This is a genomic window from Streptomyces sp. NPDC007084, from assembly GCF_040703595.1.
Lineage (GTDB): Bacteria > Actinomycetota > Actinomycetes > Streptomycetales > Streptomycetaceae > Streptomyces.
Window position 1 is genome coordinate 1 of sequence record NZ_JBEYFY010000050.1, and the last position, 47,987, is coordinate 47,987.

The 47,987-nt window shown below is 72.4% G+C and carries 40 protein-coding genes and 2 pseudogenes; 23 read left to right on the top strand and 19 right to left on the bottom strand.

The features are described from left to right. Window positions 1–116: pseudogene (locus AB0912_RS28305) on the bottom strand (biotin--[acetyl-CoA-carboxylase] ligase); the annotation flags it as partial. 54 nt (window positions 117–170) lie between these two features. On the opposite strand from AB0912_RS28305, the gene AB0912_RS28310 reads away from it, so the two are divergent. The 3 genes from AB0912_RS28310 (at window position 171) to AB0912_RS28320 (ending at window position 3,295) form a co-directional block, all read left to right on the top strand. Next, window positions 171–1,082, top strand: a complete 912-nt coding sequence (locus AB0912_RS28310; RefSeq protein WP_366704671.1) for a lysylphosphatidylglycerol synthase domain-containing protein — start codon at window positions 171–173, stop codon at window positions 1,080–1,082. A 172-nt stretch (window positions 1,083–1,254) separates the two neighbouring features. After that, entirely contained in the window at window positions 1,255–2,739 is a 1,485-nt protein-coding gene (locus tag AB0912_RS28315) for an AlkA N-terminal domain-containing protein (protein WP_366704740.1), read from the top strand. A 73-nt stretch (window positions 2,740–2,812) separates the two neighbouring features. After that, window positions 2,813–3,295, top strand: a complete 483-nt coding sequence (locus AB0912_RS28320) for a methylated-DNA--[protein]-cysteine S-methyltransferase (protein ID WP_366704673.1) — start codon at window positions 2,813–2,815, stop codon at window positions 3,293–3,295. Window positions 3,296–3,304: 9 nt separating this feature from the next. On the opposite strand, the gene AB0912_RS28325 is transcribed toward AB0912_RS28320, so the two are convergent. Further along, window positions 3,305–5,134 carry a glycoside hydrolase family 15 protein gene (locus AB0912_RS28325; RefSeq protein ID WP_366704675.1) on the bottom strand — a complete coding sequence of 610 codons (1,830 nt, stop codon included), beginning with the start codon at window positions 5,132–5,134 and terminating at the stop codon, window positions 3,305–3,307. Window positions 5,135–5,302: 168 nt separating this feature from the next. Next, window positions 5,303–6,721 (bottom strand): DUF2252 domain-containing protein, encoded by a 1,419-nt coding sequence (locus AB0912_RS28330; RefSeq protein WP_366704677.1) that lies wholly within the window; start codon window positions 6,719–6,721, stop codon window positions 5,303–5,305. 486 nt (window positions 6,722–7,207) lie between these two features. On the opposite strand from AB0912_RS28330, the gene AB0912_RS28335 reads away from it, so the two are divergent. Beyond that, on the top strand, window positions 7,208–7,852 hold the full coding sequence (locus AB0912_RS28335) for a GAP family protein (protein WP_366704679.1): 645 nt from the start codon (window positions 7,208–7,210) through the stop codon (window positions 7,850–7,852). 98 nt (window positions 7,853–7,950) lie between these two features. Here AB0912_RS28335 and AB0912_RS28340 read toward each other — a convergent pair whose 3' ends face one another. Both AB0912_RS28340 and AB0912_RS28345 read right to left on the bottom strand, forming a co-directional pair. Further along, window positions 7,951–8,379 carry a hypothetical protein gene (locus AB0912_RS28340; RefSeq protein WP_366704681.1) on the bottom strand — a complete coding sequence of 143 codons (429 nt, stop codon included), beginning with the start codon at window positions 8,377–8,379 and terminating at the stop codon, window positions 7,951–7,953. 176 nt (window positions 8,380–8,555) lie between these two features. Next, window positions 8,556–9,050 carry an NUDIX hydrolase gene (locus AB0912_RS28345; RefSeq protein ID WP_366704683.1) on the bottom strand — a complete coding sequence of 165 codons (495 nt, stop codon included), beginning with the start codon at window positions 9,048–9,050 and terminating at the stop codon, window positions 8,556–8,558. Window positions 9,051–9,316: 266 nt separating this feature from the next. Here AB0912_RS28345 and AB0912_RS28350 point away from each other — a divergent pair, with 266 nt between their 5' ends. After that, on the top strand, window positions 9,317–10,453 hold the full coding sequence (locus tag AB0912_RS28350) for a glycerate kinase (RefSeq protein ID WP_366704685.1): 1,137 nt from the start codon (window positions 9,317–9,319) through the stop codon (window positions 10,451–10,453). Window positions 10,454–10,583: 130 nt separating this feature from the next. Here AB0912_RS28350 and AB0912_RS28355 read toward each other — a convergent pair. Further along, window positions 10,584–11,435, bottom strand: a pseudogene (locus AB0912_RS28355) (helix-turn-helix domain-containing protein); the annotation flags it as partial. 256 nt (window positions 11,436–11,691) lie between these two features. Between AB0912_RS28355 and AB0912_RS28360 the strand changes: the two are divergent. The 5 genes from AB0912_RS28360 (at window position 11,692) to AB0912_RS28380 (ending at window position 16,829) form a co-directional block, all read left to right on the top strand. Further along, window positions 11,692–12,498 (top strand): ABC transporter ATP-binding protein, encoded by an 807-nt coding sequence (locus tag AB0912_RS28360; protein ID WP_366704687.1) that lies wholly within the window; start codon window positions 11,692–11,694, stop codon window positions 12,496–12,498. Between the two features lie 273 nt (window positions 12,499–12,771). Next, a complete protein-coding gene (locus tag AB0912_RS28365; RefSeq protein ID WP_366704742.1) occupies window positions 12,772–13,557 on the top strand; it encodes an ABC transporter ATP-binding protein in 786 nt (261 codons plus the stop codon). Further along, complete coding sequence (locus AB0912_RS28370) at window positions 13,554–14,444, top strand: branched-chain amino acid ABC transporter permease (protein ID WP_366704689.1); 891 nt, start codon at window positions 13,554–13,556, stop codon at window positions 14,442–14,444. The genes AB0912_RS28365 and AB0912_RS28370 overlap by 4 nt, the downstream gene beginning before the upstream one ends. A gap of 79 nt (window positions 14,445–14,523) precedes the next feature. After that, a complete protein-coding gene (locus AB0912_RS28375; protein ID WP_366704744.1) occupies window positions 14,524–15,570 on the top strand; it encodes a branched-chain amino acid ABC transporter permease in 1,047 nt (348 codons plus the stop codon). Beyond that, window positions 15,567–16,829: an ABC transporter substrate-binding protein gene (locus tag AB0912_RS28380; protein WP_366704691.1), complete on the top strand. Its 1,263-nt coding sequence runs from the start codon at window positions 15,567–15,569 to the stop codon at window positions 16,827–16,829. Before AB0912_RS28375 ends, AB0912_RS28380 begins: the two co-directional genes overlap by 4 nt. 81 nt (window positions 16,830–16,910) lie before the next feature. Here the strand turns inward: AB0912_RS28380 and pssA are convergent, their stop codons facing one another. From pssA to AB0912_RS28425, 9 genes are all read right to left on the bottom strand, one after another. Then, window positions 16,911–17,693: a CDP-diacylglycerol--serine O-phosphatidyltransferase gene (gene pssA, locus AB0912_RS28385; protein ID WP_366704746.1), complete on the bottom strand. Its 783-nt coding sequence runs from the start codon at window positions 17,691–17,693 to the stop codon at window positions 16,911–16,913. A gap of 58 nt (window positions 17,694–17,751) precedes the next feature. After that, a complete protein-coding gene (locus AB0912_RS28390) occupies window positions 17,752–18,408 on the bottom strand; it encodes a phosphatidylserine decarboxylase (protein WP_366704693.1) in 657 nt (218 codons plus the stop codon). Window positions 18,409–18,578: 170 nt separating this feature from the next. Then, window positions 18,579–19,784, bottom strand: a complete 1,206-nt coding sequence (locus AB0912_RS28395) for an acyl-CoA dehydrogenase family protein (RefSeq protein ID WP_366704695.1) — start codon at window positions 19,782–19,784, stop codon at window positions 18,579–18,581. Window positions 19,785–19,786: 2 nt separating this feature from the next. After that, a complete protein-coding gene (locus tag AB0912_RS28400) occupies window positions 19,787–20,299 on the bottom strand; it encodes a MaoC family dehydratase (RefSeq protein ID WP_366704697.1) in 513 nt (170 codons plus the stop codon). A gap of 5 nt (window positions 20,300–20,304) precedes the next feature. Further along, a complete protein-coding gene (locus AB0912_RS28405) occupies window positions 20,305–21,270 on the bottom strand; it encodes a CoA ester lyase (protein WP_366704699.1) in 966 nt (321 codons plus the stop codon). Beyond that, a complete protein-coding gene (locus tag AB0912_RS28410; RefSeq protein WP_366704701.1) occupies window positions 21,267–23,315 on the bottom strand; it encodes a protein meaA in 2,049 nt (682 codons plus the stop codon). The genes AB0912_RS28405 and AB0912_RS28410 overlap by 4 nt, the downstream gene beginning before the upstream one ends. A gap of 8 nt (window positions 23,316–23,323) precedes the next feature. After that, window positions 23,324–24,661 (bottom strand): crotonyl-CoA carboxylase/reductase, encoded by a 1,338-nt coding sequence (gene ccrA, locus AB0912_RS28415; protein WP_366704703.1) that lies wholly within the window; start codon window positions 24,659–24,661, stop codon window positions 23,324–23,326. Window positions 24,662–25,244: 583 nt separating this feature from the next. After that, on the bottom strand, window positions 25,245–26,060 hold the full coding sequence (locus tag AB0912_RS28420) for a TetR family transcriptional regulator (protein WP_366704706.1): 816 nt from the start codon (window positions 26,058–26,060) through the stop codon (window positions 25,245–25,247). A 136-nt stretch (window positions 26,061–26,196) separates the two neighbouring features. Beyond that, complete coding sequence (locus AB0912_RS28425) at window positions 26,197–28,002, bottom strand: 3-hydroxybutyryl-CoA dehydrogenase (RefSeq protein WP_366704708.1); 1,806 nt, start codon at window positions 28,000–28,002, stop codon at window positions 26,197–26,199. A gap of 371 nt (window positions 28,003–28,373) precedes the next feature. On the opposite strand from AB0912_RS28425, the gene AB0912_RS28430 reads away from it, so the two are divergent. Further along, on the top strand, window positions 28,374–28,976 hold the full coding sequence (locus AB0912_RS28430; RefSeq protein ID WP_366704710.1) for an adenylosuccinate lyase: 603 nt from the start codon (window positions 28,374–28,376) through the stop codon (window positions 28,974–28,976). A gap of 130 nt (window positions 28,977–29,106) precedes the next feature. On the opposite strand, the gene AB0912_RS28435 is transcribed toward AB0912_RS28430, so the two are convergent. The 3 genes from AB0912_RS28435 to AB0912_RS28445 all read right to left on the bottom strand — a co-directional run bounded on the left by AB0912_RS28435 (window position 29,107) and on the right by AB0912_RS28445 (window position 32,398). Further along, the gene (locus tag AB0912_RS28435; protein ID WP_366704712.1) at window positions 29,107–29,505 is read right to left on the bottom strand and encodes a RidA family protein; all 399 of its coding nucleotides are present in this window, start codon (window positions 29,503–29,505) and stop codon (window positions 29,107–29,109) included. Between the two features lie 60 nt (window positions 29,506–29,565). After that, window positions 29,566–31,149 carry an alpha/beta hydrolase gene (locus AB0912_RS28440; RefSeq protein ID WP_366704714.1) on the bottom strand — a complete coding sequence of 528 codons (1,584 nt, stop codon included), beginning with the start codon at window positions 31,147–31,149 and terminating at the stop codon, window positions 29,566–29,568. A 202-nt stretch (window positions 31,150–31,351) separates the two neighbouring features. After that, window positions 31,352–32,398 (bottom strand): Rv2578c family radical SAM protein, encoded by a 1,047-nt coding sequence (locus AB0912_RS28445; RefSeq protein ID WP_366704716.1) that lies wholly within the window; start codon window positions 32,396–32,398, stop codon window positions 31,352–31,354. Between the two features lie 194 nt (window positions 32,399–32,592). On the opposite strand from AB0912_RS28445, the gene AB0912_RS28450 reads away from it, so the two are divergent. From AB0912_RS28450 to AB0912_RS28500, 11 genes are all read left to right on the top strand, one after another. After that, the gene (locus tag AB0912_RS28450) at window positions 32,593–33,036 is read left to right on the top strand and encodes an SRPBCC family protein (protein WP_366704718.1); all 444 of its coding nucleotides are present in this window, start codon (window positions 32,593–32,595) and stop codon (window positions 33,034–33,036) included. 202 nt (window positions 33,037–33,238) lie between these two features. Further along, complete coding sequence (locus tag AB0912_RS28455) at window positions 33,239–35,629, top strand: MFS transporter (RefSeq protein WP_366704720.1); 2,391 nt, start codon at window positions 33,239–33,241, stop codon at window positions 35,627–35,629. Window positions 35,630–35,837: 208 nt separating this feature from the next. Next, window positions 35,838–36,671 (top strand): M55 family metallopeptidase, encoded by an 834-nt coding sequence (locus tag AB0912_RS28460; protein ID WP_366704722.1) that lies wholly within the window; start codon window positions 35,838–35,840, stop codon window positions 36,669–36,671. Continuing rightward, window positions 36,664–37,977, top strand: coding sequence for a M20/M25/M40 family metallo-hydrolase (locus AB0912_RS28465; protein WP_366704724.1), 1,314 nt, complete (start codon window positions 36,664–36,666; stop codon window positions 37,975–37,977). Before AB0912_RS28460 ends, AB0912_RS28465 begins: the two co-directional genes overlap by 8 nt. Before the next feature lie 12 nt (window positions 37,978–37,989). Beyond that, window positions 37,990–39,963 carry a prolyl oligopeptidase family serine peptidase gene (locus AB0912_RS28470; protein ID WP_366704726.1) on the top strand — a complete coding sequence of 658 codons (1,974 nt, stop codon included), beginning with the start codon at window positions 37,990–37,992 and terminating at the stop codon, window positions 39,961–39,963. A gap of 115 nt (window positions 39,964–40,078) precedes the next feature. Beyond that, window positions 40,079–41,005, top strand: coding sequence for an LD-carboxypeptidase (locus AB0912_RS28475; RefSeq protein ID WP_366704748.1), 927 nt, complete (start codon window positions 40,079–40,081; stop codon window positions 41,003–41,005). Window positions 41,006–41,252: 247 nt separating this feature from the next. Continuing rightward, entirely contained in the window at window positions 41,253–43,061 is a 1,809-nt protein-coding gene (locus AB0912_RS28480) for a CocE/NonD family hydrolase (RefSeq protein WP_366704728.1), read from the top strand. 79 nt (window positions 43,062–43,140) lie between these two features. Continuing rightward, window positions 43,141–43,389 (top strand): LapA family protein, encoded by a 249-nt coding sequence (locus AB0912_RS28485; RefSeq protein WP_366704730.1) that lies wholly within the window; start codon window positions 43,141–43,143, stop codon window positions 43,387–43,389. Between the two features lie 196 nt (window positions 43,390–43,585). Then, window positions 43,586–44,134: a GNAT family protein gene (locus tag AB0912_RS28490; protein WP_366704732.1), complete on the top strand. Its 549-nt coding sequence runs from the start codon at window positions 43,586–43,588 to the stop codon at window positions 44,132–44,134. A gap of 130 nt (window positions 44,135–44,264) precedes the next feature. Next, window positions 44,265–45,161 carry an arginase family protein gene (locus AB0912_RS28495; protein WP_366704734.1) on the top strand — a complete coding sequence of 299 codons (897 nt, stop codon included), beginning with the start codon at window positions 44,265–44,267 and terminating at the stop codon, window positions 45,159–45,161. 51 nt (window positions 45,162–45,212) lie between these two features. Beyond that, window positions 45,213–47,189, top strand: coding sequence for a DUF5107 domain-containing protein (locus AB0912_RS28500; protein WP_366704736.1), 1,977 nt, complete (start codon window positions 45,213–45,215; stop codon window positions 47,187–47,189). Window positions 47,190–47,212: 23 nt separating this feature from the next. Here AB0912_RS28500 and AB0912_RS28505 read toward each other — a convergent pair whose 3' ends face one another. After that, window positions 47,213–47,560, bottom strand: a complete 348-nt coding sequence (locus AB0912_RS28505; protein WP_366704738.1) for a VOC family protein — start codon at window positions 47,558–47,560, stop codon at window positions 47,213–47,215. A gap of 188 nt (window positions 47,561–47,748) precedes the next feature. On the opposite strand from AB0912_RS28505, the gene AB0912_RS28510 reads away from it, so the two are divergent. After that, the coding region (locus AB0912_RS28510) for a phage holin family protein (RefSeq protein ID WP_366704750.1) at window positions 47,749–47,987 on the top strand (239 nt) is incomplete at its 3' end.

Below are 47,987 nucleotides of genomic sequence, written 5' to 3' on the forward strand. Positions count from 1 at the left end.
AGCAGCGGCAGCCAGCCCCAGCGTTCGACGGGCACGCCGGTGGGCTTCAGCACCACGGAGAAGAAGAGCCCGGAGCGGGCGGGCGCCGTCCAGCGCCAGCGTCCGCGTCCGCGTCCGCGACCGCGCCGGTCCCTGCGGGCGAGTGCCGGCCGCCCGGGTCCCGTGGGCGGATGTCCTGGCAGGCCGGGATCTCCCTGCTCGTGCTGGTGTGCGCGGCCTACCTCGCTCACCGTCACTGGCCCGCCGTCGCCGCCGGGGTCGCCCGCCTCGCGGGGGCCGACCGCGGCTGGCTGCTGGTGGCCGCCGTCGCGGCCGGCGCGACCTGGCCGGCCTCCGCACTCGCCCAACAAGGCGCGGTGGCCCGGCAGTTACCCGCCGCGAAGCTGGTCGCCGCGCAGTTCGCGGCCTGCTCCGCCAACCACCTCCTGCCCTCCGGGCTGGGCGCGGGCGCCGTCAACCTGCGCTTCCTGACCCGGTGCGGACTGCCCCTCACCCGCGCCGCCACCGCACTCGCCGTCAAGGCCGGCGCCGGAACCGTCGCACGCGGCTGCCTGATCGGCGGCCTCGCCCTCGCCTGCCCCGGCGTGCTGCGCGTCCCCCGCCCTCCCACGCCCGGGCCCGCGTGGACCCTGGCCGCCTGTGCCGGGACCGTCGTGGCGGCCGTCGTCGCCGCGCTGTTCCTGGCCGGACCGCTGCGGCGCGCCCTGCGCCGGGTCCTGCTGGACGTGCGGGCCGTCCACGAACGGCCCGCGCGGGCCGCCGCCCTGTGGGGCGGCTCCCTCGCCTTCGCCGCGCTGCACTGCGCCGTCGTCATCGCGGTCACCCAGGCCGTCGGCCTCCCGCTGCCGCCCGCGCGGGTGGCCCTCGCCTTCCTCGCCGCGAGCAGCGCCGCCGTCCTGCTGCCCACCCCGGGCGGCATCGGCTCCCTCGACGCCGCCCTCGCGTTCGCCCTGACCCTCGCGGGGGCGCCCGGCGGCGCGGCGGCCTCGACGGTCCTCGGCTACCGGCTGCTGACCGCCTGGCTGCCCCTGGTGCCGGGGCTGGTGACCCTGGGGGTCCTGGTCCGGCGCCGGGTGCTGTGAGCAGCAGTACCACGGCACCGCACCCCGCACCCGCGTGTGCGAAAAGACAGCCCCCGGCCAATGCCAATGCCAATGCCAATGCCCGTGCCGGTGCAGGCCGGGCGAGGCAGATGTCGGATTCCCGCCAGCCCGGTCCCGCCGGGTGACCGATGCTGGGGGCATGCGGAACGGTATGCACACCGACACGGAGCGCTGCGTGCGGGCCGTCCAGTCGAAGGACGCGCGCTTCGACGGATGGTTCTTCACGGCGGTCACCACCACGCGGATCTACTGCCGGCCGAGCTGCCCGGTCGTGCCGCCCAAGCCGGAGAACATGACGTTCCTGCCGAGCGCGGCGGCCTGTCAGCAGGCCGGCTTCCGGGCCTGCAAGCGCTGCCGCCCCGACACCAGTCCCGGTTCGCCCGAGTGGAACCACCGCGCCGACCTGGTGGCCCGCGCGATGCGGCTGATCGGCGACGGCGTGGTCGACCGCGAGGGCGTGCCCGGCCTCGCCACCCGGCTCGGCTACAGCACCCGGCAGATCGAACGGCAGCTCCTCTCCGAACTGGGTGCCGGTCCCCTCGCGCTGGCCCGTGCCCAGCGCGCCCAGACCGCACGGCTGCTCATCGAGACGACCCCGCTCCCGATGGCCGAGATCGCCTTCGCCGCCGGCTTCTCCTCGATCCGCACCTTCAACGACACCGTCCGCGAGGTCTTCGCCCTCTCACCCGGCGAACTGCGCGCCCGCCTGCCCAAGAAGCGGACGGGAACCGCCGCCGGAACCCACACCCCGGGAGTTCTGAACCTCCGGCTCCCCTTCCGCGCCCCGCTCAACCCGGCCAACCTCTTCGGACACCTCGCCGCGACCGCCGTACCGGGGGTGGAGGAGTGGCGCGACGGTGCCTACCGGCGGACCCTGCGACTGCCGTACGGGCACGGGATCGCCGCTCTGACGCCGATGCCGGACCACATCGCGTGCCGGCTCGGCCTCAGCGACCTGCGTGACCTGCCCGTCGCGATCAGCCGGTGCCGCCGCCTGCTCGACCTGGACGCGGACCCGGTCGCCGTGGACGACCAGCTCCGGTCGGACCCGCTGCTCGCGCCCCTGGTCGACAAGGCGCCCGGCCGCCGGGTGCCGCGCACGGTGGACGAGGACGAGTTCGCCGTACGGGCCGTGCTGGGGCAGCAGGTCTCCACGGCCGCCGCGCGCACCCATGCCGCCCGGCTGGTCCTCGCGCACGGCGAGCCGCTAGACGACCCGGAGGGCGGTCTCACCCACCTCTTCCCCACGCCGGGAGCGCTCGCCGCGGTCGACCCCGCGTCCCTCGCGATGCCCCGGACCCGCCGGACCACCCTCACCAACCTCGTCGCCGAACTCGCCTCCGGAACAATCCGGTTGGGAATGGAGAGCGACTGGGCGGAGGCCAGGGCGCGGCTGCTCGCGCTGCCCGGGTTCGGGCCCTGGACGGTCGACGTGATCGCGATGCGGGCGCTCGGCGACCCGGACGCCTTCCTCCCCACCGACCTCGGAATCCGGTACGCGGCCAAGGAGTTGGGCCTGCCGTCCACACCCGCGGCGCTCACCGCCCGGGCCGCGGCCTGGCGCCCCTGGCGGGCGTACGCCGTCCAGTACCTGTGGGCGACCACCGACCACCCGGTCAACGTCCTCCCCGCCTGACCCGGCCCGCCTCCGCCACCGGGTACCCATCCGCACCCCATCCACCACGAACACCGCGTCTCAAGGACCCTCAGTGAAACAGCACATGGTGATCGACAGTCCCTACGGGCCCCTCACCCTCGTCGCCGACGACGGTGTCCTGTGCGGCCTCTACATGGTCGACCAGCGCCACCGCCCCCAAGAGGAGACCTTCGGCCCGCAGGACGACATGCTCTTCGGCGAGGTGAGGGAACAGCTGGACGCCTATTTCGCGGGCGAGCTGAAGGACTTCACCGTCGAACTGCGCCTGACGGGAACCCCGTTCCAGCTCCGCGTCTGGGAGCAGCTCCGGCGGATCCCCTACGGCGAGACCCGCTCGTACGGCGAACTCGCCGAAGCCCTCGGCGGCCTGGGCGCCTCCCGCGCGGTGGGCCTCGCCAACGGCAGGAACCCGGTCGGCATCATCGTGCCCTGCCACCGGGTGGTCGGCGCGAACGGAAGCCTCACCGGCTACGGCGGCGGCCTGGACCGCAAGCAGCGCCTCCTGGACTTCGAAAGCGGAGCGGCCCTGTTCTGACCGCTCCGCTCAGTGGCCGCCCCGTTCGAAGGCGCGGTCCAGGGACTCGTCCAGGGTCGTCGCGGCCATGATGAGGGACAGGTGGGTGAACGCCTGCGGGAAGTTGCCGAGTTGTTCGCCGCTCGGGCCGATCTCCTCCGCGAACAGGCCGACATGGTTGGCGTACGTCTGCATCTTCTCGAAGGTGTAGCGGGCCTGGGGGAGGCGTCCCGCGCGGGCGAGGGCGTCGACGTACAGGAACGTGCAGAGGCTGAACGTGCCCTCGGAGCCGCGCAGTCCGTCGGGCGAGGCCTCGGGGTCGTAGCGGTAGACCAGGCTGTCGGAGACCAGGACGCGTTCCATGGCGTCCAGGGTGGACAGCCAGCCGGGGCTGCGCGGCGAGACGAAGCCGACGCGGGGCGCGAGCAGCAGCGAGGCGTCCAGGACGTCACCGCCGTAGTGCTGGACGAGGGCCTGTTCCCGCTCGCTCCAGCCGCGTTCCATGACCTGTTCGAGGATCGCGTCCCGGGCCCGGGTCCAGCGCTGGGTGTCGGCCGGCCTGCTGAACTCGGCGGCCAGCTTCAGACCCCGGTCGAAGGCCGCCCAGCACATCACCCGGCTGTACGTGAAGTCCTTGCGGCCGCCCCGGGTCTCCCAGATCCCCTCGTCGGGCCGGTCCCAGGAGTCGGCCAGCCAGTCGAGCACGGCGGACAGGCCCTTCCAGCCGTGGTAGCCCGCCTGTTCGCCCACCTCGCGGCCCTGCGCCAGGGCGTACAGCGCCTCGCCGTAGATGTCGAGCTGCAACTGGTCCGAGGCCGCGTTGCCCGCGCGGACCGGGTACGAGCCGCGGTAGCCCTCGAAGTGCTCCAGGATCTCCTCCGTCAGATGCGGGTCGCCGTCGACCCGGTACATGATCTGGAGGGGTTCGCCCGCGGCGCCCGCGCGGTCCGCGAAACGCTCGCCGAGCCAGTGCGTGAACTGGGTCGCCTCCTCCACGTATCCGAGGTCGAGGAGCGCGCGCACCGACAGCGAGCCGTCCCGGATCCACGTGTAGCGGTAGTCCCAGTTGCGTTCGCCGCCGACCTGTTCGGGCAGGCCCATCGTGGCGGCGGCGACCGGGGCGCCGGTGGGGGCGTAGGTGAGGAGCTTGAGGGTGATCGCGGAGCGGTGCACCATCTCCGTCCAGCGGCCCCGGTAGTTGGAGGTGCGCACCCACCGCTGCCAGAAGTCGACGTTGTCCCAGAGGTCTTGGGTGATCGTGTCGACGGTGGGGACCGGCGGGGGCGGCTCGTCCGGGCCGCACACGGTGAACACGACGCCCGCCGTCTCCCCGTTGCGCAGCGTGACGCCGCCCCGGACGTCCTGTCCGTCGCGTTCGAGCGGGATCGCGCCCTGGAGGTGGGCGGTGATGCCGGAGGACCGGAACGTCGCCCCGTCGGCGCCGAGTTCGAGGTCGTGGCCGGCCCGCGCGTAGTCGAACCGGGGCCTGCACTCCAGCGCGAAGCGCACGGTTCCGCGCACACAGCGCACGACGCGCACCAGACGGTGCCGGTCGCTCGGTGTCCTGTCCGTGAGGACCGACATGTGGTCGATGACCTCGCCCACCCCGTCCGGCGACATGAAGCGGGTCACCAGCAGGGCGGTGTCCGGGTAGTACAACTGCCGCCAGGTTCCCTCCGGATGCTCGGGCGCGAGCCGGAAGTAGCCGCCGCCCTCGTGGTCGAGCAACGAGGCGAAGATGCTGGGGGAGTCGAAGCGTGGCGCCGCGAACCAGTTGACCACGCCCTGTGACGAGACGAGGGCGGCGGTCTGGAGGTCTCCGATGAGACCGTGGTCGGCGATCGGCGGATAACGGTCCATGCGGGCAGCCTCCTTGTTCCTTGCCAGGGCTTCTTGTCGGGACCTTCTGTCGCCTCCGTCGCCTCCGTCATCTCCGTCGTCTCCGTCGTACCGGGCCCCGCGGTCCTGACCCGCGGCCGGGCCTCTGTCTCAGGCCCTCGTCTCCGGCCCTTGTCTCAGGCCCTTGTCTCAGGCCGTCTCGGCCTTGATCCTGCCGGTGCGGACGGCGGCGACGAGCGCCTGGTGGTCCCGTTCGTTCTGGTCCGCGTAACGCTCGGCGAACGTGACCAGCGCACGGTCGAAGACGTCACCGCCGCCGAGATACGAGGCGATCGCGATCCGGTCGCCCGACCGGGCGTGGGCGCGGGCGAGCGTCGCACCGCACAGCTCGCCGAAGGCCCGCATGCCCGACGGCACCATCACCTCGGGCCGCGCGATGCCCTTCCAGTCCCTCAACTGCCGCAGATAGAAGTCCCGTCGGCGCCCGTCGATGCCGTCGGCCCGCTCCCAGCCGAGGAAGATGTCGCTGGTGGCCTGCATCAGCCGCTGCCCCGCGACCACCCGCTCGCCCTGCGTCCGGTACACGCCGGCGCCGGCGAACGGGGCGAGCACCGACTCGCCCGCCTCCTTGGCCTGGAGGAGCAGCGGATCGTCGTCGTCCCGGCCGAGCAGCAGGATGATCCAGCAGCGGGTGCCCACGCTGCCCACCCCGACCACCTTGCGGGCCACGTCCGCGATCCGGTACTGCTCCAGCAGGAATCGCCGGTCCGAGTTGAGACTGTGCCCGTAGCGTCCGACCAGTTTGCGGAACTCCCGCTCCAGCGAGTCCCGTTCGAGGCCCGGGAGCAGGTCCTCCAGCGGGGTGACGAGTGGCGGGTTCGCGGTGATACGGGCCCTGCCGTCGACCACGTGGGTGAGTTTGCCGAAGGCGTGGACGCTGTCCCGGGTCCGCGCCTTGGCCGCCGACTGTGACCAGCGCTCCCGGGCCCGCTCGCTCAACTCCCCCGCGAAATGGGTGCGTACCCACTCCTCGTCGAACTGGGTGTACCAGACGGCGAGATGGCCCAGCGCGGCGAAGCGGCGCATCCACTCGCGGTAGGAGCGCACCGTGGCGCGGACGATCCCGGCCCGCTCCTTGGTGCCGAAGCCGTTGGCCCGGGCCGCGATGACGAAGCTGGCGGACAGCCGTTTGACGTCCCACTCCCACGGTCCCGGCAGGGTCTCGTCGAAGTCGTTGATGTCGAACATCAGCCGGCGTTCCGGGGAGGCGAGCAGCCGGAAGTTCAACAGGTGCGCGTCACCGCACAGTTGGGCCCGGATGCCGGTCCGCGGGGTGTCTGCGAGGTCGCCTGCCATGAGGGCGGCGGCGCCCCGGTAGAAGCGGAAGGGCGACTCGGTCATCCTGCCGTAGCGGATGGGGACCAGCTCGGAGAGGCGGTTCACCGACTGCGCCTCGACGACGTCCACCGGGTCGGGCCGCTTCGCCGAGGGGGAGTAGTCGGCGTGACAGGAGCGCGGTACGGCGGCCCGGGCGGCCTTGCCGAGCGCGGCCCGCTCCTTCGGCGTACGGCGCGGGGCCCGGTCGTCGGCCGGATGCTTGGGCGTCATGCCGGCCACCGTCCTCGGGTCGCGGTCCCTGCCCGCCGGCCGCCAAGAGCACCCGGCCCCGCCATCAAGGTATCCCCGGGGGGTGGGTCCGGCGAGTCGGGGAGGGAGGGGTGCGGGGTGGCGGTGCGGGGCGGCCCGAGGCACCGTACGGCCGGCGTCGTGCGGGCCGCGGGGCGGCACGGCGATGGCCGTCCCGGAGTCGTGCGGGCCGCAGCGCGGCACAGCGATGGCCGTCCCGGAGTCGTGCGGGCCGCAGCACGGCACAGCGGTGGCCATCCCCGCCTCGCCCGTCCCGGAGTCGTGCGGGCCGCAGCGCGGCACAGCCATGGACGCCGGTGCCCCGTCCGTCCCGTGCCCGCACCCGGCCGCGCCGCACCCCGCCACAGCGGATTTGTGGAGGCGGGCCGCGAAGCGGACGATGAGTGCATACGCGAGGCGCCCTGACGTGCGCCGCGTGAGGGGGCGTGCGGCGACGCGGGAGCGCTGATGGTCCTTGACCTGGTCCTCATCGGCCTGGCGATCGCCCTGAACCCGTTGCCAGTCACCGGATTCGTCCTGGTCCTGTCGGCCCGCAACGGCGTCTGGAAGGGCCTCGCCTTCCTCCTCACCTGGCTCGCCACCTTCGTCGGCATCATCGCCGTCGTGCTGCTCATGACCGGCGGCGAGCCACCGGCCGCGAAGTCCTCGCCGTCCACCGCGGCGCTCGCCGTCAAACTCGCCGTAGGAGTCGGGCTCCTCGGCTACGCGGAACGCACCCGCCGCAGGATGGGCAACCGGCGCCGGCCCTCCGGGTTCATGTCACGCGTCGAACGCATCTCGCCCTGGTCCGCGGCCGGCCTCGCCCTGCTGCTCCAGCCCTGGGGCATGATCGCGGCCGGCGCCGCCACCGTCGTCAAGGCCGACCTCGCGCACTTCGCGTCCTACGCGGCCCTCATGGGCTACTGCCTGCTGGCCTCGTCCAGCCTGCTCACCATGGAGCTGTACGCCACGTTCGCCCCGCGGTCGGCCGCCGTGCGCCTCGGGAAGCTGCGCACCTGGCTGGAGGCCCACCAGGACGAGGCCCTGGTGACGGTGGTGCTGTTCCTCGGCCTGTGGCTGGTGGGCAAGAGCATCTACGAGCTGACCGCGTGACGCGGTGTCTACGAGCCGACCGCCTGAGCCCGCGCTCCCGTGGGAGCTGCCGCGCTTCCGTGGGAGCTGCCGTGCTTCCGTGGGAGCTGCCGAGGGGGCTAGCGGGCGTGGGCGTCCCGACCGGGGCCCACGCACAGGGCCCAGATGACGAACGCGTCGATGGCGATCAGGACGATCGCCCACACCGGCTGGTACGGCAGCCACATGAAGTTGGCGATCATGGACAGGCCGGCCAGTACGACACCCACGACACGGGCCCACAGCACGCCGCGGAACAGTGCGAGGCCCGCCATGACGACGAGGAGGCCGAGGACGAGGTGGATCCAGCCCCAGCCCGTCAGGTCGAAGCTGTACGTGTAGTCGCGGGTGGCGACGAAGACGTCGTCCTTCGCGATGGCGGAGATGCCCTGGAAGATCGCCATCGCACCGCCGAAGATCATCATGACCCCGGCGAACGCGGTCCAGCCGGACACCCACATTCCAGAACCGCCACCGGTGTCACGCCGGTGCGTATCCGTCGTAGCCATGGGAACTCCTCGTGCCTAGACGCCGCCACCGGCCGGACAACGGCCGGGGGCCCACCGATCAGCTTGCCACGGGAATGACGGACCGGCAGATCTCGGAATCCGTGCAGGTGGAGGGGCTGGCGACCAAGATATGGAGCGCCCTTTCGAGGTGCTCCCCGAGCCCTGTGCGGCCCTGCTCAGCCCACCCGCTGACCGTTCTCCAGCTCCGCCGCGCCCGTACCCTGCTCCTCCAGTACGTCAAGGGCCGCGTGGACGCGTCCGGCGAGCGCACCCCGCAGATACGTGTCCAGCTCGGCGCGTGGCACCAGACGCCAGGACAGCAGTTCCTCCTCCTGGAGCCGGATCGCGGTGAAGTCCGCGTCGGTGAGCACCCCGCCGTCGTACAGGTAGGCGACCAGCGGAGGCCGGCCAGGCCCCTGCACCCAGTCGACGACCAGCAGCCGGCCGGGCCGCACGTCGAGCCCGATCTCCTCGGCCGTCTCACGACGCGCGCCCTGCCGCGGACTCTCCCCGTCATCCGACTCCACGGTCCCGCCCGGAAGCCCCCACCCCTCCCGATAGTTCGGCTCGACCAGCAGGACCCGCCCCTCCACGTCACGGAAGAGAACGGCGGCCCCGGCGAGGACACGCGGCAGTCCGGCGATGTAGGCGGCGAAGTCCGAAGTGGTCATGGGGGAAGGGTAACGAGCCCCGAGCCGCCGCCCGGACGAAGGACGGCCCTCCGCCGCCGGCCGGCCGCCCTCCGGGTCCGGCACGTTCCGCCGGCAGCACGGTCGGGTGCCGGACGAGGTGGGACAACACGCCGGCGGTGGGCCGTCCCGTCGGCCGGGCGGGGCATGACGGGGAGGGGGTGGGGCGGTTATGGTCGCAGCGGCGCGACTGCCTTGACGTGTGCAAGGCCCGAAAGCAAGGGGAATGCAAGGTGGCGGACGCTGCAGTGGATCGGACCCCCCGTGTGCTCATCGCCGCGGACAAGTTCAAGGGATCGCTGACGGCCGTACAGGTCGCCGAGCGCGTGACGGCCGGACTGCGCCGCGCCGTGCCCGGCGTCGAGGTCGAGTCGCTGCCCGTGGCCGACGGCGGTGACGGCACCGTCGACGCCGCGGTCGCGGCCGGGTTCGAGCGCCGCGAGCTGCGCGTCGCCGGCCCGCTCGGCGACGAGGTGACGGCCGCGTACGCGCTGCGCGGGGACACCGCGGTCGTGGAGATGGCCGAGGCGAGCGGGTTGCAGCGGCTCCCCGAGGGCGTCTTCGCCCCGCTGACCGCCTCGACGTACGGCTCCGGAGAACTGCTGCGCGCCGCGCTCGACGCCGGCGCGCGCACCATCGTCTTCGGCGTCGGCGGCAGCGCGACCACGGACGGCGGCGCGGGCATGCTGTCCGCGCTCGGCGCTCGCTTCCTGGACGCCGGCGGTACGCCCGTGGCGCCCGGCGGCGCCGTGCTGCGCGAGGTGGAGAGCGCGGACCTGTCGGGGCTGGACGAGCGGCTCGCCGCCGTCGATCTCGTCCTCGCCAGCGACGTGGACAACCCGCTGACCGGGCCCAAGGGCGCGCCGGCGGTGTACGGGCCGCAGAAGGGCGCGAGCCCCGACGACGTGGCGACCCTGGACGCCGCGCTCGCCCACTTCGCCACGGTCCTGGAGAAGGCGATCGGCCCGAAGGCCGCCGAGTACGCCGCCGCGCCCGGCGCGGGCGCCGCCGGCGGTATCGGCTACGGGGCGCTCGTCCTCGGCGCCCGTTTCCGGGCCGGCATCGAGGTCATGCTCGACGTCCTCGGCTTCGCGTCCGCCCTGGAGCGGGCCACGCTGGTGATCACCGGGGAGGGGTCCCTCGACGAGCAGACGCTGCACGGCAAGGCGCCCGCCGGGGTCGCGGCGGCCGCCCGCGCCGAGGGCAAGGAGGTCGTCGCCGTCTGCGGCCGGCTCACCCTCCGGCCGGAGGCGCTCGGCACCGCCGGAATCCGCCGGGCCTACCCCCTCACCGAGGTCGAGCCCGACATCGCCAGGTGCATCGCCGACGCGGGGCCGATCCTGGAACGCGTCGCGGAGAACATCGGGCGCGACTTCCTGACGTGACGTGACGTGGCGTGGCGTGGCGTGGCGTGACCTGACCTGACCTGACCTGACCTGACCTGACCTGCGCCCGAGCGCTCCGGGGGCCGCCGGCGGACGGTCGCTCCCGGGGCCGCCGCCCGACGGCCCCGGGTCACCTCGCGGTATCCCGACACCCCGCTCCCGCCCCTGCCCCCACCCCCACCAACCGGTACGCGTCCAGCGCCAAGGTCATCTCGATCAGGTCCCGGGGGCGGGCCAGGGAGCGGGACGTCAGGTGTTCCAGGCGGCGCAGGCGGTTGAGCACGGTGTTCCGGTGGCAGCGCAGGCGGGCTGCCGCCCGGCCAGCCGAGCCCTCGCAGGCCAGCCACGTGTCCAGCGTCTCGATCAGTACGGCTTGGTCGCCCGGCGCGCGTTCCAGCAGCGCGCCGAACACCTCTGACACCAGCCGGCCCGCCAGGTCCGGCCGGCTCACCACGAGCGCGGCCGGCATCCGCCGGTCCAGGCGTACGACGCCGGTCGCGCCCGGCGGACAGGTGCGCAGCGCCAGCTCCGCCCACCGCCGGGCCCGGCCCAGCTCGCCGAGTCCCGAGACGACCGGGCTGATCCCGCCGGGTCCTGAACACTGCCCGTCCAGCAGCCGGGCCACCCCGTCGAGGCCCTGGCCGGCGTCCAAGGCGACCACGCCGATCGCGCGGTCGGCCCCCACCCGCCAGATGAACCGCAGCCCCGCGCCCGCCGACTCCCGGCGACCCCCCTCCCGTCCAGCCCCCTCGTCGCGCCCGCTGTCCCCTCCATCGCCTCCGTCCCTTCCGTCCCTTCCCTCCCCTCCGTCGCGTCCGCCGCCCCGGCCGCTCGGTCCGTCCCATCCGTCCCGTCCGTCATGGGATTCCGTGCGCAGCACGACCACTACGTACGCGCCGTCCTCGGGCAGGTCCAGGACCGCGGCGGCCCGTGCCGCGAGCCCCGGCGTCTCCTGGCCCTCCAGGAGCGCGTCCAGCAGAGCCGCGCACGACTTTGTGAGCGGCTTCCCTTCGTGACCGGTCCACGCTCCGCGTCCTCCCACGGCCGGAGGATGCCACCGGGGCGGCGGTCCGCGCAGGCCCCTGACACGCGGTGTTGTGCGCGTGCACAACGCGCGGGCGTCACCGCTGGGCCCCCGCCGCGTATCGCCCGCGGGCCGTGGACGGGCGGTCCCACCGGTGCTGAGGTGAGCGCCACACCGAGGCAGACGCCACACCGAGGGAGACAAGGGAGGTGCCATGGGCGGTTCCGCTCTGCTCGTGCGGGAACTGTCGGTCGGATACGGCCCCGTACGCGCCCTGCGCCATGTGTCGCTGGAGGTGCCGGAGGGGACCGTCGTGACGGTGCTCGGCGGCAACGGCGCGGGCAAGTCGACGCTGCTGCGGGCGGTGTGCCGGACGCTCTCCTTCCACGGGGGAGCGGTGACCGGCGGCACCGTCACGCTGGGCGGCCGGCCGCTGGACCGGCTGGCGCCGGACCGGGTGGTGGCCGCCGGGGTCTCCCAAGTCCCGGAAGGGCGGCGGGTGTTCGCCCGGATGACGGTCGCCGACAATTTGCGCGCCGGGGCCCTCGGCGGCACCGGCGGCCGGACGGACCGGGCGCGGGCCCTGCGGCGCGTGCACGATCTGTTCCCGGTGCTCGCCGACCGGGCCCAGCAGCGGGCGGGGCTGCTGTCCGGAGGGGAACAGCAGATGCTCGCCGTCGGCCGGGCCCTGATGGGCGCCCCCAAGGTGCTGCTGCTGGACGAGCCCTCGCTCGGGCTCGCCCCGCTGATGGCGGCCCGGATCGCCGACACCGTGCGGGAGATCAACCAGCAGGGCACCTCCGTCCTGCTGGTCGAGCAGAACGCCGCCCTGGCGCTGCGGCTCGCCGCGACGGCCTACGTCCTGGAGGTCGGCGAGGTGACCCTGTCCGGCCCCTCCGACGAACTCGCCGCCTCCGACGAGGTGCGCCGCCGCTATCTCGGCGTCGTGGACGAGACCGCCGCGGCCGACGGGGCGACCGCCCGCGACGCCCTTCCGGCCCTGTCCCGCTGGAAGGGGTGAGCCGCCGTGCAGGAACGAGACGGAACGGACCCGCACGACATGAAGCGGACCACCAAAGCGGCCGGACCCGGCCACACGACCGGTGCCACCCCGGACTCCCCGGCCACCCCGAATGCCTCGGGCACCCCGGCCACCCCGACCAGCCCGGACACCCGGGCCACCCCGGACTCCCCGGCCACCCCGAATGCCTCGGGCACCCCGGCCACCCCAGACACCCCCGCCACCGCAGAATCCCCGGCCACCTCAGCCACCCCCGACGCCCGGCCCGACGGCATCCCGCCCCTTGAGGTCAGCGACGTGACCGTCCGGTTCGCCGGGCTGACCGCGCTCGACGGCGTGAGTTTCACCGTCCGGCCCGGTACCGTGCACGCGCTGATCGGGCCCAACGGCGCCGGCAAGTCGACCTGCTTCAACGTGCTGTCCGGGGTCTGCCGGCCCGCCGCCGGTTCGGTCCGGCTCGGGGACCGGGAACTCACCGGGCTGCCACCGCACCGCATCGCCGGTCTCGGCGTGGCCCGCATCTTCCAGAACCTCGCCCTGCCGCCGCACGCCACCGTCGAGGACTGCCTGCTGCTCGGCCGGCACCGGCTGACCCGCACCGGGTTCCTCGCCGCCGGACTGCGGCTGCCCGCCGCCGCCCGCGAGGACCGGCGGCACCGCGAACGCGTCCGCGAGATCGCCGCGTTCGTCGGGCTCGCGGAACAGCTCGACCGGCCCGCCGGCTCCCTGCCCTACGGGCAGCAGAAACTCGCCGAGCTGGCCCGCGCCCTGTGCATGGAACCGCGCGTGCTGCTCCTGGACGAACCCGTCGCCGGTATGACCGCCGACGAACGGCGCCGTACCGCCGCGGTCGTCGCCGGGGTCCGCGACAGCCTCGGCATCTCGATCGTCCTGGTGGAACACGACATGGGGGTGGTGATGCGGCTCGCGGACGCGGTGACCGTACTGGACTTCGGGCGCCGTATCGCAGGCGGCGCCCCCGCCGACGTACAGAACGACCCGGCGGTGGTGCGGGCCTATCTGGGCGAGCGGGCCGAGCCGGAGGAGGCCGCGTCATGAGCACCTTTGTCGAACTCCTGCTCAACGGCCTGTCCATGGGCTCCGTGTACGCCCTGATCGCCCTCGGCTTCGTCGTCATCTTCCGGGCCACCGAGGTCGTGAACTTCGCGCACGCCTCCCTGCTCCTCGCGGGCGGCTACGTCACCGCGACGCTCCACGACGACATCGGCTTCTGGCCCGCCCTGCTCGCCGGGGTCGCGGGCGCGGCCGTGGTCGGCGCCGCCGTCGAGTTCCTGGTGATGCGGCGCTACCGGGGCACCGACCAGAGCGTCCTCGCCATCGTCACCATCGGCGTCGACATCCTGCTCACCACCGAACTGACCCGCCGGATCGGCACCGACGTCCTCGCGATGGGCGACCCCTGGGGCAACGCCGTGCTGACCGTCGGACCGGTCTCCCTCGCGCACACCCGGATCGCCGCGTTCGTCACCGCGGCCCTGCTCATCACGGCGTTCCTGCTCGCGTTCCGCTTCACCTCCTGGGGCGTGGCCATGCGGGCCGCCGCGGAGAGCCCGGAGACCGCGGCCCTGATGGGCGTCCGGCTCGGGCGGGTCTCGCTCGGGGCCTGGGCGGTCGCGGGCGCTCTCGCCGCCGTCGCCGCGCTGTTCCTGACCGTCTTCCCGACCCCCGGACTGGAACGCGCCACCTCGCTCGCCGCGCTCAAGGCGTTCCCCGCGGCGATCCTCGGCGGCCTCGACTCGACCACCGGCGCGCTCGTCGGCGGCCTCCTCGTCGGGCTCACCGAGTCGCTGGCCACCGGCTACCAGAGCGACCTGAGCTTCCTCGGGCGCGGCCTCGGCGACCTCGCGCCCTATCTGGTGATGGTCGCGATCCTGCTCATCCGGCCCTCCGGGCTGTTCGGTACGAGGGAGCCCGCCCGTGTCTGAGGTCCTCACCCGCGACGAGGCGAGCAGCACGCCGAAGACCGTCTCCCGCAAGACCGTCCGGCGGCCCGGCGCCCGGCCCGTGCTGTGGGCCGCGGGCGGCCTGCCGCTGCTCGCCCTGCCCTTCTACCTCGACCGCTTCTGGCTCCAGGCGGGACTGTTCGCGATGGCCGCGGCGATCGGCGCGATCGGCCTGAACCTGCTCACCGGCGCCACCGGCCAGCTCTCCATGGGCCACGCCTTCTTCCTCGCGGTCGGCGCCTACGGCTACTGCGTCTTCGCCGCCGACGGGGGCGGCGGGCTCATCGGCCTCGGCCTGCCGACCTGGCTCGCGGCCGTGCTCGCCGTGGCCGTCTCCGGGATCGCCGGCGGAGTGTTCAGCCCGATCGCGGGCCGGCTGCGCGGCGCCTACCTCGGTATCGCGACCCTCGCCCTGATCTTCATCGGACAGCACGTCCTGTTCAACGCGACCGGTCTGACCGGCGGCTTCAACGGGCGGGACGTGCCGCCGCTGAGCGTGTTCGGGCTCACCTTCGACGAGCGCGAGGTCGTCGTCGCCGCGGTGCCGTTCGGGTCGGCGGAGAAGCTCTGGTACGCCGGTCTGGTACTGCTCCTCGGCTGCGGGCTGTTCGCCCGCGGGGTGCTGCGCGGCCGTCCCGGGCGGGCCATGAACGCGATCCGCGACCACCGGATCGCGGCCGGGGTGCTCGGCGTGCCCGTCGCCCGCTACCGCGCCGCCGTGTTCGTCCTGTCCTCGATGTACGCGGGACTGGCCGGGGTGCTGCTCGCCCTGGTCTTCCAGCGGACCGTGCCCGACTACTTCGGGATCACGCTCTCGCTCGAATACCTCGCCATGATCGTCATCGGCGGACTCGGCTCGGTCTCCGGGGCGGTGGTGGGCGCCGTCTTCGTGTCGCTGCTGCCCCAGCTCCTCACCCGCTACAGCGACACGCTGCCGCTGGTCTCCGACCCGGGCACCGGCGGGGTCGCGCCCGGTGAGGCGGCCCGGTACCTGTACGGCGCCGCTGTCGTGGCGGTGGTGCTCTTTCTGCCGGGCGGCCTGGTCAGGGTGGCCGCCCGGCTCCGCGTCCGGCCCCGTCCCGGGGCCACAGCAGGGGAGGAACGATGAGAACGACACACACGGCCAGGATGGCCGCCGGGGCGCTGGCCGCACTGCTCGTGCTGGCCGGCTGCAGTTCCAAGGCCAAGGACGACGGCGGGGACAAGGCCGCCGCCGGCGGCGTGAAGACCGGGGAGGGGATCTCCGGGAAGACGATCAGCCTCGGCGTGCTCACCGACATGACCGGCGTGTACGCGACCCTCGGCAAGAGCGTCACCCAGGCCCAGCAGCTCTACGCGAAGCAGACCAACGCCGATGGCGGGATCTGCGGCTACAAGCTGGCCCTGACCGTCCGCGACCACGGCTACGACCCGCAGAAGGCCGTCGCCGGCTACACCGAGCTGGCACCGAAGGTGCTCGGCTTCACCCAGTTCATCGGCTCCCCCTTCGTCGCCGCCGTCAAGCAGCGCGTCGACGGCCAGGACAAGGCGCTCGTGCTGCCGCAGGCCTGGTCGGCGACGCTGCTGGGCAGCCCCTACATCAGGGTGATCGGCTCCACGTACGACATCGAGACGATCAACGCCATCGACTTCCTGATGAAGGAGAAGGGGCTCAGGAAGGGCGACACGATCGGGCACGTGTACTTCGAGGGCGACTACGGCGAGAACGCCCTGGCCGGCTCCCGGTACATGGCGAAGGAGGCCGGCCTCAAGGTCGTCGAGCAGAAGATCAAGCCGACCGACAACGACATGACCGGGCAGGTCGTCGCCCTGAAGAAGGCCAAGGTCAAGGCCATCGTGATCAGCGCGGGCCCCCGGCAGGCGGCCTCGCTCGTCGGGGTCGCGGCGGCGGGCGGGTTCGGCGTCCCGGTCATCGGCAACAACTCGGCGTACGCCCCGCAGCTCCTCGCCACCCCGGCCGCCCCGGCGCTGGAGGCGAACTACTACGTCGCCTCGCCGGCCCTGCCGATCGGCGCCGACACCCCGCAGGCGAAGAAGCTGGTCGCGGACTACCGGGCCGCCTACCCCAAGGACAGTCTCGACAACGGCGTGGTGGCCGGCTGGACCGCCGCCTCGGCGTTCGGCGAGGCCCTGAAGAAGGCCTGCGCCACCAAGGACCTCACCCGCGAGGGCGTCGACAAGGCGCTGCTGACCATCGACGCGTTCGACCCCGGCTTCGGCATCACCCAGGACTTCAGCGACCCCGAGGCGGCCTCCTCCAAGGAGAGCGTCATCCTGCGGCCCGACAAGAGCGCCGTGGGCGGCATGAAGGTCGTCCGCGAGGCCGGGGCGTCCGCCGCCGCCCAGGGATACACCCCCGGCGGCTGACCGCCCCCGCGCGCGCCCCGCCCCGCACGCACGAGGGCCCCGGACCATCCGGTCCGGGGCCCTCGTGACGACGTACGCGGGTTACGGGAGCTGAGCGGCCCGTGCCTCGCGGCGGTTGTCGCGGAAGTTGTTCACCCGGCGGGCCGTGGCGAACAGCGGGATGACCGCGCCCATGACGAGCTGCAGCGCACAGCCGGTCTGGAGCAGGAGCTGACCGCTCGGGGCGTCGAACGCCCACGCGGCCAGCAGACCCATCGAGAGGACGATCCAGGAGAGCATCGCGACCGCGAGGCGGCCCCGGGGCTTCGGGTACTCGACCCGGCTCACCATCAGCCAGGCGGTGCCGATGATCGCCATGAGCGTGGCGACGAACGGCAGCTCGAGCAGCACGATGGAGACGACGGTGAGGGCGCCGAACGGCGAGGGCATGCCCTGGAACGTGCCGTCCTTGACCGTCACACAGGAGAACCGCGCCAGTCTCAGCACCACCGCCAGCAGCACCACGATGCCGCCGACCGCCGCGACCCGCTGGTGGGCGTCGTCCGCGACCATGCCGTAGACCAGCACGAAGTACGCCGGCGCGAGGCCGAAGCTGATCAGGTCCGACAGGTTGTCCAGCTCGGCGCCCATGGGGGAGGAGCGCAGCTTGCGGGCGACCAGACCGTCGAAGAGGTCGAAGACCGCCGCGCAGAGCATGAGGATGACGGCCGTGGCGGCGCTGTTGCGCCCCATGCCCGTCTCCTGGCTGCCGGTGAGGTGCGGGATCAGGATGCCGGTGGTGGTGAAGTACACCGCCATGAAGCCGCACGTGGCGTTGCCGAGGGTGAGCGTGTCCGCTATCGACAGACGGAGCGAGAGAGGCATCTCCTCCTCGTCGTCGATGTCGTCGGCCTCCGGGACCCAGCCGGCCTGTGTCTCAGGATCAACCACGGTCAATTCGAGTCACCCCAGCCACGGTCTTCTGACCGACCTCCACATCGGCCTCGACACCCTCGGGGAGGTAGATGTCGACGCGCGAACCGAAACGGATGAGACCGATCCGCTCGCCCTGCTCGACCTTCGTGCCCTGCGGGATGTACGGGACGATGCGACGGGCCACCGCGCCGGCGATCTGGATCATCTCGATGTCGCCCAGCTCGGTGTCGAAGTGCCAGACGACACGTTCGTTGTTCTCGCTCTCCTTGTTGAACGCCGGAACGAACCCACCGGGGATGTGCTCGACCGAGGTCACCGTGCCCGCGAGGGGCGCGCGGTTGACGTGGACGTTGAGCGGGCTCATGAAGATCGCGACGCGGGTGCGTCCGTCCTTCCACGGCATGATGCTCTGCACCACACCGTCGGCGGGCGAGATGACCCGGCCCTGAGCGATCTCGCGCTCGGGGTCGCGGAAGAACCACAGCATCCCGGCCGCGAGCGCGGTGGCGGGTACGGCCACGGCCCGGGCGGCGCCGGAGCGGCGCGAACGGGCCAGGCTGAGTGCTGCGGTGGCGACGGTCGGGAGGAGCCACGGCGATGCTCCGCGCGCGAGGCGGACGCCGGTCCGGCTGTCGCGAGGTGCAGAGGTTTGGCTGTGGGGCATGGATGACCTTCGTAGCGGATGATGCCGCGCTCTTACGGGGGACGGCGGCTTTCCCGCGATCGTACCGGGCGCGGACCACAACTGGGCAAGCCAGGAAGCGGAGTCGGCGGCTGAAGAGTGTTGACGGGGTGTGATCTTCTTCGCGAAGAAAACACCCCGAACCAGGACATCTAACCCTGGAGTCGATACTCTTCGAGCAGCCTGCGCCCGATGATCATTTTCTGGATTTCGGCGGTACCTTCACCGATCAACAGCATCGGGGCCTCCCGGTAGAGGCGCTCGATCTCGTACTCCTTGGAGAAGCCGTAGCCGCCGTGGATCCGGAAAGCATCCTCCACGACCTCCTTGCAGTACTCGGAGGCGAGGTACTTCGCCATCCCTGCTTCGAGGTCGTTTCGTTCCCCGGAGTCCTTTTTGCGAGCCGCGTTCACCATCATCGCATGGGCGGCCTCGACCTTGGTAGCCATCTCGGCCAGCTTGAACTGGATCGCCTGGTGCTGGGCGATCGGCTTGCCGAAAGTGTGGCGTTGCTGGGCATAGGAGACACCCAGCTCGAAAGCACGCTGGGCGACACCGCAGCCACGGGCCGCGACGTTGACCCGGCCGACCTCGACTCCGTCCATCATTTGGTAAAACCCTCGGCCCGTGGTGCCGCCGAGCACCCGATCGGCCGGAATGCGCAGTCCGTCCATGATCAGCTCGGTGGTGTCGACCCCCTTGTAGCCCATCTTGTCGATCTTCCCCGGGATGGTGAGACCGGGACGGACCTCGCCGAAACCGGGCTCCTTCTCCACCAGGAAGGTCGTCATCGACTTGTGCGGGGCCGTGCCCTCGGGGTGTCCTTCGTCACTTCGGACCAGAACGGCCACCAGCGTCGAGGAACCGCCGTTCGTCAGCCACATCTTCTGGCCGTTCAGGACGTACTCGTCCCCGTCCCGCACCGCCTTCGAGGAGATCGCCGACACGTCCGAGCCGAGCGCCGGCTCCGACATCGAGAACGCCCCGCGCACCTCGCCGAGCGCCATCCGCGGCAGGAAGTGATCCTTCTGCTCCCGCGTGCCGTGCTGCTTGAGCATGTACGCCACGATGAAGTGCGTGTTGATGATGCCCGAGACGGACATCCAGCCACGCGCGATCTCCTCGACGCACAGCGCGTACGTCAGGAGGGACTCGCCGAGACCGCCGTACTCCTCCGGGATCATCAGGCCGAACAGGCCGAGTTCCTTCAGGCCGTCCACGATGTCCTGCGGATACTCGTCGCGGTGCTCCAGCTCGGTCGCGACCGGAATGATCTCCTTGTCGACGAAGTCCCGGACGGTGGAGAGGATCTCCCGCTGGACGTCCGTGAGACCGGCGGTCTGGGCGAGTCGCGCCATGGCTACTTCTCCTGCTCCTTGAGCTGGGGGCGGCCGGGCTGCTCGCCGCCGCGTTCCTTGATGTACGTCTCGGTGGGGACCATCACCTTGCGGCGGAAGACACAGACCAGCGTGCCGTCCTGCTTGTAGCCCTTCGTCTCGACGTACACGACCCCGCGGTCCGACTTGGACCGGGAGGGCGTCTTGTCGAGGACCGTCGTCTCGCCGTAGATGGTGTCGCCGTGGAAGGTCGGCGCCACGTGCTTGAGCGACTCGACCTCCAGGTTGGCGATCGCCTTGCCCGACACGTCCGGCACGGACATGCCCAGCAGCAGCGAGTAGATGTAGTTCCCCACGACGACGTTCTTGCCGAAGTCGGTCGTCTTCTCGGCGTAGTTGCCGTCCATGTGGAGCGGGTGGTGGTTCATGGTCAGCAGGCAGAACAGGTGGTCGTCGTACTCGGTGACCGTCTTGCCGGGCCAGTGCTTGTAGACCGCGCCGACCTCGAACTCCTCGTAGGTGCGTCCGAACTGCATGGTGCTCAGGCCTCCGGTGCTTCGAAGCTGGACGTGCGCCGCATGCCGGCGGCCCGGCCCTTGCCCGAGACGACCAGGGCCATCTTGCGGCTGGCCTCGTCGATCATCTCGTCGCCGAGCATCGCGGAGCCCCTCTTGCCGCCCGCCTCGGACGTGTAGTAGTCGTACGCGTCCAGGATCAGCTCGGCGTGGTCGTAGTCCTCCTGCGAGGGCGAGAAGATCTCGTTGGACGCCTCGACCTGGCCCGGGTGCAGCACCCACTTGCCGTCGAAACCGAGGGCCGCGGCGCGCCGGGCGACCTCGCGGTAGCCCTCGACGTTGCGGATCTGGAGGTAGGGGCCGTCGATCGCCTGGAGGTTGTTGGCGCGGGCGGCCATCAGGATCTTCATCAGGATGTAGTGGTAGGCGTCCGCCGGGTAGCCGGGCGGCTGTTCGCCGACCACCAGCGACTTCATGTTGATCGACGCCATGAAGTCGGCCGGGCCGAAGATGATCGTCTCGATGCGCGGGGAGGCCTGCGCGATCGCGTTGACGTTGTTGAGGCCCTGCGCGTTCTCGATCTGCGCCTCGATGCCGATCTTGCCGACCTCGAAGCCCATCGTCTTCTCGATCTGCGTCAGCAGCAGGTCGAGCGCCACCACCTGCTGGGCGTCCTGGACCTTCGGCAGCATGATGCAGTCGAGGTTCTGCCCGGCGCCCTCCACGACGGTGACGACGTCCCGGTAGGTCCACTCGGTGGTCCAGTCGTTGACGCGCACGACCCGCGTCTTGCCGGTCCAGTCGCCCTCGTTGAGGAACTTGACGATGGTGTGCCGGGCGTCCGGCTTGGCCAGCGGCGCGCACGCGTCCTCCAGGTCCAGGAAGACCTGGTCCGCGGGGAGCCCCTGCGCCTTCTCCAGGAAGCGCGGGTTGCTGCCCGGTACCGCGAGACAGGAACGGCGCGGACGCAGACGGTTGACGGGCGGTGTCATGCGGGGACCTCCAGGGGGCCGAGCTGGTTCGCTTTGCGGATCTCGTCGACGATACGGCCGATGATTCCGGTGATGTCGAAGTCCTTCGGGGTGAAGACGGCGGCCACTCCCGCGGCACGCAGTTGTTCGGCGTCGGCGTTCGGGATGATCCCGCCCGCGATCACCGGGATGTCGGCGGCGCCGGCCTTGCGCAGCTTCTCCAGCACGTCCGGCACCAGCTGGGCGTGCGAGCCGGACAGGATGGACAGGCCCACGGCGTGCACGTCCTCGTCGACGGCCGCGTCCACGATCTGGTCCGGGGTGAGCCGGATGCCCTGGTAGACCACCTCGAACCCGGCGTCACGGGCGCGCACGGCGATCTGCTCGGCTCCGTTGGAGTGCCCGTCCAGCCCCGGCTTGCCGACCAGGAAGCGGAGCTTGCCCACCCCGAGGTCCCGGGCCGTCAGCTCCACCTTGCGGCGGACCAGGGCGAGTCCGGTGCCCTCCCCGGCGCTGACCGCCACGGGCGCGGACGAGACGCCGGTGGGGGCGCGGAACTCGCCGAACACCTCGCGCAGGGCCCCGGCCCACTCGCCGGTCGTGACACCGGCGCGGGCGCACTCCAGGGTGGCCTCCATGAGGTTGTCCGTGCCCTTGGCGGCCTCCTTCAGCCGCTCCAGCGCCTTGCACGGGCGCGGGTGGTTGAAGGGCGGCTGGTAACGCGTGTCCCGCCACGTCCGGAGCGCGGCGACGACCCGGGCCTCGACGGCCGGGTCGACCGTCTGGATCGCCGCGTCCAGGTCGGCCGTGAGCGGGTTCGGCTCGGTCGACTCGTAGATGTTGACGCCGACGATCTTCTCCTGGCCGGACTCGATCCGGCCGCGCCGCTCGGCGTGCGAGGAGACGAGCTGCGACTTGAGGTAGCCCGACTCGACGGCGGCCATCGCGCCGCCCATCTCCTCGATCCGGTCCATCTCGGCGAGCGACTCCTCGACGAGGGCCGCCACCTTGGCCTCGATGACGTGCGAGCCCTCGAAGATGTCCTCGTACTCCAGCAGGTCGCTCTCGTGCGCCAGGACCTGCTGGATGCGCAGCGACCACTGCTGGTCCCACGGCCGGGGCAGGCCCAGCGCCTCGTTCCAGGCGGGCAGTTGGACCGCGCGGGCACGGGCGTCCTTGGAGAGCGTCACGGCCAGCATCTCCAGCACGATCCGCTGGACGTTGTTCTCCGGCTGCGCCTCGGTCAGCCCGAGGGAGTTGACCTGGACGCCGTAGCGGAAGCGGCGCTGCTTGGGGTTCTCGATGGCGTACCGCTCGCGGGTGATCTTGTCCCAGATGCGGCCGAACGCCCGCATCTTGCACATCTCCTCGATGAAGCGCACGCCCGCGTTCACGAAGAAGGAGATGCGGGCCACCACGTCGCCCTTGCGGTCCTCGGCGATCTGCCCGGACGCGAACACCGCGTCCAGGACGGCGATCGCGGTGGACATCGCGTACGCGATCTCCTGGACCGGTGTGGCGCCCGCCTCCTGGAGGTGGTAGCTGCAGATGTTGATCGGGTTCCACTTGGGGATGTGGTTCACCGTGTACGTGATCATGTCCGTCGTGAGACGGAGGGAGGGCACCGGCGGGAACACGTGGGTGCCCCGCGACAGGTACTCCTTCACGATGTCGTTCTGGGTGGTGCCCTGGAGCTTGGTGATGTCGGCACCCTGCTCCTCGGCGACGACCTGATAGAGCGCCAGCAGCCACATGGCGGTGGCGTTGATGGTCATCGAGGTGTTCATCTGCTCCAGCGGGATGTCCTGGAACAGCCGGCGCATGTCACCGACGTGCGAGACCGGGACCCCGACCCGGCCGACCTCGCCGCGGGCGAGGATGTGGTCGGGGTCGTAGCCGGTCTGGGTGGGCAGGTCGAAGGCCACGGACAGGCCCGTCTGCCCCTTGGCGAGGTTGCGGCGGTACAACTCGTTGGACGCCTCGGCGGTGGAGTGCCCGGCGTACGTGCGCATGAGCCACGGCCGGTCCTTCTCCGCCCTCGCCGGGGCTGGCTGACGCTCGGTCATGGCGGACCTCAGACGTTCCGGAAGCGGTTGATGGCGTCGATGTGCTTGGCGCGCTTCTCCTCGTCGCGCACGCCCAGGCCCTCCTGGGGGGCCAGCGCGAGCACGCCGACCTTGCCCTGGTGCAGGTTGCGGTGCACGTCGTAGGCGGCCTGCCCGGTGTCCTCCAGGGAGTAGACCTTGGAGAGCGTGGGGTGGATCTTGCCCTTGGCGACGAGCCGGTTGGCCTCCCAGGCCTCGCGGTAGTTCGCGAAGTGCGAGCCGATGATCCGCTTGAGCGACATCCACAGGTAGCGGTTGTCGTACTCGTGCATGTAGCCCGAGGTCGAGGCGCAGGTGGTGATGGTGCCGCCCTTGCGGGTGACGTAGACGCTCGCGCCGAAGGTCTCCCGCCCGGGGTGCTCGAAGACGATGTCGATGTCCTCGCCGCCGGTGAACTCGCGGATGCGCTTGCCGAAGCGCTTCCACTCCTTCGGGTCCTGGGTGGTCTCGTCCTTCCAGAACCGGTAGCCCTCGGCGTTGCGGTCGATGATCGCCTCGGCGCCCATGGCGCGGCAGATGTCGGCCTTCTGCGGGCTGCTCACGACGCAGATCGGGTTGGCGCCGCCGGCCAGCGCGAACTGGGTGGCGTAGGAGCCGAGTCCGCCGCTGGCACCCCAGATGAGGACGTTGTCGCCCTGCTTCATGCCGGCGCCGTTGCGGGAGACGAGCTGCCGGTACGCGGTGGAGTTGACCAGACCGGGGGCGGCGGCCTCCTCCCAGCTCAGGTGGTCGGGCTTCGGCATGAGCTGGTTGGACTTGACGAGCGCGATCTCGGCGAGACCGCCGAAGTTCGTCTCGAAGCCCCAGATGCGCTGCTCCGGGTCGAGCATCGTGTCGTTGTGGCCGTCCGAGGACTCCAGCTCGACCGAGAGACAGTGCGCGACGACCTCGTCGCCGGGCTTCCAGGAGTTCACGCCCGGGCCGGTGCGCAGCACGACGCCCGCGAGGTCCGAGCCGATGATGTGGTACGGCAGGTCGTGGCGCTTGGTCAGCTCGCTGAGCCGCCCGTAGCGCTCCAGGAAGCTGAAGGTCGAGACCGGCTCGAAGATCGAGGTCCAGACCGAGTTGTAGTTCACGGAAGACGCCATGACGGCCACCAGGGCCTCGCCGGGGCCGAGCTCCGGCACCGGCACGTCGTCCAGGTGGATCGACTTGCGGGGGTCCTTGTCGCGGGTGCCGAGCCCCGCGAACATCTCCGTCTCGTCCTTGTGCACGGTGATCGCGCGGTAGGACTCGGGGAGCGGAAGAGCGGCGAAGTCGTCGGACGTGGCCGTCCGCGACTGGATCGCGTCCAGGATTTCCTTCACGTGGTGCCTCCGGCGATGAGCGTTCCGAGGGGAACGCTGAGGGGTACGTCGGTGCTGCTGCTGAGGGTGAGGGTGTGCCGTCGGTCCGGCGGAGGTGGTGCTGGGCAGCGCTTGGTGGGCGCGAGGGTGCCTGTGACGCAGGCGTCCGGGCGCGCAGGCCGTCGGCTTGCGGGGACAGCCGGCGTACGAAGGGTCTCTGCACGCCGGCCGCCCGGACTCCTTCAACGTATGGCACGCCGTGTCACCTGACAAGGCACGCAGTGCCAGAAGTTGCGCTCAGATGAAATCTTTACGTAACACGTGAGCGATGATCGATCAGATCAGGGCATAAAAACACCGGACGCGCTCAAAAGGAGCCCGTCCGGTGTCGAATCAACCCGTCCGGCCACTGCGGACGAGCGGTACCGCCGAAGGTGTGCGAGGGGCCCGCCGAAGGCGTGTGAAAAGCCGGCCCAGGATGCGCGAGGTGCCCGCCCAGGATGCGCGAGGTGCCCGCCCAGGAGGTACGAGGAGCCGGCCCGGGAGGTGCGAGGAGCCGGCCCGGGAGGTGCGAGGAGCCGGCCCAGGAGGTGCGGGGAGTCGGCTAGGAGCGTTCCTTGAGCGCCTGCTCGATGGTGCGCATCACCTGGTCCAGCGGCGCGTCCACCCGCGCCACCGTCACCAGCACGTCCCCCTCGGTGAACGCCGAGGAGGCGGCCTGCCGCGGCGCGGTCTCCCGTCCCGCGCCGATGCCCGTGCCGAAGGTCCTGCGGACGATCGCGAAGGCGTGGTCGAGCTGCGACTCCACATCGCCCTGGCCGCCCGCCCGCAGCCATCTGCGCAGCACGTGGTTGTGCGCCGTGACGACGGCCGAGGCGGCCACCTCCGCGAGCAGCGGATCGTCGTTGGCGTCGTCGTCGTGCGCGTGCTCGTCGAAGTGGCCGAGAAGGTAGCGCGTGAAGAGCCGCTCGTAGCGGGCCACGGAGGCGATCTCCGCCTCGCGCAGCGTCGGCACCTCGCGGGTCAGCTTGTAGCGGGAGACGGAGATCTCCGGCTGCGCCGCGTACATCCGCATGACTTCCTTGATGCCGCGGCACACGGTGTCGAGCGGATGCTCGTGTGCCGGCGCCGCGTTGAGCACCGCCTCGGCCCGGATCAGGGTGTCGTCGTGGTCGGGGAAGATCGCCTCTTCCTTGGAGCGGAAGTGGCGGAAGAAGGTGCGCCGGGCCACCCCGGCCTGGGCGGCGATCTCGTCGACGGTGGTCGCCTCGTACCCCTTGGTCGCGAACAGCTCCATGGCCGCCGCCGCCAGTTCCCGGCGCATCTTGAGCCGTTGGGCCGCCGCGCGGCTGCCCGCGGCGCTCTCCGGCGGAGCGTCGGCCGTGGCGGGGGTACGTGAGGACTTGGCGGGCTGGGACATGACCCGAACGTACTGCATGGGTGCGGGAGAGCGCGCATGCCCGGGAATCCCCCCGCCCGGGACGGGCGAGGGGACTTTGCCGGGTTCGAGCAGTCCGCCCCAGTCGGCGTCCGCCCCGAACGGGTCGCCCGGACGCTCAGCGGCGGGCATATTCGCGGAAACCGCGGCCCGTCTTGCGGCCGAGGCAGCCCGCGGCCACCAGATGCTCCAGCAGCGGCGCGGGGGCGAGTCCGGGGTCGCGGAACTCGCGGTGCAGGACCTTCTCGATGGCCAGCGAGACGTCGAGCCCGACCACGTCGAGCAGTTCGAAGGGGCCCATCGGATAGCCGCCGCCGAGCTTCATCGCCGCGTCGATGTCGTCCAGCGAGGCGTAGTGCTCCTGCACCATCTTGATCGCGTTGTTGAGGTACGGGAACAGCAGCGCGTTCACGATGAAGCCGGCGCGGTCGCCGCAGTCCACCGGGTGCTTGCGGATCGCCGCGCAGACCTCGCGCACGGTGGCGTGCACGTCGTCCGCGGTCAGCACCGTCCGGACGACCTCGACGAGCTTCATCGCCGGGGCCGGGTTGAAGAAGTGCATCCCGATCACGTCCCCGGGACGCGAGGTCGCCCGGGCGCAGGCCACGACGGGCAGCGAGGAGGTGGTGGTGGCGAGGATCGCGCCCGGCTTGCAGACCTTGTCGAAGACGCCGAACAGCTGCTGCTTGACCTCCAGGTCCTCGGCGACCGCCTCCAGCGCCAGATCGACGTCGGCGAAGTCGTCGTAGCTGCCGGTCGGGGTGATCCGCTCCAGGGTCCGCGCCGCCGCCTCGGCCGTCAGCCGGCCCTTGTCGACCGAGCGCGACAGCGACTTGCCGATCCGGGCCTTCGCGGCCTGCGCCTTCTCCTCGCTGCGGGCCGCGAGGACGACCGTGTAGCCGGCCTTCGCGAAGACCTCCGCGATACCCGAGGCCATCGTCCCGGACCCCGCGACGCCCACCGAGCGGACGCTGCGGCCCGGGGCGGACCGGACGTCCTCCGGCGGGGTCAGCGCGTCCCGCACGACGGTTGCCCCGCCGGGGGCGTCGTAGGAGTAGAAGCCCCGGCCGGACTTCCGCCCGGTCAGGCCCGCCTCGCTGAGCTGCTTGAGGATGGGCGCGGGGGCGTGCAGCCGGTCGTGCGACTCGGCGTACATGGCCTCCAGGACCGTGCGCGCGGTGTCCACGCCGATCAGGTCGAGCAGCGCTAGCGGGCCCATCGGCAGGCCGCAGCCGAGCTTCATGGCCGCGTCGATGTCCTCGCGGGAGGCGTACTTGGCCTCGTACATCGCGGCGGCCTGGTTCAGATAGCCGAACAGCAGCCCGTCGGCGACGAACCCAGGCCGGTCCCCGACCGCGACCGGCTCCTTGCCCAGCTCCACCGCCAGGTCGGTGACGGCGGCGACGGCGGCCGGCGCGGTCAGCACCGAGGAGACGACCTCGACCAGCTTCATGGCCGGCGCCGGGTTGAAGAAGTGCAGGCCGAGGACGCGCTCGGGGCGCGAGGAGTCGGCGGCCAGCCGGGTCACCGACAGCGCGTTGGTGCCCGTCGCGAGGATCGTCTCGGGCCGCACGATGCCGTCCAGCGCCCGGAAGACCTGCTGCTTGATCTCGTACGACTCCGGGGTCACCTCGATCACGAGGTCGGCGTCGGCGGCGTCCGCGAGGTCGGTGGAGGTGCGCAGCCGGCCGAGGGCGTCCGCGCGCTCCCGCTCGGTCAGGCGCCCGCGCCGCACGGCGCGGTCGGTGGAGGCTTCGAGGGCGGCGACGGCCTGGACGGCCGCGGCCTCGCTGATGTCGATGCCGACGACGTCGCGGCCGGCCCGGACGAGGACTTCGGCGATGCCGGTCCCCATGGTGCCGAGGCCGACGACGGCGACGGTCTTCAGCGGGGACAGAGGGGTGTCGGACAGGGGAGTGGCCATCGCGGGACTCCTGGGAGAGGGTGACGACTGAGGAGCGCACCCGGGTACGCCGACAGGCGTACACAGTGCGGAGGTTGCGGGTGTTGGCCGGGCTGACGAGCGCACACGCCCGGATTGCGTCCGGGCGCCGAGGCGGGCGCGCCGGGATGGCGGTGAAGCCGACCGGCCCTGTCCCGGAGCCGTGTCGTACTGCGATACCTGAGGTACCGGACCGACTGCTCTCACGGCGGCTGCGTCACCAGGCCGCCGAGAGGTCCAACACGAGTGGGTAACTCGCTCGTCTGAGCTTAACCCGCCGGTAACGAGCGCGCCAGCCCCCGACTTTGTGATGTACGTCCCCGCACCTCACGCGCGTGCCTAAGCTCGGGCACATGGACGAAGCGTTGCGATCACTCACGGAACGTGTGCGAGCCGAGGCGGCGGCTTCCGGGCGGGAGGGGGCGTCCGCGCAGTGCGAGCGTCTCGTGGCGACCGAGGACGCCGACGTCCTGGCGGTTGCCCTGACCGAGCCCGGCCTGCCCTTGTGGGCGCGGGAGTTGGTCGCCTTCCGGCTCGGCTGCGCGGGGGACCGGCGGGCCTTCGAGGCGCTCGTCCTGCTGCTCAACCACCGCGACCCCGCCCGCTGCGCCTCCGCCGCGCACGCCCTGGCCCGGCTCGGCGACCCCCGGACGGCCCGCGCCGCCGCCGCGCTCGCCACCAACGAACTGCGCGTCGCCTACGCCCTCCAGCCGGTCCGCCTGCTGGTCGAACTCCGCGCCCCCGAGGCCGTCCCCGCGCTGATCACCACCCTGCGCCGCAGGCTGCGCCCGCACGACCCGTACCGCCGGGTCGCGCTCGCCTGCGTGGAGGGCCTCGGCACCCTGGGCGACGCCCGGGCCCGCCCGGTCCTGACCGAGGCCCTGGCCCACCCGGCGCTCGCGGAGACCGCCGTCCACGCCCTCGCCCGGCTGCCCCAGCCCAGGGCGAAGGCCTGACACCTACCCCGGGGCGCCGGACCCGGCGACGGAGCCAGGCGGCGTGCGACGCCTCGCCCCCGAACCCTGGCGCCTCGGCACCCGCCACCTGGAGGGGCCGCCCGACCCTGCCGGGAGCAGGCCCGCGCGTTCACCTCGCGACCACCGCGTACGCCTCGATCTCCATCAGGAACTCGGGCCGGACCAGTGCGGCGACCTGCACCGCCGAGGCGGCCGGAAGGCGGTCGTCGGGTATGTGGGCGGCGCGCGCGGCCCGGATCGCGGGCAGGTGGGCCATGTCCGTGACGAAGAAGGTCAGTTTGACCACGTCGTCGAAGCCGGCCCCCGCCGCCGCGAGGCACCGGCGCAGGTTCTCGAAGACCTGGCGGGCCTGCGCCGCCGCGTCGCCCGCGCCGACGAGCGCGCCGTGCTCGTCCAGGGGGAGCTGGCCCGAGACGGCGACGAAACGGCCCGTGGCCGCCACGACATGCGAGTACGCGGCGGCGGGGGCGACCCCGTCGGGGGCGGGAACGCGCGTCGGATCACTCATGGGTCCATCGTGGACCACGGGTCTGACAACGCCCCCGACGGGGCCTCGCCCGGCCGGGGTTCAGCCCCGGAAGCCGAGCAGGCCGTGCAGCGCCGAACCCCGGGCGGAGGTGGACGCCGCCTTCGTGGTCAGCGGCTTGGGGTCGGGAAGCGTCTTGCACACCGCGTCGGCCTCGCCGCCGCCGCGCGGCACCTTCCCGTCGGTCAGATACGCCGCCAGGTACTTGTCCAGGCAGGCGTTCCCGCTCAGCGTGATGCCGTGGTTCCCGCCGCCCTGCTCGACCACCAGGCTGGAGCCGCGCAACAGGTGATGGACCGTGACACCGCCCTCGTACGGGGTGGCCGCGTCGTTGGTCGCCTGGAAGAGCAGCGTCGGCGGCAGCCGGTGGTTGGAGACGTCCACCGGCCGCAGCGAGTCCGTCGGCCAGAACGCGCACGGCGCGTTGTACCACGTGTTGTTCCAGGCCATGAACGGCGCCTTGTCGTGCACCGCCCAGGTGTCCCGGCGCCACTGGCGCCAGTCGCGCGGCCAGGACGCGTCACGGCACTGCACCGACGTGTACACGCTGTACCCGTTGTCGCCCGAGGCGTCGACGGCCGCGAAGTTGTCGAAGGCCTCGACCAGCGGGTCCGAGTCCTTGCCGTTCACATAGGACGCGAACGCCTGGGCGAGATAGGGCCAGTAGCCGTTGTAGTAGCCCCCCGGGATGAAGGTGTCCTCCAGCTCGGCGGCGCCCACCTTCTTCTGCGCCGGCTTCTTGGCCAGCGCCGCCCGCATCGCGTACCACTTGGCCTCGACCTTGGCCGGGTCGGTGCCGAGCTTGTACGAGGCGTTGTTCTTCGCGACCCAGGCGAGGAACGCCAGGTGGCGGTCGTTGAAGGCGTAGTCCTGGCTGAGGTTGTCCTCGTACCAGACACCGGTGGGGTCGACGATGGAGTCGAGCACGAGCCGGCGGACCCGCTGCGGATAGAGCTTGGCGTAGACCGCCCCGAGGTAGGTGCCGTACGAGTACCCGAAGTAGTTGATCTTCTTGGCGCCGAGGGCGGCGCGGATCGCGTCCATGTCACGGACGGTGCTCACCGTGTCGATGTACGGCAGCACGTCCGCGTACTTCGTGCCGCACGCCTTGGCGAAGGACTTCGCGCGGTCGAGGTTGGCCCGCTCCAGTGCCTTGGTGCTTGGCACGGAGTCGGGACGGACCGGCTTGAACTGGCCGGGCTTGCAGTCGAGGGCGGGCTTGCTCGCGCCCACCCCGCGCGGGTCGAATCCGATGACGTCGTACTGCGCCGCCACCGCCTTCGGCAGCGCGGAGGCGACGAATCCGGCCAGCGTGAGACCGCTGCCGCCGGGGCCGCCGGGGTTCACCAGAAGCGGACCCTGATACGTCTTCGCGGTGTGCGGGACGCGGGACAGGGCGAGGGTGATCCGCTTGCTGTAGGGGTTCGAGTGGTCCAGCGGCACCTTCAGGGAGGCGCACTGGAGCGTCGGATAGTCGCCGGTGGCGCACTTCTTCCAGCCGAGCTTCGCGGCCGGGGCACTGCGCGGCGCGGCCGTGGCACCGGCGCTCGCGTCGGCGGGGACCGACGTGACCACCCCGGCGAGCACGGCGGCAGCCCCGCACAGAGCAACTGCGCGTTTCTTCACAAGGCCTCCCAGGACGGAGGATTTCGAGCCGTGCACGCCACGGCCTTCGCCGTATCGTCCCGGACCTGGGCCCCGGAAGAACGCGTTCCGGCAAGACTCGACCCGATTGGGCCGACCGAAGCGCCCGGATGCCGCCCCCGCTCCCGCCCTGGGGCCCTTGCCCGCCAGGTGTCCTGAGGGAGTGTCAGAGGAGCCGGAGCGGTCAGAGCAGAGTGAGCTGGGTGGGCCCGGGGGCGGCGGAGCCGGTCGGCTCGGGGGAGGGAGCGGTGATCCGGCGGGGCAGCCCCGCGCGGGTGGGGCCGATGCCGTACTCCTCGGCCAGTTCGTGGACCTGACGGGTGATCCGGCGCTGGTACCACTTCGGCGCGTAGGCGCCCTCCGCGTACAGCCGCTCGTAACGCGGCACGAGCCGCGGGTGGTGCTGCCCGAGCCAGGCCATGAACCACTCGCGGGCACCGGGCCGCAGATGCAGCACCAGCGGGGTCACCGAGGTCGCTCCGGAGGCCGCGATCGCCCGTACGGTGGCGCGCAGTTGGGCGGGGTGGTCGCCGAGGAAGGGGATCACGGGGGCCATCAGGACCCCGCACCCGATGCCGTGGTCGGTCAGGGCGCGCACCACGTCGAGGCGGCGCTCCGGGGCCGGGGTGCCCGGCTCGACGGTGCGCCACAGCTCGGCGTCGACGAAGCCCACGGACACCGAGATCCCCACCTCGGTGACCTCGGCCGCCTGCCGCAGCAGCTCCAGGTCGCGCAGGATGAGCGTCCCCTTGGTCAGGATCGAGAAGGGGTTCGCGCGGTCGCGCAGGGCCGCGATGATGCCCGGCATGAGCCGGTAGCGGCCCTCCGCGCGCTGGTAGCAGTCGACGTTGGTGCCCATCGCGATGTGCTCGCCGTGCCAGCGCTGCGAGGCGAGCCGGCGACGCAGCAGCTCGGGCGCGTTGACCTTCACCACGATCTGCGAGTCGAAGCCGAGGCCGGTGTCGAGGTCCAGATAGCTGTGCGTCTTGCGCGCGAAACAGTAGACGCACGCGTGCGTGCAGCCCCGGTAGGGGTTGACGGTCCACTCGAACGGCATCCGGGAGGCCCCCGGTACCCGGTTCACGATCGACCGCGCGTGGATCTCGTGGAAGGTGATTCCCCGGAACTCCGGCGTGTCGAACGTCCTCGTCGTGACCCGGTCCGCGCCGAACAGCGCGGCGTCCCGGGCGGGGTCCCCGGCGGGGTCCACGGTCAGGTTCTCCCAGCGCATGACGCCTCCTCGGTAGCACTGACCACAGAATAGAACACATGTTCCCTTGATCGTGCGACCCGCTTTCCCGGCAGCTCCCGGCGGCTCCTGGCCGGCCCGCCTCGCGCCCCGTGGGCACCCCGATTTGGGCGCCCGGGCCGCCGGGTGGTTGGCTGGCCGCACATCCCGAGGAACCAAGTGCTGGAGGAAGTGCCATGGCGCAGGTCGAGGCGACGACGGAGCGGGTCATCGCGGCGGACGCTGAGGCGGTGTTCGACGCCCTGGCCGACTACAGCGGCACGCGCCCCAAGCTGCTGACCGAGCACTTCAGCGAGTACGAGGTGCGCGAGGGCGGCGACGGCGAGGGCACCCTCGTGCACTGGAAGCTCCAGGCCACCAGCAAGCGCGTCCGGGACTGCCTCCTGGAGGTGACCGAGCCCACCGACGGCGAACTCGTCGAGAAGGACCGCAACTCCTCCATGGTGACCACCTGGCGGGTGACCCCGGCCGGTGAGGGCAAGTCCCGTGTCGTGGTGACCAGCGTCTGGAACGGCGCCGGCGGCATCGGCGGCTTCTTCGAGCGCACCTTCGCGCCCAAGGGCCTCGGCCGCATCTACGACGCCGTGCTCGCCAACCTCGCCGCCCACGCGGAGAAGTGACACCCCGGGCGGTCCGGTAGCCCCCGCCGGGCACCGGCACCGCCGAAGGGCGCCAAGAGGGGCTGCCCGACGGCGTGTTGATCCCTCACCGGTTCGAGTGGATCTCCCGTCCCGCGACGCCGACGCCGTAACTCGTCGCGCTTGCTCGCAGTTGTCGCGATAAGCGGCAATTGTGCGGTGGGCGCGACGAGGGGAGCGGTACGTGGGCGGGATCACTCTGGTGCAGGACGAACCGGTCGTCGCACCCCCGCGTCAGCCCGCCCCACCGGTCCCTGAACCCGCTCAACTGGCCCCGCGCCAGGTGCGGTTGGTCTTCTGCGGGCTCATGCTCGCGTTGCTCCTGGCCGCCCTGGAGCAGATGATCGTCGCCACCGCGCTGCCCCGGATCGTCGGGGAGCTGCACGGCCTGGACAAGATGTCCTGGGCGATCACCGCCTACCTCCTCACCTCCACCGTCGGACTCCCCGTCTACGGCAAGCTCGGCGACCTCTTCGGCCGCAAGGGCGTCTTCCAGTTCGCCATCGTCGTCTTCGTGATCGGCTCGGCGCTCGCCGGACGGGCACAGACCATGGACCAGCTCATCGCCTTCCGCGCGGTCCAGGGCACCGGCGCCGGCGGCCTCATGATCGGCGTGCAGGCGATCATCGCGGACATCGTGCCGCCCCGGCAGCGCGGCCGTTTCATGGGCCTGATCGGCGCCGCGTTCGGGCTCGCCTCGGTCGCGGGCCCGCTGCTCGGGGGCTACTTCACCGACCACCTCTCCTGGCGCTGGTGCTTCTACATCAACGTGCCCTTCGGCCTGCTCACCCTCGCCGTCGTCACCGTCGTGCTGAAGCTGCCCAAGCCGGCCGTCCGCGGGCGCGTCGACGTCCTCGGCGTGCTCCTCCTCGCCGCCGCGTCGACCTGCCTCGTCCTGCTGACCAGTTGGGGCGGCACCGAGTACGCCTGGGGCTCACGGGTCATCCTCGGACTCGGCGCCGGCGCCCTCGCCGCCACCGGGCTGTTCCTCGTCGTCGAGCGCTTCGCCGTCGAACCCCTCATCCCGCTGCGGCTGTTCAAGGACAGCGTCTTCAACATCACCGCGCTCATCGGCCTGGTGGTCGGGGTCGCCCTCTTCGGCGCCGCCAGCTATCTGCCGACCTTCCTCCAGATGGTCGACGGCGCCAGCGCCACCGAGTCCGGCCTGCTGATGCTGCCCATGATGGGCGGCATCGTCGGCGCCTCCATCGTCTCCGGCCAGCTCATCAGCCGCACCGGCCGCTACAAGCTCTTCCCCGTCCTCGGCAGCGGCCTCTCCGTCGTCGGCATGTGGCTGCTCTCCCACCTGGAGGTCGACACCCCCCGGCTGCACTACAGCCTCTGGATGGCGGTCCTCGGAGCGGGCATCGGCATGGTGATGCCCGTCCTGGTGCTCGCCGTGCAGAACTCCGTACGCCCCGCCGACCTCGGCACCGCGACCAGCGCCAACAACTACTTCCGGCAGATCGGCGGCAGTGTCGGCGCCGCCGTCTTCGGCACCCTGTTCGCGGGCCGGCTCGCCGACGCCCTCGCCGAACGCCTCCCCGCCCGCGCGGGCGCCCCCGCCGCGGACTCCGAGTCGATCACCCCGCAGCTCGTCCACGCGATGCCCGCCGCCCTGCGCGACCAGTACATCGGCGCCTACGCGGACGCCATGCCGCGGATCTTCCTCTACCTCGTGCCGGTCCTCGTCCTCGGACTGGTCATCGCCTTCTTCCTCAAGGAGAAACCGCTGGTGTCCCACAACGCCTCCACCGCCGAACCGGAGTCCGTGCAGGTGACCACCCCCATTCCGCCCGCCCGTTCGGGACACTCCGCCGGGATCCCGGTCTGCGGCACGGTGCAGCACTCCGACGGCACGGTCGTCCCCCGGGCCGCCCTCACCCTCATCGACGTCGGGGGACAGCAGATCGGGCGGGGCGCCAGCGGAGAGGACGGCCGGTACGCGCTCTCCACGCCCGGCGCGGGATCGTACGTGCTGATCGCCGCGGCCGGCGGCCACCAGCCGCAGGCCGTCTCGGTGACCGTCGGGGAGCGCCCCGTCGAACTCGACGTCGTGCTCGGCGGCGCGGGACGCCTCGCCGGCAGCGTCCTCACCGCGGACGGCACCCCTGTGCGGGAGGCCACCGTCACCCTCACGAACGTGCACGGCGAGGTGGTCGCCACCACCCGCAGCGGACGCGAGGGCGGCTATGTGATCACCGAACTGGTGGCCGGCGAGTACACCCTCGCCGCCAGCGCGCCCGCCTTCCGCCCGGCCGCGCTCCCGGTGACCGTCCAGGCCGCCCGGGAGACCCGCCAGGACGTCGAACTCGCCGGCGGCGCCGTCCTGCGCGGCACCGTCCGGGCGGGCGGCGGGCGCCCCGTCGAGGACGCCCGCGTGACGCTGCTGGACGCCGCGGGCAACGTGGTGGACACCCTCACCACCGGGCCCGACGGCACCTTCCGGTTCGTGGACCTGTCGTCCGGCGAGTACACCGTCATCGCGGCGGGCTACCCGCCCGTGGCCACCGTCCTCCAGGTCGCCGGGGGAGGCAGGACGGAACGGGACCTGCAACTGGGCCACGAAGACTGAGCCGTCCGAGCCGTCCGAGCCGTCCGAGCCGGCTCAGAGGATTGTGCCGTCCGAGCCGTTCGAGTCGTTCCAGTCGTCTGCCGAAGGGTGCCGAGGCGGGGCGAAAAGGCTGGTGGCGGGGCGCGGCGGGGGGCGTCAGTGGTCTGGACCGGTGAGAGTTGTCCACAGGCTCTGCCGGGTCCGGGCACAAGCGCGTACGGTTTCCGGCATGAAGATCCTCATCAGCGCCGACATGGAAGGCGCCACCGGTGTGACCTGGCCGGCCGACGTGCTGCCGGGCACTCCGCAGTGGGAGAGGTGCCGCGCGATGTTCACCTCGGATGTGAACGCCGCGGTGCTCGGCTTCTTCGACGGCGGCGCCGACGAGGTGCTGGTCAACGAGGCCCACTGGACCATGCGCAACCTCCTGCTGGAGCGGCTGGACGAGCGGGCCGAGATGCTCACCGGCCGGCACAAGTCGCTGTCCATGGTGGAAGGCGTGCAGCACGGCGACGTGGACGGCATCGCGTTCGTCGGCTATCACGCGGGCGCCGGCATGGAGGGCGTCCTCGCGCACACCTATCTCGCGAACTCCATCACCGGCGTGTGGGTCGACGGAGTCCGCGCGAGCGAGGGCTTGCTGAACGCGCGGGTGGTCGCGGAGTACGGCGTGCCGGTGGTGCTGGTCACGGGGGACGACGTGGCCTGCGAGGACGCCCTCGGGTATGCCCCGGAGGCCCTGAAGGTCGCTGTGAAGGACCACGTCTCGCGGTACGCGGCGGTGTGCCGCACCCCCGCCAGGACCGCCGCGGACATCCGCGCGGCGGCCAAGGAGGCCGCGGCGCTCGCCGTGCGCCGCGAGCCGGTGGCCGCGGGGCCGTTCACCATCGCCCTGGAGTTTGACGCCGAGCACCTGGCGATGGCCGCCACCGTCGTGCCGGGCGTGGCCCGGACCGGCGAGCGGAAGATCGCCTACACCAGCGACACCATGTACGAGGGGATCCGGACGTTCAAGGCGGTCACCACGATCGTCTCGGCCGCGGTGGAGGAGCAGTATGGCTGACGCACGCTCACTGGACGAGGTCGTCCGGTTCACCTCCGACCTCATCCGGATCGACACCACCAACCGGGGCGGCGGCGACTGCCGGGAGCGGCCCGCCGCCGAGTACGCGGCGGAGCAACTGGCCGGGGCGGGCCTGGAGCCCACCCTCCTGGAGCGCACCGAGGGCCGGACCAACGTCGTCGCCCGCGTCCCGGGCACCGACCCCTCCGCCGACGCCCTGCTCGTGCACGGTCATCTCGACGTGGTGCCCGCGCAGGCCGAGGACTGGACCGTCCACCCCTTCTCCGGGGAGGTCCGCGACGGCGTGGTCTGGGGGCGCGGCGCGGTCGACATGAAGAACATGGACGCGATGATCCTCGCCGTCCTCCGCTCCTGGGCCCGCGAAGGGGTGCGGCCCCGCCGTGACCTCGTCATCGCCTTCACCGCGGACGAGGAGGCGAGCGCCGAGGACGGCTCGGGCTTCCTCGCCGACCGCCACCCGGGCCTCTTCGAGGGCTGCACCGAGGGAATCAGCGAGTCCGGGGCCTTCACCTTCCACGACGGAAGCGGAAGGCAGCTCTACCCGATCGCGGCGGGTGAGCGCGGCACCGGCTGGCTCAGGCTCACCGCGCGGGGCCGCGCCGGCCACGGCTCCAAGGTCAACCGGAGCAACGCGGTGACCCGCCTCGCGGCGGCCGTCACCCGCATCGGCGAGCACACCTGGCCCACCCGTCTGACCCCGACCGTCCGGGCCGCCCTGACCGAACTCGCCGCCCTGTACGGCGTGGACGCGGACCTGGACCACCCGGGCGGCGTCGACACCCTGCTCCACAAGCTCGGCCCCGCCGCCGCGCTCGTCGAGCCGACGGTCCGCAACAGCTCCAACCCCACGATGCTGAGCGCCGGTTACAAGATCAACGTGATTCCGGGGGAGGCCGTCGCCCATGTGGACGGCCGGTTCCTGCCCGGCGGTGAGGACGAGTTCCGCACCACCCTGGACCGGCTCACCGGGCCCGACGTGGAGTGGGAGTTCGAGCACCACGAGGTGGCCCTCCAGGCGCCGCTGGACTCACCGACGTACGCGCGCATGCGGGCGGCCGTCCAGGAGTTCGCCCCCGAGGGCCACGTCGTGCCGTACTGCATGTCGGGCGGCACGGACGCCAAGCAGTTCTCCCGGCTCGGTATCACGGGCTACGGCTTCGCCCCGTTGAAGCTGCCCGAGGGCTTCGACTACCAGGCCCTGTTCCACGGCGTCGACGAGCGGGTGCCCGTCGAGGCGCTCCACTTCGGCGTCCGCGTACTCGACCGCTTTCTGCGCACGGCCTAGGGGGACGACAGCATGCAGACCCTGCCCTACGGTTCCTGGCCCTCGCCGATCGACGCGACGCTCGCCGCCGCGCACGACGGGCACCCCGAGTTCGTCGGCTTCGTCGGCGCCGAGGTCTGGTGGACCGAACCCCGGCCCGCCGAGGGCGGACGGCGCACGCTGGTGCGGCGCACCGAGGACGGTGGCCAGGAACCGGTGCTGCCCGCCCCGTGGAACGTGCGCAGCCGCGTCATCGAGTACGGCGGGAGGCCCTGGGCGGGCCTCATGCGCCCCGAAGGCCCCCTGATCGTCTTCGTCGACTTCTCCGACCAGCGCCTCTACCGCTGGACCCCCGGCACCGACCCGGTCCCGCTGACCCCCCTCTCGCCGGTGGGCGGCGGACTGCGCTGGGTCGACCCGCAGATTCGGGCGGACCGCGACGAGGTGTGGTGCGTCCTGGAGGAGTTCACCGGCGAGGGACCGAGCGAGGTGCGCCGGGTGCTCGTCGCCGTACCGCTCGACGGCTCGGCGGCGCGGGACCGCGACGCCGTCCGTGAACTGTCCGACGGGCGCCACCGGTTCGTCACCGGCCCCCGCCTCTCGCCCGACGGCCGGCAGGCGGCCTGGCTCGCCTGGGACCACCCCCGGATGCCCTGGGACGGCACCGAGGTGATCCTCGCGGACGTCACCGCCGACGGCACGCTCACCGGCCCGCGCACCGTCGCCGGCGGCCCCGAGGAGTCCGTCGTCCAGGCCGAGTGGGCACCGGACGGCACCCTGCTGTACGTCAGCGACCGCACCGGCTGGTGGAACCTGTACCGGCTCGGCGCGGACGGCGAGGGCGTGGCCCTCTGTCCGCGCGAGGAGGAGTTCGGCGGCTCGCTCTGGCGCGTCGGATACCGCTGGTTCGCCCCGCTGGACAGCGGCCTGATCGCCGTCGTGCACGGCCGGGGCGCCACCGCCCTCGGGATACTCGACCCCGAGACCGGCGAGCTGGTCGACGCGGCCGGACCCTGGACGGAGTTCGCGTCGACCCTCGCCGCGCAGGGCACCCGGATCGTCGGCGTCGGAGCGAGCCCGCGCAGCGCGTACGAGGTGGTCGAGCTGGACGCGAGCACCGGGCGGGCCCGGGTGATCGGCGCCGCGCACGACGACCCGGTCGACCCCGCGCACTACCCGGAGCCGCAGATCCGGACGTTCACCGGACCCGCCGGACGCGAGATCCACGCGCACGTGTACCCGCCGCACCACCCCGGGCACGTCGCGCCCGGTGACGAACTCCCGCCGTACGTCGTGTGGGTGCACGGCGGGCCCACCGGCCGCTCGCCGCTCGTCCTGGACCTGGAGATCGCCTACTTCACCTCCCGCGGCATCGGGGTCGCCGAGGTCAACTACGGCGGATCGACGGGCCACGGACGGGAGTACCGCAACCGGCTGCGCGAACAGTGGGGTGTGGTCGACGTCGAGGACTGCGCGGCGGTCGCGCTCGCGCTCGCCGAGGAGGGCACCGCCGACCGGCGGCGGCTCGCGATCCGCGGGGGCAGCGCGGGCGGCTGGACGACCGCGGCCTCCCTCGCCGCCACCGACGTCTACGCCTGCGGCACCATCATCTACCCGATCCTCGACCTCACCGGCTGGGCCTCGGGGGAGACCCACGACTTCGAGTCGCGGTACCTGGAGTCGCTGGTCGGTCCGATCGCCGAGGTCCCCGGCCGCTACGCGGAGCGGTCCCCCTCCGAGCACGCCGACCGGATCACCGCGCCGTTCCTGCTCCTCCAGGGGCTCGACGACGCGATCTGCCCGCCCGTGCAGTGCGAGCGCTTCCTCGCCCGGCTGGAGGCGGAGGGCCGCCGCGTCCCGCACGCCTACATCGCCTTCGAGGGGGAGGGGCACGGGTTCCGGCGCGCGGACACGATGGTGCGGGCGCTGGAGGCCGAACTCTCCCTGTACGCCCAGGTGTTCGGCCTGAACCCGCCGGGCGTGCCCACCCTGGAGCTGACCAAGTGAGGCCGCCTCGTCCTGGAGTTGGCCAAGACGGGCCGCCTCGCTGGCAGTAAGCGCATCAGTACAGAGATCAGCACCAGGAACGGGAGCAGTACGCGTGACCCGAGTGAACTCGCCGATCACCCCCCTGACCCGGCCCGCGCGGCTCGCCGCCGGGGCGCGGGTCGCCGTGGTCGCGCCCAGCGGACCCGTTCCCGAGGAGCGCCTCCAGGCCGGCCTGGACATCCTGCGCGGCTGGGACCTCGACCCCGTGGTGGGCCCCCATGTCCTCGACCGGCACGGCGAGTTCCGCTACCTCGCGGGGACCGACGCGGACCGGGCCGCCGACTTCCAGGCCGCCTGGTGCGACCCGGAGGTGTCCGCCGTGCTGTGCGCCCGTGGCGGTTACGGCGCGCAGCGCATGGTCGACCTGCTCGACTGGGACGCGATCCGGGCGGCCGGCCCCAAGGTCTTCCTCGGGTTCAGCGACATCACCGCGCTGCACGAGGCGTTCGCGACCCGGGTGGGTCTCGCCACGCTGCACGGACCGATGGTCGCCGCGCTCGACTTCCTGAAGAACGCGCGGGCGCAGGACCACCTGCGGGCGACGCTCTTCGCACCGGAGTCCGTACGGACCCTCACCTCCGCCGACGTCAGAGCGCTGGTGCCCGGCCGGGCGAGCGGAGTCACCCTGGGCGGCTGCGTCTCCCTGCTCGCCGCCGACCTCGGCACCCCGCACGCCCGCCCCAGCGCCCACGGCGGGCTCCTGCTGATCGAGGACATCGGCGAGGAGGCCTACCGGCTGGACCGCATCCTGACCCAACTGCTGCGCGCCGGCCGGCTGGACGGCGTGGCCGGCATCGCCCTCGGCTCCTGGGTCGACTGCGGACCCTACGAGGAGGTGCGCGCGGTGTTCGCCGACCGTCTCGCCGGGCTCGGGGTGCCGATCGTGGAGCACCTCGGGTTCGGCCACGGCGACGGCGCGCTGACGGTCCCGTTCGGCGTCCGGGCCGAACTCGACGCGGACGCCGGGACGCTGACCCTGGAGGAACCCGCGCTGGCCTGACCCCGTGCGACCGTGCGGCCCGCAGGCCCGCAGGCCCGCAGGGCGCAGGGCGCAGGGCGCAGGGCACACGAGACGTTCACTGAATCACCGTCAAGAAACACTCGTCCCGGTGATTGACCCCCGGATGACACGTGTCACAGCATGACTACCGGCCGGTACCTACCGGTCGGTATCGCGTCGCGTTCCCGGGTCCCGGCCCGGCGGACGCGCCGCGGCCTGCCGGGTTGTCCTCAGCGTGGAGGTCTCCGTGTCCCGTCGCTCACGCGCGCCCAAGTCCCGTGCCGCGCTCGCCCTCGCCCTAGCCCTCGGCGCGGCGCTGTCCGTGCCGCTCGCGGCAACGGCCCCCGCCGCCTCGGCCGAGGGCGGCTATACGGTCACCCCGCTCACGTTCACCGTCCGGGCCGGCGGCCGTGACTGCGCGATCGACGCCGATCTGTACCGGCCCGTGGGCGTGGACCGGGCGCACCCGGCGCCCGCCGTGCTCGCCACCAACGGCTTCGGCGGCAGCAAGTCGGACGGTTCCACGGACGCGATCGGCGCCGCGTTCGCCGCCCGCGGCTATGTGGGCCTCGTCTACTCGGGGCTCGGCTTCGGGAAGTCGGGATGCCTGATCTCCCTGGACGACCCCGGCATCGACGGCAGGGCCGGCTCCGCGCTCGTCGACTTCCTGGCCGGCACCCGCGCCGCCGACGACGGCACCAAGGCCGACTACGTGACCCGGGACGGCCGGGACGATCCGCGCGTCGGCATGATCGGCGGCTCGTACGGGGGCGCCGTCCAGATGGCCACGGCCGCCGTCGACCACCGCGTCGACGCCCTCGTCCCGCTCATCACCTGGAACGACCTCGCGTACTCCCTCGACCCGAACAACGCGTCCGGAGCGGATGCCCGCCAGGTCCCCGGCGCCTTCAAATGGCAGTGGGCCAACGGGTTCTTCCTGATCGGCGAGAGCCAGCCGCTCACCACGGTCAACCTGGACCCCACCCGCGTCAACTCGCTGCGCTGCCTGCACTTCGTGTCCGACGCCTGCGCCACCATCCGCACCCTGAACTCGGGGAGGTACCCGGCCGCCAAGACCGAGGCGCTGCTCCGTTACGCGCGGGGCGTCTCCCCGGTGTCGTACCTGCGGAACGTGCGGGCGCCCACGCTGCTCGTCCAGGGGCAGGCCGACAGCCTCTTCAACCTCAACGAGGCGACGGCCACGTACAGGACGCTCAAGGCGCAGGGGACCGAGACCCGGATGATCTGGCAGTCGTGGGGGCACAGCGGCGGCCTCACCGACCCGGGGAGCGGCGAACTCGACCTGAGCCGGGGCAATCTGGAGACCAGCTACGTCGGCCGCCGCATCCTCGCCTGGTTCGACCGCTATCTTCACCACCGCCCGGACACCGACACCGGACCCGCCTTCGCCTACTACCGCGACTGGATCACGGACCCGGACGACACCTACGCCACCGCCCCGGACGTGCCCGCCCCCGACCGGACGTTCTACCTCTCCGGTGACGGCAAGCTCGTCGACAACCGCGCCAAGGTCGCGCGCGGCAGCCGGGTCTACCGCAATCTGCTGGTGCCGAGCAGCCACTCCGAGAGTTCCCTCGCCGGGATCATCGGACTGCCCGACCCGGCTCCGTACGACACGCCGGGCACCTATCTCGGCTGGACCAGCGAGCCGCTGGCCCGGGCCGTCGATGTCGTCGGCGCGCCCCGGGCCCGGCTGAGGGTCGTCTCCGCGGCGGCCGAGCGGGTCCAGCACTCGGGCGACGCCGCCGACAAGCTGGTCCTGTTCGCCAAGCTGTACGACGTGGCGCCGGACGGCGGCAAGACGCTCGTGCACCGGCTGGTGGCGCCGGTGCGGGTGCCGGACGTGACGAAGAGCTTCACCGTCACACTGCCGGGGATCGTCCACCGGTACGAGGCGGGGCACCGGCTCCGCTTCGTCGTCGCCGCAAGCGACGACGCGTACGCCGGGAACAGGGGGATCAAACCGGTGACCGTGACGAGCGCGCCCGGTGACACCGGCACCCTGGAGCTGCCGGTCGTCGGCGACCGCCCCTGAGGCCGGCTGACACCCCCCGGGGCCGCCCGCGCGCCCCGCTCGCCGTGCGGACCCGTGCCGACGGGCTCATGCTGAACGCATGAGCCCGAAGACCACCCGGAGCGCCCCCACCGGCGGAAAGAGCCCCCGCGAGGGGCTGGTGACGCCCGGCAGGGTCGTCGTCGCCGTACTGGGCGTCCTCGCCCTGGTCTTCGTCTTCGAGAACACCCGCAGCACCAGGATCCGGCTGCTCGTCCCCGAGGTGACGATGCCGCTGTGGATGGCGCTCCTCGCCACCGGGCTGATCGGCGCGCTGTGCGGCGCGTACGCCATGCGACGCAGGCGCTGATCGCCAGTGCGGTTGGCCGGTCGCCGGCTTGTGCGGACCGGTCACCGGTTCGCACAAGCCCGTGACCGGTTCGCGCGACTGATCGCCACTTCGCACAAGCCGGTCACCGGTCCGCGCGACTGATCACCGGTTCGCACAAGCCGGTGACCGGTCCGCGCGACTGATCACCGGTCCGCTCCTCGACTAGGGTGGCGGGATGCCTGAGAACGCCGGTTATCTCGCCGAGGGCCCGCGCGTGGGTCTGCGGCACTTCACCCTGGACGACGGCGACGAGTTCACCGCGCGGGTCAGGGAGAGCAAGAGCCTCCACCAGCCGTGGCTGTTCCCGCCCGGCAGCCCCGACGCCTACGCCGCGTACGCCGGGCGGCTCATCGAGGACCGGACCAAGGCCGGCTTCCTCGTCTGCGAACGCGACGGCGGCGGCATCGCCGGGTTCATCAACATCAACAACATCGTGGAGGGCGGCTTCCTGTGCGGCGCCCTCGGGTACGGGGCGTTCGCGCACGCCGCCGGGCGCGGGCTGATGGCCGAGGGGCTCGGGCTCGTCGTCCGGTACGCCTTCACCACGATGGGGCTGCACCGGCTGGAGATCAACGTCCAGCCCGGCAACAACGCGTCCATCGCGCTCGCCCGGCGGTGCGGCTTCCGTCTCGAAGGGTTCTCGCCGGCGTTCATCCATGTCGACGGGGCCTGGCGGGACCACCAGCGGTGGGCGATCACCGCGGAGATGACAGCGGCCCGCTGAGCCCGCGCCGCCCTCCGAACACCCCGGTCCGGGAGGGCAGCGGCCGGGCGGCCCGGTGCGCGGCCCGTGATCGACTGCCCGTGATCGACTCCCCCTTCCCCGGCGCCCTCTCGCGGGCGAGGATGGCCGCATGCGGAACATCGTCGTGCTGGACGCCCCCTCCAACCTGGGCCTGCGCCCGCCCGCCCCCGGTACCGTGCCCGGCTGCCACAAGCTGGCCGGAGCGCTGCGCGAGCAGCGGATCGTGCGGCGGCTCGGCGCCCTGGAGGGCGGGGTCGTGGTGCCCCCGCGCTACGACCGGGGCGACTGGCGGGAGGGCGACGGCGTCTTCAACGCGGCGGCCATCGCCCGCTACACCCGGACCCTCGCCGACCGCGTCGAGGTCCACGTCCGCGCCGGAGACCTCCCCGTCGTCCTCGGCGGCGACTGCTCCATCCAGCTCGGCGCGTCCCTCGCCCTGCGCCGCGTCGGCCGGTTCGGCCTCGCGGCGATCGACGGCTCGGCCGACTTCCGCCACCCCGGCAACTCCGGCCGGATCGGCGCCGCCGGCGGCGAGGAACTCGCCCTCGCCACCGGCCGCGGCCAGGCCGACCTGTCCGACCTGGAAGGGCTGGGGCCCTATCTGCGGGACGAGGACGTGCGCCTCTTCGGCATCCGCGACGGCGACGGCGACCTGGCGGAACTCGCCGCGCTGAAGATCCCCGCCACGACCGTCGGCGATCTGCGCGCCCAGGGCGCCGACGCGACCGCCCGCGACGCCCTGGCCGGCCTCGAACTCCCGCACCTGGACGGCTTCTGGGTCCATCTCGACGCCGACTGCCTCGACCCCACGGTGATGCCCGCCGTGGACAGCCCGGACCCCGACGGCCTGTTCCCCGCCGAACTCCTCGCGCTGCTGGGCCCGTTGGTGCGCTCGCCGCGCTGCGTGGGCCTCAACATCACCATCTACGACCCCGATCTGGACCCCGACGGCTCGGCGGGAGCGCTCCTCGCGGACGTCGTCGTCGGCGCCTTTGCGCAATCCTGACCCGATCCTGACGAGCGGAGACCCTGGTCAGCAGCCCGATGACCATGTTCCATGGTCATCGTGACGACGATCCGACGTGACGTACTGACCCTCCCGATGGCGGAGTTGGGCCCGAGCAATCCGCTGCCGCCGCTGCGGACCCTCGACGAGCTGCACACCATCGACGACCGCGACCGCGTCGGCCTGCCGCGCGACATGGCCCGCCAGATAGGTTACGAGCCGCTGCGCAGCGTGCTGCCGGAGCGTATCCGCGACGGCTACGGCCGCGAGCGCCGCCCCGGCCGGCTCGACACCCTCGTGATCGAGAACGACCGGCTGCGGGCCACCGTGCTGCCCGGCTACGGAGGCCGCGTCGCCTCCCTGTTCCACAAGCCCTCGCAGCGAGAACTCCTCTACCGCAACCCGGTGTCGCAGCCCGCCTGCTTCGCCCTCAACGGCGCCTGGTTCTCCGGCGGCATCGAGTGGAACATCGGCGCCACCGGCCACACCACCCTGTCGTGCGCGCCCGTCCACGCCGCCCGCGTACCCGCCCCCGACGGCGGCGAGATGCTGCGCCTGTGGGAGTGGGAGCGGCTGCGCGACCTCCCCTTCCAGGTCGACCTGTGGCTGCCGGACGCCTCCGACTTCCTGTACGTCGGCGTCCGCGTCCGCAACCCGCACGAGCGCCCCGCACCGCTGTACTGGTGGTCCAACATCGCGGTCCCCGAGGAGCGCCGGGTGATCGCGCCCGCCGAGCAGGCCTGGCACTTCGGCTACGAGCGGCGGCTGCGCCCGGTGCCCGTCCCCGAGTACGACGGCGTCGACCGCACGTATCCGCTGAACAGCACGTTCCCCGCCGACTACTTCTACGAGGTGGACGACGGACGGCGCCGCTGGATCACCGCGGTCGACGACGCCGGTGACGGGCTCGTGCAGACCTCGACCGACACCCTGCGCGGGCGCAAGCTGTTCGTGTGGGGCTCGGGACCCGGCGGCAGGCGCTGGCAGGAGTGGCTCACCGAGCCGGGCACCGGCGGCTACTGCGAGATCCAGGCCGGCCTGGCCCGTACCCAGCTCGAACACGTACGGCTGGAGGCCGAGAGCGACGTCTCCTGGCTGGAGGCGTACGGGCCGCTGGCCGTCGACGCGGAGACCGCCCACGGCGCGGACTGGGACGCGGCGCGGGCGGAGACCGAGCGCCGCCTGGAGGGCGTCCTGCCCCGGGAGGCCGTCGACACCGCCTACGCCGCCTGGCTGCCGCACGCCGACACCGAACCGGGCGAGGTGCTCGCCACCGGCTCCGGCTGGGGAGCGCTCGAAGTCCTGCGCGCCGCGCACAAACTCCCCGGCACGCCGTTCGAGGAGTCCACGCTCGGCGAGGAGCAGGCCCCCTGGCGCGAACTGCTGCGCTCGGGCGCGTTCCCGGAGCCCCGGCGCGCCGGCCCGCCCGGCGAGTCGCTGGTCGCCCCGCACTGGCGCGACATGCTGGAGACGGCACCGGCCGTGCCCGTCGCCGAGTACCACCTCGGGGTGGCCCAGTGGCACGCCGGTGATCGCGCGCAGGCCGTGCGCAGCTGGGAGCGGGCGCTCGAACTCGCCCCCTCACTCTGGCCGTTGCTGCGCTGCCTCGCCGTCGCCGACCAGGAGAGCGGCAACCCGGAGCGGGCCGCCGACCGTTACACGGAGGCCTTCGACGACCTGTGCCGGGAACGGCGCGACGACGGGGAGCGCTGGACCGCGGCCACCGCCGCGCTCGGCCGCGAGGCCATCGAGGCGCTGCTCGCGGTCCGCCGGCTCGCGGAAGCCCGCTCGGTGTGGGAGCGGCTCCTCCCGGCGGTCCGGGAGCGCGGCCGGTTCCGGCTGATCGAGGCCGAGTTGCTGCTCGCCGAGGGGGACCGCGAGGCGGCGCGGGCCGTCTTCGACGCCGGTTTCGAGGTCGCCGACCTCAGGGAGGGCGCGGAGACGATCGGCCGGCTGTGGTCCCGGCTCGGCGACCAACCCCTGCCGGCGCGCTACGACTTCCGTATGCGACCGCCGTCCTCGGCCTGAACCGCCGGGCGGCCTGGGGCGGTTCAGGCGTTGGTGTCGGCGTACTCGTAGACCGAGCCGTCGGGGTGCAGGGCGATGAGGTTACGGCCGCCCGGCGTCGCCACCGGGCCCGCGATGACGCGGGCCCCCAACTCGGTGAGGACGCGGGCGGTTTCCTCGACGTCCTTGACGGCGATCGTCGCGGCGACCTTGCGCAGCACCTCAAGCTCCGACTCGGGCCCGCTCATCAGCAGGAAGCAGCCGATCGCGGCGACGGACACGCCGCCGCGCTCGAAGCGCAGCGCCCGCCCGCCCGCGAGCCGTTCGTAGAAGGGGACCGCGGTCTCCAGGTCGTCGACGCAGACGCGCAGCGTGGCTCCCAGAATCTCCATGCGCACGAGCCTAGTTGGGGTCGGCGCGCCGTGGTGATCGTTTCGGCCGATCCGGCGGCCTGTCCGTGCCCCCCGTCCGGCCGGGGGCGCACTCCGGGGCAGGCCATCGGAGGCGGCGCGTCACGGGGCCGTCGGCGACGGTCCGTTACGAGGCGGGAGCGCCGGGTACCCGGGCCCTCATGAAGCGTATCGAGCACCTGGATCACCTGGAGCACCTGGACAAGGACCTCGTCGACGAACTCACCGCGGTGGCCCGTGAGACCATCCGCGACGAACTGCGCGAACAGACCCGCAAGCAGCGGCGGACGGCCTCGCTGTACGCCGCGTCCGGCGCCGCCGCCCTCTACGCCGGTGCCGCGCTGGCGCTGGCCCTCGGTCTCGCGCTCGCCCTCGGGCTGCCCGGCTGGGCCGCCGCCCTGGTCACCGC

Bases quoted from the DNA above. Each gene is read 5' to 3' on its own strand.
- AB0912_RS28310 (WP_366704671.1), top strand. From the start codon at position 171: ATGTCCTGGCAGGCCGGGATCTCCCTGCTCGTGCTGGTGTGCGCGGCC.
- AB0912_RS28315 (WP_366704740.1), top strand. From the start codon at position 1,255: ATGCACACCGACACGGAGCGCTGCGTGCGGGCCGTCCAGTCGAAGGAC.
- AB0912_RS28325 (WP_366704675.1), bottom strand. From the start codon at position 5,134: ATGGACCGTTATCCGCCGATCGCCGACCACGGTCTCATCGGAGACCTC.
- AB0912_RS28330 (WP_366704677.1), bottom strand. From the start codon at position 6,721: ATGACGCCCAAGCATCCGGCCGACGACCGGGCCCCGCGCCGTACGCCG.
- AB0912_RS28335 (WP_366704679.1), top strand. From the start codon at position 7,208: ATGGTCCTTGACCTGGTCCTCATCGGCCTGGCGATCGCCCTGAACCCG.
- AB0912_RS28340 (WP_366704681.1), bottom strand. From the start codon at position 8,379: ATGGCTACGACGGATACGCACCGGCGTGACACCGGTGGCGGTTCTGGA.
- AB0912_RS28345 (WP_366704683.1), bottom strand. From the start codon at position 9,050: ATGACCACTTCGGACTTCGCCGCCTACATCGCCGGACTGCCGCGTGTC.
- AB0912_RS28360 (WP_366704687.1), top strand. From the start codon at position 11,692: ATGGGCGGTTCCGCTCTGCTCGTGCGGGAACTGTCGGTCGGATACGGC.
- AB0912_RS28370 (WP_366704689.1), top strand. From the start codon at position 13,554: ATGAGCACCTTTGTCGAACTCCTGCTCAACGGCCTGTCCATGGGCTCC.
- AB0912_RS28380 (WP_366704691.1), top strand. From the start codon at position 15,567: ATGAGAACGACACACACGGCCAGGATGGCCGCCGGGGCGCTGGCCGCA.
- pssA (WP_366704746.1), bottom strand. From the start codon at position 17,693: ATGCCTCTCTCGCTCCGTCTGTCGATAGCGGACACGCTCACCCTCGGC.
- AB0912_RS28390 (WP_366704693.1), bottom strand. From the start codon at position 18,408: ATGCCCCACAGCCAAACCTCTGCACCTCGCGACAGCCGGACCGGCGTC.
- AB0912_RS28395 (WP_366704695.1), bottom strand. From the start codon at position 19,784: ATGGCGCGACTCGCCCAGACCGCCGGTCTCACGGACGTCCAGCGGGAG.
- AB0912_RS28400 (WP_366704697.1), bottom strand. From the start codon at position 20,299: ATGCAGTTCGGACGCACCTACGAGGAGTTCGAGGTCGGCGCGGTCTAC.
- AB0912_RS28405 (WP_366704699.1), bottom strand. From the start codon at position 21,270: ATGACACCGCCCGTCAACCGTCTGCGTCCGCGCCGTTCCTGTCTCGCG.
- AB0912_RS28410 (WP_366704701.1), bottom strand. From the start codon at position 23,315: ATGACCGAGCGTCAGCCAGCCCCGGCGAGGGCGGAGAAGGACCGGCCG.
- AB0912_RS28420 (WP_366704706.1), bottom strand. From the start codon at position 26,060: ATGTCCCAGCCCGCCAAGTCCTCACGTACCCCCGCCACGGCCGACGCT.
- AB0912_RS28425 (WP_366704708.1), bottom strand. From the start codon at position 28,002: ATGGCCACTCCCCTGTCCGACACCCCTCTGTCCCCGCTGAAGACCGTC.
- AB0912_RS28430 (WP_366704710.1), top strand. From the start codon at position 28,374: ATGGACGAAGCGTTGCGATCACTCACGGAACGTGTGCGAGCCGAGGCG.
- AB0912_RS28435 (WP_366704712.1), bottom strand. From the start codon at position 29,505: ATGAGTGATCCGACGCGCGTTCCCGCCCCCGACGGGGTCGCCCCCGCC.
- AB0912_RS28445 (WP_366704716.1), bottom strand. From the start codon at position 32,398: ATGCGCTGGGAGAACCTGACCGTGGACCCCGCCGGGGACCCCGCCCGG.
- AB0912_RS28450 (WP_366704718.1), top strand. From the start codon at position 32,593: ATGGCGCAGGTCGAGGCGACGACGGAGCGGGTCATCGCGGCGGACGCT.
- AB0912_RS28460 (WP_366704722.1), top strand. From the start codon at position 35,838: ATGAAGATCCTCATCAGCGCCGACATGGAAGGCGCCACCGGTGTGACC.
- AB0912_RS28465 (WP_366704724.1), top strand. From the start codon at position 36,664: ATGGCTGACGCACGCTCACTGGACGAGGTCGTCCGGTTCACCTCCGAC.
- AB0912_RS28470 (WP_366704726.1), top strand. From the start codon at position 37,990: ATGCAGACCCTGCCCTACGGTTCCTGGCCCTCGCCGATCGACGCGACG.
- AB0912_RS28485 (WP_366704730.1), top strand. From the start codon at position 43,141: ATGAGCCCGAAGACCACCCGGAGCGCCCCCACCGGCGGAAAGAGCCCC.
- AB0912_RS28490 (WP_366704732.1), top strand. From the start codon at position 43,586: ATGCCTGAGAACGCCGGTTATCTCGCCGAGGGCCCGCGCGTGGGTCTG.
- AB0912_RS28495 (WP_366704734.1), top strand. From the start codon at position 44,265: ATGCGGAACATCGTCGTGCTGGACGCCCCCTCCAACCTGGGCCTGCGC.
- AB0912_RS28500 (WP_366704736.1), top strand. From the start codon at position 45,213: ATGGTCATCGTGACGACGATCCGACGTGACGTACTGACCCTCCCGATG.
- AB0912_RS28505 (WP_366704738.1), bottom strand. From the start codon at position 47,560: ATGGAGATTCTGGGAGCCACGCTGCGCGTCTGCGTCGACGACCTGGAG.